This is a genomic window from Streptomyces virginiae, assembly GCF_040638905.1.
Taxonomy (GTDB): Bacteria; Actinomycetota; Actinomycetes; order Streptomycetales; family Streptomycetaceae; genus Streptomyces; species Streptomyces virginiae_B.
This window is the reverse complement of the sequence record NZ_JBEZYV010000027.1, coordinates 57,672-98,311: the sequence shown is the minus strand read 5'-3', so window position 1 is coordinate 98,311 and position 40,640 is coordinate 57,672. Positions and strand designations below refer to the sequence as shown.

Here is a 40,640-nt window from a genome sequence, read left to right as displayed (position 1 = left end):
ATCCGCAGCGAAAGAGGCCTCCGCTGGGGCGGCAGACCCCTACCCACCGCGGCCTGACCACCCAACCCGGCGAACCTTCCCGGTCACAGCACTAGGTCGTGCCGTCAAAGTCCCGCCTGGCCGGTGGGGCCTGCCCCGCCCTTCGGACGGCCGACGCCACTTTGACGGCACTCCCTGGGCTCCGAGACCCGGCCGCACCCCGAGGGGGTGTCCTGTCGATCGGGCCGGATCAGGGAACGGCGCATGGCGCCATGGGGCCTCCCCGGGACCTCAGGGCCGAGGGCGGGGCCGAGGACGACGCGGCGAGGCGCGGTGCCTTGCGCCGCGAGCCCGCATGACGGCCAGGCGCCCCCTAGGTGCCCAGCAGGGCCCGGATGGGGTGCCAGAGCTCCTGTGCCCGGTCGGGTGCGCCGCGCCACAGCAGGCCGTCAGGATGGTGCAGGACGGCCGTCACCTCGTCGGGTGTGGGCGGCTGCGCGTTGCCCCGCAGGTACACGGCCCGCATGCCGAGGTTCCGCAGCCTGGTCAGGGCGCGGGCCCGGTTCGCGGCGTGCACCAGCACGCGGACATTTCCGCCCTCACCGGACGGCCTCGGCAGCGTGAGCGCAACGACCACGCTGCCGCCTGGCAATCTGACGAAACCTCCACCGGGCATGGCTGCCATCTCCCCCGTCAATAAGAACCTCGTACCGGGGCATCTAAACGCGATCGGCCGCCGCCCGCTAGAGGGCGACGGCCGATCATGCTTTGACCTGCAGATTTACCGGATTACTTCTTCGAGGGGCCAACCTCGACGGTCATGACCTCACCGTCGTAGGTCTCCTTCAGGATCTTGATCTTGGTGTTGGTGTCAGTGACCTTCACCGATCCGGTCGGGTTCTCGTCGGAGTAGTACTTGCCCGGGGTGCGGTCGTCGAAGACCAGGTTCGCGGGCTTCGGCTTCAGGAACAGCGACTCGCCGTTCTTGTGCAGCGTGAACGCGTCCGTGGAGTACGCGCTGAAGGCCGCGTCGTACGGCTGGATCTTGTTCCGCAGCAGGGTGCCGTCCGCCCACTTCATGGGCTTGGCGTTGGCGTCGATCGGCAGGATCAGGCCCTGGCCCGGGTGGACGCTGGTGTTGTTGTCCTTCTGGCTGGTGTCCCACTGCCAGATGAGCAGACCGTCCTGGTACGGGTAGTGCTCGACCCAGTCCGGCTTGGTGTTGCCGAAGCCGAAGTTGTACGGGCCCACCTTGAGGGTGGAGTCGTACGACACGTAGCGGCGGTTCTCGGCCAGGTAGTACTGCGCGTACTCCTTGGTGAAGCCGGCGCCGATCCGCGAGAAGCCCTTGCCGGTCCAGCCGTTGTCGCCGTTCTCGGCGCCGTCGGTGAACAGCGCGGAGCCGTCCGCGGTGATGGTGAGGGCGTCGGCCGTGAAGCCCTTGCCGCCCGCGCCGCCGTCCGTCTGGTAGCGGAAGCGGAGGTCGACCTTCTTGCCCGCGTAGGCGTCGAGCGGGAAGTTGAGGTTCTTCCAGGCGCCCGAGACACCGGTGAGCGACGGGCTGCCGGAGGCATCGGCCGGGATGGCCGTGCCGTCGGCGGTGCCGGCGAGGGCCGTCCAGGTGGCGCCGCCGTCCGTGGACACCTCGGTGTAGAGGTAGTCGTAGTCGGCCTCGATGTCCCACCAGCCCTTGAGGGACAGGGCGGCGGACGACTTGCCCGTCAGGTCGACGGAGCGGGTGAGGGTGTTCTTGAGGTCGTCACCCATGTTGCTCCACCACTGGGTGGAACCCTCGGCGGGCGCGACGACGTCCGTCTGGACCTTCTTCTTCGGCAGTTCGACGACCAGGGCCTGCTTGTCCTTGGTGTTGAACTCCGACACACCGAGCTTGTGGGTGGACTTCGTCGCGGCCTTGGCCGTGTCGTAGTTCAGCCAGCCCAGCTGGAGCTTGTCCCAGGCGGTCATGTCGCCCGGCATGTCGCCTATGGAGTCCTTGCCGGTGCCGAGCCAGGAGCCGGCCGACATCAGGGACCAGAAGCCGACGCCGTTCTCGCCGCCACCGCTGGTGTCGTAGAGGTCGGGCAGGCCGAGGTCGTGGCCGTACTCGTGGGCGAAGACACCGAGGCCGCCGTTCTCGGGCTGCATGGTGTAGTCGCCGACCCAGATGCCGGAGTTGCCGATCTGGGTGCCGCCGGCCTTGTTGTTGTCCGGGCCGGTCTTGCCCGCGGCGGTGCCGTAGGCGTACCAGCGGTGCGCCCACAGGGCGTCGGGGCCCTGCACGCCGCCGCCGGCCGACTCGTCCTCGCCCGCGTGGACGATCTGGAAGTGGTCGATGTAACCGTCGGGCTCGTTGAAGTTGCCGTCGCCGTCGAAGTCGTAGCGGTCCCACAGGTCGTACTGGGCCAGCTTCGCCTTGATCTCGGCGTCGGTCTTCCCGGCCTTCTTCTGCGCCTCGACCCACGCCGTGACGCCGTCCTTGACGGTGTCCCAGACGTTGGAGCAGTTGGACTGGCCGCAGTAGTTGGAGCCGTAACGGGCCTCGTTGTACGGGACCTTGACCCAGTCGGCGACCTCGCCCTCGACCGAGTAGCGGCCCGAGGAGGTCTTCTCGTAGTACGTCTTCAGGGAGTGCTTGCCCTCGCCGCTGGCGAAGTACAGGTCCTGGAAGTACTCACGGCTGAAGTCCTTGCGCCAGGCCGTGCTGTTGTCCTTGGCACGGTCGGGCTGCGCGATCGTGTTGTGCATCGGACCGGGCGTGCCACCGTACTTCGGCACGGCCGGCTTGGGGCCGGGACCGTCCGGGTCGTGCATGGTCGTGCTGTCGACCTGGTCGCCGAACTCGACGAGGATCGTGAAGATCTTGTCGGTCTTCTCGCGGCCGAGCTCGACGTACTTCTTGTCGTCGAGCTTGACGACCTTGGAGGCGCCGCGCTGCTCGACGCCCTTCTTGCCCTGGAGGACCTGGTCCAGGGCGGCCTTGCGCTGCTGGGCCTGCTGCTCGCTGAACGGGCCCTTGAGGTCGTGCTCGACGACCTTGGCAGGAGTGGTCGGGTCCTGCCGGTCGGCCACCGGGGCGGCCGGGGCCTTGCCCTCGGCCTGGGCCGCGGTGACGGTGAAGAAGGTTGCACTGGTCGCACATGCGGCCATGGTCACGGTGACGGCGGCAGCGCGAATCGCACGCCGTCTGGCGGAATTGCTGGTCACTTGATGTCGTTCCCCTCCCGCGGCCGCAACGTCTGAGTTCGGAACTTCTCCATAGGAGCGGGGGGTTCCGCGCGGCGCGCGTCTCAAGTGACGACATTTGACCGGAGAGACGCGAGAAAAGACAGACCTTGACTTGAACCTTACAACTGCACTATGCGGTCAGGGAGTTCCGCTATCCGGACGTTCCCCTGCCATATGGGGCGAAGGGCGCTTCCCGACCCCGATACGGGTCCGTACCGTCCCCTTTCTCCCCCTAGCCGGGCCCCTACCCGGGCGCGAAAAGTGACCCCGTGCGCCCCCTGTGCTCCGGCACCGTGTGTTAGGTCACGCTTACCGGCGGCTCGCCCCGGGCATCCCCGTCTTAGAGTCACTTGACGCGCGACGTTGGTTGAGCCGACTCCCCCTCCCCCTCACCGAGGACGGATATCGCCATGCCGCGTCCGACTGCCGCACAGCTCGCGTACGGGTCCGCCACGGTCATCGTGTCGACGATCGCCATGCTGCTGCTCTCTCAGACGAGCACCGGGCTCGGCGTCGCGGTCATCTCCGCCGCCGCGCTCGCCCTGGGTCTGCTCGTCGCCCTCACCGCGCCCGTTCCCAGGCGCCGCGGCCGCCACGCGGCCCGTACGGGCGCCGCCGCGCCGACCGCGTCCGCCGCGGGGGCGACGCAGGACGCCCGGGTGCCCGACCCCCGGACGGCATCGGCCGAACACCCCGTCCACCACTGAGACTTCGCACCCTCCGCCGGTGCACGACGCGACGCGGGCGGCCTCCCTCGGGGGGAGGCCGCCCGCGTCGCAGGCGTGCGTTGCGCGCGTGTGCGCGTGCGGTCCGCCGTGACCTGGGGCCGCCTAGGCCTGGACCACCACGGTCTTGGCCGCCTTGTCGTGCAGGCCCTGTTTGTACGGCTTGTCGACGAGGATGGAGATGATCAGCGCGATCGGCCACAGGCAGAAGCAGCAGATCAGGGTCGGCAGCCAGAGCACGGCGGCCCGGGTCAGGGACGTGCCGGAGTTCGGCACGGTGCCGTCGTTGAGCATGGCGACGCGCAGGCCCATCGCCTTCTTGCCCACCGTCTTGCCGTCCTTCTTGGTGAACCACCAGTCGTAGCCGAGGTAGGCGACGATCGAGATCAGGGTCATCAACAGACCGCTGCCGCTGTACGACTTGGTGAAGACCTCGCTGACGTCCTCGCCCCGGTCGGTCTCGACCATGTAGCGGTTCGTGCCGAAGGCCAGCTGGATGAGGAACAGCGGGACGGCGACGATCACCACGTCGATGACGCGCGCGGCGAGCCGCTTGCCGAAGTCGGCGAGCGGGGGCATGCCGGCCAGCGGGTCGGGCATGCCGTAGCCGCCGCCCCCGCCGTACGGGTCGCCTCCACCGCCGTACGGGGGCGGAGGGGGCGGATATCCCCCGCCGCCGGGGCCCGGGCCGCCCGGGGGCGGCGGTCCGCCGCTTCCGGGGGGCGGCGGTCCGTACGGCGAACCGCCCGAGGGAGGTGTCGGTTCCTCGGGCTTCTTGCGGAACGGGTCTTCCTCGGGCGGCTGGCCCGGCGGCGGCTGGTCGGTACTCATGGCCCGAGTCGAACCCGGGTCCGCCGCGCCCGCAACGGAACCGCGTCCATTCGTGGCTGGACACCCGGTAAGGGCTGTCCCGTGATCCCCGGTAATTCAGCGCGCGGCGTCGGATGCGGTGCACCGCAAGGCGCAGGAGCGTCCTGATACGGGGCCGTATCCGGGCGTTCCGACAACGCGGCGGGGTGCAGTGGCTGCCGTCGTGCGCCCGCCGGGGATTGCGGGACAGCCCTTAGCGGGCCACATACGTCTTGGCCGCCTTGTCGTGCCAGGCCTGTCGGCGCGGGCGGTTCACGAGGCACCAGAGGCTGCCGGGCAGGCCCAGGAAGGCGTACACGAGCCAGCGGCGCAGGGCGGCGCCGAAGGACGGCGGGCGCAGGGTGGCGGTGGCCAGCACGCGGACGCCCAGCAGCTTCTTGCCCGGGGTGCGGCCCCAGCGGGCGGTGGGCAGCACCTCGTAGAAGAGGCCGAAGAGGAGGACGGCCCCGAAGACCGTACCGAGGCTGCCGGCGATGGTCTGGTCGAGCAGCCAGACGGTGGTGGTGCGGCCGCTCGCCCGGGCCGCGTCGACCTTGGCCTGGACGTGGGCGGTGGCCCCGGGCAGGAGGGGCAGGGCGACGGCGGCGGCCACGGCGCCGAACACGAGGGAGTCCAGGGCCCGGGCGAGGGTGCGGCGCACCAGCCCGGCGGGGCGCACGGCCCGTTCCGCCATCTGCTCGAAGACGGCCCGGGGGGTTCCGGCGCGGCCGGTACGGGCGCCCGGGCGGGCCTCCTCGGATCCGCGCGGCTCCCAGCCCCGGGCCTCCGGCTCCGCCGGGGCGGCGTCCGCGGCGGGCTGCGGCACCTTCGGGCGGACGCCGTCGGGCCGGGGCTCCCACACCTCGGGCCGGGCGGGCGCGGGGGCGCGCTCGGCAGCCGGGGCGGGCGTGGGAGCGGGGGCCGGGACGGGGGCCGGGGCGGGGGCGGGGGCGGGGGTGGGGGCCGCCTCGGGCCAGGAGGAGGTGACCCCGGAAGGGCCGGTGCCGCCCGCTCCGGGGGCGTCGGGCCATGCGGGGGCCGCCGGGGCCACCGGGGCCTGCGCGGCCGGGGAGCGCGCCGACAGGATGCCCTCGGAGGACTGCGCGGGGCGTCTCGCGGGCGCCGCCGCGGAGGACGGCGTACGGGCCAGGGAGATCCCCGCGGGCCGGGCCGGCGGCTGCCCGGGCCCGGGCGTGGGAGCAGCCGCGGGCTCGGGCGCGAGGGCGGGTGCGGGCGCGGGCACAGAAGCAGGCGCGGGCTCGTGGGCGGGGGCGGGGGCGGGCTCCGCATCGGCGTCCTGCGGGCTGCCCCACGACACCCGGCGGTCGCGGGGCCCGCCGAAGCCGGCCTGGTGCACGGGGTCGGCCTGCCACACCGCCGGTACCGGCGCTGCCACGGGCGCCGGCGCCGCAGCCGGCGCGGGCTCCGGCGCGGGCTCCGGCAGCGCCTCGGTCACGGAGGTCTCGTCCAGGAAGACCGGCCCCGTCTCGTCGGCGCGGACGGCGGGCGCGGCGAGGGGAGCCTGGGCGGTGAGCGGGCGGACCGGAGCGGGGGCGGGCGCGGGAACGGGCGCGGGCGCGGGGACGGGCGCGGGCGCGGGGACGGGCGCGTGCGCCGCCGGGGCAGGGCGGCTCGTACCCGGGACCCAGGCCGCGCCGTTCCAGTACCGGATGTACCCCGGGATGGACGGATCCGGGTAGTAGCCCTCGCGGGCCGCGTGCTCGCCGTCACCAGGGGAGGCCGTCATGTCCCCAACTCCGATCGTGGCTTGAGGCTTGTGCAAGGGGAGGACCATAGCCAAGAACCGTGGGCCGACAGGTCCGGTAACGGGAGAATCCAAGCCATTGAGCGAACGTCACTCCATACGACGGTTTTCGGTCAGCCGACAGGAATCGGCCAATCTTGCGCTCGTCGCGGGCAGTCGCGTCATACCCGGGCACACGGGAGCTCTCTGCGGGTGTGGGGCGCCATCCGGCGCCACGCACCGAACCGAAGTGAGGCAGTCATGCACCACCCCGTCATCGAGCGCGAGCTGGAACTGCAGCTGGTCCTGTCACCCGAGCGCAGCATCGCCGTGCCCGCACGCCTGCTCTACCTCACGGAAGACCCGTACGCCGTCCACGTCACCTTCCACGCCGGCTCGGACGCCCCTGTCCACTGGACCTTCGCCCGCGAGCTGCTCGTTGAGGGCGTGTTCCGCCCGTGCGGTCACGGCGACGTCCGGATCTGGCCCACGAAGGTCGACAACGAGGCCGTGCTCTGCATGGCGCTCAGCTCGCCCGACGGCGACGCCCTCCTGGAGGCCCCGGCGCTGTCCGTGTCGGCCTGGCTGGAGCGGACCCTGCGCGTCGTCCCGCCCGGCAGCGAGTCCGAGCGGCTCGGTCTGGACGCGGCGCTGGCCGAGTTGCTCGCCCCGACCCCGGCCGACGACCTGTGGCTGCGCGACCCGTGGCCGTCGGGCGAGTCGGCGGACGGGGACCTGTGATGACGAACGGCCCCTGGACGCCGCGCGGTCCGCGCAATCCGCGCGGGCGCCGGATCGCGCGCACCCTGCGGAATCCGAGCGGCCTGCGCCTCGTACGGTCAGAAGAGCTTGCCGGGGTTGAGGAGCGCCAGTGGATCGAAAGCCTGCTTGACGGCGCGCTGCATCTCCAGTCCGACCGGGCCGAGTTCACGGGCGAGCCATTCCTTCTTCAGCACGCCGACGCCGTGTTCGCCGGTGATGGTCCCGCCGAGGGAGAGGCCGAGTCCCATGATCTCGCCGAAGGACTCGCGGGCCCGCCGCGTCTCGTCCTCGTCGGCGGGGTCGAAGCAGACGATCGGGTGGGTGTTGCCGTCGCCGGCGTGGGCGCAGACGCCGATGAGGAGGCCCTGGGCGCGGGCGATGGCGGCGGTCCCGTCGAGCATCTCCCCGAGCCGGGAGCGCGGCACGCACACGTCGTCGATCATCGTGGCGGGCCGGAGCGCCTCCAGGGCGGGGAAGGCCATCCGGCGGGCCTGGAGCAGCAGTTCCGACTCCGCCTGGTCCTCGGCGGGCACGACGGCGGTGGCTCCGGCGGCGGTGCACAGCTCCCCCACGGCGGCGAGGTCCTCGGGGGCGTGCGGGGTGTCGAAGGCGGCGAGCAGCAGCGCCTCGGTGGCCTCGGGCAGTCCCATCCTGCCGAGGGCGTTGACGGCGTGGAGGGTCGTACGGTCCATCAGCTCCAGCAGCGAGGGGGTCAGCCCGGCCTCCATGACGGCGCACACGGCCTCGCAGGCGGCTGCGACGGAGGGGAACTCGGCGGCCAGGACCAGTTGCCGGGGCGGCGCCGGCCTGAGGGCGAGGACGGCTTGGACGACGATCCCGAGGCTGCCCTCGGAGCCGACGAAGAGCCGGGTGAGGTCATATCCGGCGACGCCCTTGGCGGTGCGCCGGCCCGTGCGCAGCAGGCGCCCGTCCGCGAGGACGACGTCGAGGCCGAGGACGTATTCGGCGGTGACGCCGTACTTGACGCAGCACAGGCCGCCCGAGGCGGTGCCGATGTTGCCGCCGATGGTGCACTGCTCCCAGCTGGAGGGGTCGGGCGGGTAGTACAGGCCCCGTTCGGCGACGGCCCGTGAGAGGACGGCGTTGACGACGCCCGGTTCGACGACGGCGATCCGGTCGACGGCGCTGATCTCCAGGATCCGGTCCATCTTCACCAGGGACAGCACGATGCAGCCGTCGGTGGCGTTGGCGCCGCCCGACAGGCCCGTCCGGGCGCCCTGCGGGACCACGGGGATCCGTAGGGCGGTGGCGGTGCGCATGACGTGCTGGACCTGTTCGACGGTCCGGGGCAGGACGACGACCGCCGGGGTGCCGGCGGCGCAGAAGCTGGCCATGTCGGTGGCGTAGGAGGCGGTCACCTGGGGGTCGGTGAGCAGGGCGTCGGCGGGGAGGCCTTCGAGGAGGCTCGCTCGCAGACGTGCGGAGAGGTCATCATCCATGGGGCCAGCGTGGCAGCCGGGGCCATCGGTGTGAACACGGCCGCGCACGTCTTCGGACACCCCGGCATGCTCTTCATATTGACGCACAGTGACCCCATGGACCGTATCGACGAGGATTCGCAGACGCCGGCGCCGCCCGTGACCTTCACCGGCCGCAAGACGCTCGTGGCCGCCGGGGTGGCGGTGGTCCTGATCGCCGGGGCCCTGTTGATCCGCCCGGCCCGGACCGCTGACGACGCGCGCCCGCCGGGGCCGAGCGAACGCGCCGCCGCGGCGGTGGCCATGGGTGCGCCCGCTTCGGCGACGGACGTGGTGGCGCTGGTGGCGGACCGGGAGAAGTGGGTGGCGTCGCACGCCGACGACGACGCCTCCTGGGCCGTGCTGGGCTCCGCCTACCTCGAACAGGCGCGGCGGACGGCGGACTCGGCCTGGTACCCGAAGGCGGAGAAGGCCCTGAAGCGGTCGCTGGAGGTGCGCCCGGTGGAGAAGGGCAACTTCGACGCGATGACGGGCATGGGCGCGCTGGCCAATGCCCGTCGGGACTTCGGGACCGCCCGGAAGTGGGGCGAGCTGGTACGGGCGCAGGCGCCGCGGCGGTGGACGGCGTACCCGGTGCTGGTGGACGCGTACACGGGGCTCGGCGACTACAAGGGCGCCCAGAAGGCGATGGAGCTGCTGCTGGAGCTGCGGCCGGGGCTGGTGGCGCACATCAGGGCCTCGCAGGTCTACCGGGACCGCGGCTGGCGCGAGGACGCGGTGGTGTCGATGGAGTCCGCGGCGGCCGCGGCGCAGGCGCCCGCGGAGAAGGCGTACGCGCTGTTCCGGCTCGGCGAGCTGTCCTGGGAGCGGGGTGACGCCGCGGAGGCGCTGCGGCAGTACGAGGGGGCGCTGCGGACGGATCCGGCACAGGCGGAGGCCCTGGCCGGCCGGGCCCGCGCGCTGGCGGCGCTGGGGCGCGGCGGGGAGGCGGTGCGGGACTACCGGATGGCGCTGGGGCGGACCCCGGTGCCGCAGCTGGCCCGGGAGCTGGGCGAGCTGCTGGAGTCGCTGGGCCGGGAGCAGGAGGCGCGCGCGCAGTACGACGCGCTGGCGACGATGGCGGTCCGGGACGGCGCGAACGGGGTGGACGCCGACGTGGTCCTGGGCCTGTACGAGGCGGACCACGGGGATCCGGCGGCGGCGGTGCGCCGGCTGTCGCAGGAGTGGGAGCGGCACAAGAGCATGCAGGCGGCGGACGCGCTGGGGTGGGCGCTGCACCGGGCGGGCGACCACACGGCGGCTCTGGAGTACGCGAAGAAGGCGACGGAACCGGGGCTGCGCAGCGCCGACTTCGCCTACCACCGGGCGATGATCGAGCGGGCCCTGGGCGACGAGGCGGGGGCGCGGCGACACCTGCAGGAGGCGCTGCGGACGAACCCGTACTTCTCGCCGGTGCGCGGGCCGCTGGCGAAGGAGGCGCTGGCGTCGATCGGGCAGCCGCCGCCGGGCGGCCCGGAGCACCTGCAGCCGGTCACGCCGTGGGTCGAGCCGGAGCTTCCGAAGCCCGACCCGAAGCCGGAGCCGAAGCCCGCTGCCAAGGCGGACCCGAAGCCCTCACCGACCGCCCGCTGACGAAACCCCGGCCCGCAGTCCGGCGGGCGCAGCCGGTCGGTGTGGCGCGGCCGCTCGTGCGGCCCGGTGTGCGAAAGGGCAGCGCGCCGCGTTTTGGCCCACTCCCCTCCGGAGGGCACCACGCGGCGCGCGCCCGACCCCGCGCACCGGGGCCGACGGCAGCCCTGGAGCGTGTCGTGCGGACCCCGTCGGCCGGGCCCGCGGTGCAGAGCGACGCGGGCCCGGCCGGGCCCGATCGGCACGCCCCAGGCCCCCGGCGCCGGCCGGGGGCCTGGAGGCACGTGCGCGACCTCAGAGGTTGCCGCGCTTCTCCTGCTCGCGCTCGATGGCCTCGAACAGCGCCTTGAAGTTGCCCTTGCCGAAGCCCATCGAGCCGTGGCGCTCGATGATCTCGAAGAAGACCGTCGGGCGGTCCTGCACCGGCTTGGTGAAGATCTGCAGCAGGTAGCCGTCCTCGTCGCGGTCGGCGAGGATCTTCAGCTCGCGCAGCTCGTCGATCGGCACGCGGGTGTCGCCGACCCACTCGCCGAGGGTGTCGTAGTAGGTGTCCGGGACGGAGAGGAACTGGACGCCGGCGGCGCGCATCGAGCGGACCGTGGAGACGATGTCGTTCGAGGCCAGCGCGATGTGCTGGACGCCGGGGCCGTTGTAGAACTCCAGGTACTCGTCGATCTGCGACTTCTTCTTCGCGATCGCCGGCTCGTTGATCGGGAACTTGACCTTCTTGGTGCCGTCCGCGACCACCTTGGACATCAGCGCCGAGTACTCGGTCGCGATGTCGTCGCCCACGAACTCCTTCATGTTCGTGAAGCCCATGACCTTGTTGTAGAAGGCGACCCACTCGTTCATGCGGCCGAGTTCCACGTTGCCGACGCAGTGGTCGATGGCCTGGAAGGTGCGCTTGGCCGGGGCCTCGACCATCGGCTCGACGGCGGCGTAGCCCGGCAGGTAGGGGCCGGTGTAGTCGCCGCGCTCCACCAGGGTGTGGCGGGTCTGGCCGTAGGTCGCGATGGCGGCCAGTACGACCGTGCCGTGCTCGTCCTTGACCTCGTAGGGCTCGTCCAGGCCGCGGGCGCCCTGCTCGACGGCGTAGGCGTACGCCGCGCGGACGTCCGGCACCTCGATGGCGAGGTCGATCACGCCGTCGCCGTGCTCGGCGACGTGCTCGGCGAGGAAGCGGCCGTGGTCGGTCGTCGCCTTGATGACCGAGGTCAGCACGAAGCGGGCGGAGCCGTTGGTCAGGACGTAGCTGGCCGTCTCGCGGCTGCCGTTCTCCGGTCCGGAGTAGGCGACGAGCTTCATGCCGAAGGCGGTCGAGTAGTAGTGCGCGGCCTGCTTGGCGTTGCCGACGGCGAAGACGACCGCGTCCATGCCCTTCACCGGGAAGGGGTCTGCCTCACGCGCGGTGTGCGGGGTGGTGTCGAGGGTCTCAGTCATGAGCGCAGAGTCCCGCCGATCCACAAGCTGCGCAATAGTTTCCTGAATGACTGTACAAACTGCCCAGCATCGCCGGAGGATGATTGAAGCATCTGTGCACTATGACCACCCACGAGCATGCGTGGGTGTCCGGAGGCTTTCATGGGCATCGACGATCTCGACGGCCGGCTCATCGTCCTGCTGGCCCGCGAGCCCCGGATCGGGGTGCTGGAGGCCTCGCGCCGGCTGGGCGTGGCCCGCGGGACGGTGCAGGCGCGTCTGGACCGGCTCCAGTCGAGCGGGGTCATCCGCGGGTTCGGCCCGCAGGTCGATCCCACGGCCCTCGGGTATCCCGTGACCGCCTTCGCCACGCTGGAGATCAAGCAGGGGCAGGGAGCCGACGTACGGGCCCACCTGGACGGGGTCCCGGAGGTGCTGGAGCTGCACACCACCACCGGTCACGGGGACATGCTGTGCCGGCTGGTGGCCCGCTCCAACGCCGACCTCCAGCGGGTGATCGACCGCGTCGTCGGCTTCGACGGGATCGTCAGGGCCTCGACGGCGATCGTGATGGAGAACCCGGTGCCGTTCCGGATCATCCCGCTGGTGGAGCAGGCCGCGGAGGACGACACCCGCGCCCAGTGATGCAAAGAGTTCTGTGCAAACAAATGCTTGCAGAGAAATCTTTGCATCACTAGAGTCGAGGCATGCCCGAGAGCCGTCCCCAGAGCCGCCCCGAGAGCCGTCCCGAGAACGCGCCCGCCGAGGGGCGGGAGCCCGTGGAGCCCACCCTCCGCATGCTCGACGCCCGCGCCCTGCGCGGCCTCGCCCACCCCCTGCGGATGCAGCTGCTGGCCGACCTGCGCCGGAAGGGCCCGGCCACGGCCTCCCAACTCGCCGAGCGTTTCGGGGAGTCCAGCGGATCCACCAGCTACCACTTGCGCCAGCTCGCCGCGCACGGCTTCGTCGAGGACGCGGTCGGGCACGGCAAGGGCCGGGAGCGCTGGTGGCAGGCCGCGCACGAGGGCACCGGCTTCGACGGATCGCTGATCCACGACGCCGACCCGGCCACGAGCAGCGCGGCCGCGGTCTTCCTGCAGGCCGTCGCCGCGAACCACACCCAGGAGGTCTCCGCCTGGATCTCCGAGGCCCAGACCCGGCTGGGCCGCTGGGAACCCGGCGCCGACCTCAGCGACTTCACCCTGCGGCTGACGCCCGGGCAGAGCGAGGAACTGGTCGGCCGGCTGCACGACGTGGTCAACGCCTACCGGGACCTGCCCGAGGCGGAGGACACCCGGACCGTCCGCATCCACACGCACGTCCTCCCGCGCGCCGCGTCCGAGTAGCGGCCCGCACCCGCCCTCCCCCCGCGCCCGCCGCCCCGCCCTCCCGCCGCGCCCGGCCTCCGCCGCACCCTGCCCGCCGCACCGCGCACCGGTCACCGGCACACCGGCACACCGCGCGACCACCACCGCACCGAAGGAGTTCGCCGTGCCCTCCGTCGACCATGCCCGCAGCCGGGCCTTACGCCCCACGAGCCGGCGCCCGCTGGCCGCCGTACTGGCCGCCAACACGGTCTCCATAGCCGGTAGTTCGCTCACCCTGATCGGCGTGCCGTGGTTCGTGCTCCAGACCACGGGCAGCGCCGGCCGGGCCGGCGTCGTCGCCTTCTGCGCCACCCTGCCCGTCATCGTGGCCGCCCTGGTCGGCGGACCGGTCATCGACCGGATCGGCCGCCGCCGCGTCTCCGCCGCCTCCGACCTGATCTGCGGCCTGTCGGTCGGCGCGATCCCGCTGCTGCACCACCTGGGCGTGCTGGAGTTCTGGATGCTGTGCGCGCTGATGGCCGTCGGCGGCCTCGTGCACACCCCCGGGCTGACCGCCCGCGGCGTGCTCCTGCCCAACCTCGCCGAGCACGCCGGCACCACCCTCTCCCGGGCCGCGAGCCTCTACGACGCGGTCTCGCGCGGGGCACGGATGGTCGGGGCGGCCGTGGCCGGCGTATTGATCGCGGCGTTCGGCGCCGAGACCGTACTGCTGCTGGACGCGGCCACCTTCGGGGTGTCGGCGCTGCTCGTCTGCGCCTTCCTGCACGGGGTTCCCGCGGCCGAGCCGCAACGCGCCTCCGGCAAGGTCTCGTTCGCGGCCTATCGCGCCGAACTCGCCGAGGGCTGGGCGTTCCTGACCCGTTCCCGGCTGCTGCTGGGCATCACCGTGATGGTCATGATGACCAACGGCCTGGACCAGGGCTGGTCCTCGGTCCTGCTGCCCGTGCACGGCCGGGACGCCCTCGGCGGCGCCACCACGATCGGCCTGATGATCTCCCTCTTCGGCGGCTTCGCGCTGCTGGGCGCCCTGCTCTACGGGGTGTGGGGCGAGCGGTTCCCGCGCCGGGCGGTGTTCGCGGCGGCCTTCCTGGTGTCCGGCGCGACCCGGTACGCGGTGGCCGCCCTCACCGACACGACGCTGCCGCTCGCGGTGACGATGGCGCTGGCCGGCCTGGGTGCGGGCATGCTGAACCCGATCCTGTCCACGGTCCTGTACGAGCGGGTCCCCGAGGAACTGCGCAGCCGTGTCGCGGGGGTGACCACGGCGGGCTGCGAGCTGACCATGCCGCTGGGCGGACTCGCCGCGGGCCTGCTCGTCGACGGCCTCGGGGTCGGCACGGCGCTGCTGCTCTTCGGCGGCACGTACCTGCTCACGACGCTCGCCCCGCTGGTCTTCCCGGCCTGGCGCGGGATGGAGCGCGAGCCGGATGTCAGCAGGACGGGGCAGGCTCTCCCCGGTTCAGCGCGCGAAGAGCGTTCACCGCGTCCGTCAGCGAAGTGACGGGCACCAGCTGCAGCCCCTCGGGCAGCTCCGACTGCGCGTCCGCGCACTCGTCCTTCGGTACGAGGAACACGCTGGCCCCGTCGCGCCGCGCGGCCTGGGTCTTCAGGGCCACACCGCCGACGGCGCCGACCTTGCCGTCGGCGGTGATGGTGCCCGTACCGGCGATGGTGCGGCCGCCGGTGAGGTCGCCGCCGCTGCCGTCGCCGTCGAGCTTGTCGACGATGCCGAGGGAGAAGAGGAGCCCGGCGCTCGGACCGCCGACGTCGGCGAGGTTGAGGCCGACCTTCACGTCCTTGGGATCCTTGTGGAGGAAGCCGAGGGCGGCATCGGCGGCGGCCGACTGGGACTTGGCCATTTCCTCCAGATTGTGCTTCTCGATCTCCTCGTCGCTTCCACCGGAGGAGTAGACCGCCTCCCTGGGCAGGACCGCCTGATCGGTCTTGAACCAGTGGCCGACGAGCTCGGGCAGCTTCATCGTCGAGGACGGCCCGGTGGCCCGGATGGTGGTCATCCGCAGTTGGCCGCTGGTGTCCCTGACCGGGGCCCCTGAGACGCTGATGACGGGCTTGCCCTGGTCGGAGCCCAGAACGTCGGCCGTGAGCCCGGGCACGGCGACCACGAAGGGCAGCGGCGCGAAGGCCGCGGCGGCGAACAGCCCGAGCACGGGCACGGCGCAGACGGCCAGGGCGGCGGGACGCGGCAGACGTGTGAGACGAGAGAGCACCCGCCCAATCTATCCGCCCACGCCCCCTACCAGCCCCGCCGCACAACTCCGGCCCGCCGCACGATCCAGCCCCGCCGGCGTTTGAGGCGCGGGGGCCCGGGGGCAGCGCCCCCGGCAACGGCGCCGCACCCGGCAGCGAACAGCACCCACCCCTGTCCGCCGGGCCCGCGGCCTAGCGAAGGGCGTCGGCGACCTCCCGCGCCGCGTCCACCACGCGCGGCCCCACCCGCTCCGGCACGGCGTCGGCCAGCATGACGACGCCGACGCTGCCCTCCAGCCCGCTGATGCCCACCAGCGGCGCCGCAGCCCCGCTGGCGCCCGCTTCGAGCTCGCCGTGGGTCAGCGTGTACCCCGGTTCGATGAGGGAGCCCTGACGGGCGGCCAGAATGGCCCGCCCTGCGGCCCCGCGGTCCAGCGGGTGCCGGAACCCGGCCCGGTAGGCCACGTGGTAGTCCGTCCAGGTCGGCTCCACGACGGCGACGGCGAGCGCCTCGGTGCCGTCGACGAGGGTCAGGTGCGCGGTGGCGCCTATGTCCTCGGCGAGGGACCGCAGAGCGGGCAGGGCGGCCTCGCGCACCAGCGGGTGCACCTGCCGGCCCAGCCGCAGCACCCCGAGCCCGACCCTGGCCCGGCCGCCGAGGTCACGGCGGACCAGGGCGTGCTGTTCGAGGGTGGCCAGGAGCCGGTAGACCACCGTGCGGTTGACGCCGAGGCGGTTGGAGAGCTCGGTGACGGTCAGACCGTGGTCGGTGTCGGCGAGCAGTTTGAGGACTCTGAGCCCTCTGTCGAGAGTCTGGGAGGTTTCCGCGGTCACGACGCCTCTCCCTCTTTCGGTGAGCGGCGGTGACTCTCGCGGTGGCACACCGCCGGTCCCGCGGCGGCGCACAGGAGAGGCCGCCGGTAGCGGCCATTGCACCGGCTGCGCTCCCGCGGCGGCGCTGCCACGGTGCGTTCGATGCGGGGAATGTAGCGAGCAGGTCCGCTCAGCGGAAGGGCTCGTCCAGAATCCGGGCGCGTGCTACCTGTTTGTGCCGTTTCCTGATCGCCTCAAGTGTCGTTTCGTGACAACGATTCGCACAGGTGCGGAAACGACGGGACGACGACGGGGTCCGTGCGAACCTCCGCACGGACCCCGTCACACGTACTGGGTGAAATCACCGGACTCACCGCATACGGGTCGCCCACTCCTGCACCTTCTTGATGCGCTCGCGGATCTGCCCCGCGGTCGCCTCCGCGCTCGGCGGCCCGCCGCAGACGCGGCGCAGCTCCGTGTGGATCACGCCGTGCGGCTTGCCGCTCTGGTGGACGTAGGCGCCCACCATCGTGTTGAGCGACTTGCGTAGTTCCAGCAGTTCCTTGTGGGAAACCACGGGCCGCCGTTCGGCCGGCAGCTCCAGCAGGTCCGCCTCCGTGTCGGGCTTGCGCCTGCTGTGCGCGATCTGCCGGGACTGCCGCTTCTGCAGCAGCATCTGCACCTGGTCCGGTTCCAGCAGCCCGGGAATGCCGAGGTAGTCCTGCTCCTCCTCGCTGCCCGGGTGCGCCTGCATGCCGAACTCCGCGCCGTCGTACAGCACCCGGTCGAAGACGGCGTCGGACTCCAGCGCCTCGAAGGACATCTGCTCGTCCTCGCCGGTGTCCTCGTCCTCCTGCCGGTTCGCCTCGTCCATCTCCTTCTCGGACTCGGCGTACGGGTCCTCCTCGCCCTGCTTCTTCGGCTTGTCGAGGACGTGGTCGCGCTCGACCTCCATCTCGTTGGCGAAGCCGAGGAGGTAGGGGATGGTCGGGAGGAACACGGACGCCGTCTCGCCGCGCCTGCGCGAACGCACGAAGCGTCCGACGGCCTGTGCGAAGAACAGCGGGGTGGAGATCGTCGTCGCGTACACGCCGACCGCGAGGCGCGGTACGTCGACGCCTTCGGACACCATGCGGACCGCGACCATCCAGCGGTCGTCGTTCGCGCTGAAGGTGTCGATGTTCTTCGACGCCCCGGTGTCGTCGGACAGCACCAGGGTCGGCCTGGTCCCGGTGATCTCCCGGATGAGCTTGGCGTACGCGCGGGCCGAGTCCTGGTCGGAGGCGATGACGAGCCCCCCCGCGTCCGGGATGCCCTTGCGGACCTCGGTGAGCCGCCGGTCGGCGGCGCGCAGCACGTTCGGCATCCAGTCGCCGCGCGGGTCCAGGGCGGTGCGCCAGGCCTGCGAGATGGCGTCCTTGGTCATCGGCTCGCCGAGCCGGGCGGCGATCTCGTCGCCGGCCTTGGTCCGCCAGCGCATGTTGCCGCTGTAGGAAAGGAAGATGACCGGCCGGACGACGCCGTCGCCGAGGGCGTTGCCGTAGCCGTAGGTGTAGTCGGCGGAGGACCGCCGGATCCCGTCGTTGCCCTCTTCGTAGGTCACGAACGGAATGGGGTTGGTGTCGGACCGGAAGGGCGTACCGGTCAGCGCGAGCCTGCGGGTCGCCGGGTCGAACGCCTCCAGGCAGGCCTCGCCCCAGGACTTCGAGTCACCGGCGTGGTGGATCTCGTCGAGGATCACCAGGGTCTTGCGCTGCTCGCAGCGGTTGCGGTGGAGCATGGGGCGCACGCCGACACCGGCGTAGGTGACGGCGACCCCGTGGTAGTCCTTGCTGAGCGGCCCCGCCGAGTACTCGGGGTCGAGCCGGATGCCTATCCGGGCGGCGGCCTCGGCCCACTGCTTCTTCAGGTGCTCGGTGGGCGCGACGACGGTCACCTGCTGCACCACGTGGTGGTGCAGCAGCCAGGAGGCGAGGGTGAGGGCGAAGGTGGTCTTGCCTGCGCCCGGGGTCGCGACGGCGAGGAAATCCCGGGGCTGGTTCTGGATATAGCGGTCCAGCGCTCCCTGCTGCCAGGCGCGCAGCTTGCTGGCGGTGCCCCACGGGGCACGGCCGGGGAAGGCTGGTGAGAGGTGGTGGGAGGCGGTAGTAGTCACGGTCTCCGGTTCGTGCTCTCGGCGTACTCGGTACGGGGCAGGCGGTCGTACGTAGGACAACCGGGCCACCCTACCGGGGCGGGCCCGCCCCTTGCGGAGGGACAGGCCCGTGACCTCGGGCGGTGCGGCGAGCGTCACATGGAGCGCAGCCGGGCGGCGATCGCCGCGATCTCCGCGATCTCCGTCTCGTGCCCGGCCGCCACGTCGATGACCAGGGCGTAGGCGCGTTCCTGGTCCACGTCGGCGAGGTCGACGCCGTTGACGGCGGGGAGGGTCGCGGCCGCCGGCGACGAGGGGGTGGTGGGTGGCGATGCCGTGCAGCAGCGCGGCGGCCTGCCCGTACGGGTCCTCGTACGGGTCCTCGTTCGGGTCCTTCGTACGCCGGCGTCCCGGATGTGCGGGCGCGCGGCCGGTGCACCGCCAGGTCCGGCAGGCCGGGGGCGCGCGGCTCGACGGGCCGACCCCGGCCGGGCGGGCGTGGCGGGGTAGGGCGTGGCGGCGTAGGGGGTGCAGGCCGGATCAGGGAGCGGGTTCTGGCGGCACGGGCCCTGACCCGGCCCGCAGGCCGAGGGAAGGATCGCGAGGACAACGCGGCGAGGCGCGGCACCAGGGACCGCGAGCCCGGACCTCGGCGGGGGGGAGGCGAGGGGGAGGTGAGGGGGAGGTGCCGGCGGGGCCCGGTGGTGTCCACTGGCCGAGCCTCCGCAGGAGGGGGCATGGGGGTCGGCGGGCCGTCCGGCCGCTTGCGCGACCTCGTCCCGCTCGGCCCGCACGCGGGCCCGCACGGCCTGCCGTACGACGTCCTCGGGCGGGCACCCTGTGGCATCGGCCAGATCGCCAAGCCCGGCGAACTCGGCGAACTCGGCGAACTCGGTGCCAGGGGAACCCGACGGTGATCCCGTTCATGGCGCCGGATGCAGCCGCCGATCGGGGGGCGCGGCACCCGTGCTTCCGGGGCTCAGCCCTCGGCGGGCTCCAGCCGGGTCGCGACCCACGCTCCCACCAGTGCCACGCACGCCATCGGCAGGAACACCACCGCGAAGGCGGCGGGGTGCGAGGCACCCGCCCCGGCGGCGGTCACGGCGTGCGCGGCCCCGACCGCCCCGCCGCCGAGCGCGGCGAAGGCGGCGCCGCCGGCGGCCAGCAGGACTACGTTGGCGAGGGCGTCGGAGATCTGCAGGGCGGCGGAGTTGGCACCGACCTCCTGCGGCGGGGACAGCTTCAGCAGCAGCACGCTCGTGGAGCCGATCACCAGGCCCATCCCGAGGCATCCCACGGCCCAGACCGGCGCCAGCGTCCACACGGGGACGGACTCGACGAGCACGGCGGGCGCGGCGGCGATGGCCAGAGCCACCAGCACCATGCCGATGACCATCAGCCGTTCCCGGTACGGGGCCGTCCGGCCCTGCGACTGCACCCAGGAGCCACCCGCCCAGGTCACCCCGCCCAGCGCGAGAGAGAAGCCGGCCATGGTCGGGCTCAGCCCCCGCTGGGTGACGAGCATCAGCGGTACGAAGCTCTCGGCGGCGACGAACGCCCCCGCGGCGACCCCGCGCAGCAGCACCACGGACGGCAGCCCGCGCCGGGCCAGGTAGGTCCCGCGCGGCAGCAGCCCCAGCACGGCGGGCACCAGCAGGGCCGCGCCGGCGATGCCGGGTACGAGCGAGAGCCACCGCAGGTCCTGGGCGGCGTACTGGAGCAGGCCCGCGCCGACGGAGATCCCGAGCGCCAGCCGGATGCGCCGCCGGTCGAAGGCGCGGGGCTCGCCGTCGACGGGACCGGAGGCGGTCCGGCGTATGGCGGGCAGTGCGACGACGAGCGGTACGACGACGAGCACGGGTATGCCGAGGAACACCCACCGCCAGCCGAGGTGCTCGGTGACCGTGCCGGCGGCGAGCGGTCCGACGATGGAGGGGACGACCCAGCTGGCGGCGAAGGCGGCCATGATCGCGGGCCGCAGCCGCTCCTCGTAGGCCCGGCTGACGACGACGTACAGCGCGACGATGACGAGCCCGCCGCCGAAGCCCTGTACGGCGCGGCCGCAGACGAACACCCACATCGCGCCGGCAGTCCCGGAGACCAGGAGTCCCGAGGCGAAGGCGGCGATCCCGACGGTCAGCGGCTTGAGCGGACCGTGCCGGTCGGCCCATTGGCCGGCCAGGACCATGCCGAAGAGGCTGGTCGTGAAGTAGGAGGAGAAGGCGAAGGCGTAGAGCCCGATCCCGTCGAGCTCGCGGGCGGCGACGGGCATGGCCGTGCCGACGGCGGTCGCCTCGAAGGCGATGAGGAAGACGACCGAGATGATCCCGATGCTGAGCGTCCGGTACGCGGGGCCCATGACACCGCTGTCCCGCGGCGGGGTGGGGAGGGCTGCGGTTCTCTGCGGCACGCGGGGTTCGAGGGCGCTCATCGGCCCAGCGTAAGGTGCACAGCCCCGTTTCGACCCTGTCCGTTCGACCGATCCCGCCCTCCGCCCCGGGTCCTAGGCCTGTGAACCACAGCCGCACGCCAACCCTGTTGCGGCCCGACCCGCCTCCTCTCCGGCCCGGCGCCGGCCCCCGTACGGTCGAGGACACCACCACAGCCGCACGCCGGAACCCCGGCCACGCCCTGGAGGGCGAAGGCCGCTCGGCGGCAGGCGCACCCCGAGCGGCCTTCGCCTTCACTGCCGCCGCCGCGCTATGTGTCGCAGCCGGCCTGCTGCCGCGCCGACTCCATGAACGTCTGCATCAGCGCGGCGAATGCGGGGCGCCGCTCCTCCTGTTTCAGCCCGTCCGGCACGGCATCGATGAACAACGTGAGGTCGAAGGCTTCAGCTGACCCCGTACACCCGAGGACAACAGCGGCCCCGCTGTCCCACAGCTTGCTGTTGCCGGCGTAGGGCAGCACCTCGGGTCGGTGCTTCTCCACCTCGGAACCCCAAGTGACCTCCTGTCCCGCAGGCCTGCGCTCCGCCGAAGCGGTCAAGCGCGGCTTGCCGTCGACCTCGATGTTGCAAGTGGCCTTGGTTCGGCCTGCGGTCAGGCGGAGGTCTCCCGGGGAGTCGACTCGCACCTCGTCACCGGTACCCACGAAGGGAGCGAGTTCGGCCGGAGTGAACACCCCGAAGCAGGTGGACGAGGGCAGCTCGGGCGAGGCCGACTCCTTGCCGTCGGAGCAGCCGGCCAGCATCGCGGTTCCCACGGCCACAGCGACCAGCGCACACGGGATGCGCACCCGGGACATCAGGATCCGCCGTTCATCGTCGCCACGAGGCCGCGACCCACCGAATGCGCGTTCGCCGCCTCGGTGGAGGCGACACCTGCATAGGAGTTGACCGTACGTTCGGACAATCCCGACCCACGCGCCGCGATGCGCACCGAATCAGCGGCGGCGGTCGACGCGGCCGTCTGCGACCTCGTGAAGTCCGTTCCCGCCTGCTGATTGCTGCCCTCCACTTTCTTCGCGGCGTCCTCCTTCGCCCCCTCGACCACGCTCGCGGTGATGTCCTCCTGCAGTGCTCCCACCACGTCCCCGGCGAGGGGTACCAGTTCCAGGTACTTTCCGCCTGCAGCACTGATGCCGCGATTGACCCACTTGGCGTTTTCCTCGACGCCCTTGACGTACTCCTCCGCCTTATGCGCATTCGCCCCGAACGTGCCCTCGGCTCGGGCCTGGGAGAGCATGCCGGCGATCTCTCCGCCCGGATGCACCGCGACCTTGATCGCCGCGTCGACGTCGTCGTACTCGCCCTGATGGGCGAACACGTCACTGACCAGGGCAGTGGTGAAAGTCCGCTGCGCCGTGGTCATCGCGCCGTAGGCGTCCGGATCCTGTCCCACCGCCCCGATGAACCTGGCCATGCCAGCCTTGTCGAACTCGGCCATCACACCGTTGGCCTTGATCGTGCGGCTGTTGTTGTCCGCCGCCGCCTGGATGTCCGGCATGTACTCCGCCGCCATTTGGCCGAAGTGACCGGACAGGCCGTTCAGCGGCCCCTCCGGGTCCCCCGGCTTCGCATCCACCAGCTCCGGCTTGTCGCCGACCTTCTCGACGATCCGTTCCATGACGGCCGTCATCGCCTCCGTGTGCGGCACGGGCTTCGCGTCCTCGTCGCCCGGGCTGCGGCCCGACACCGCCGCCAGCAGGGCGTCGCCGAGGGCTTGTTGGGCCGGGCGGAGGTCGCCGGTGCGGGTGATGTCGAAGCCGTCCATGTACGGTTTCTTGTCGAGCATGTAGTCGACCATGCCGCGGTCCTTGCCGTGCTGCCCGCCAACCGGCTTGTCGTCCTTCGTGACGATGCCGTCCTTGTTGCTGTCCTCGCGGACCGGCTCGTTGAAGAAGGCCGTCGCCGCGTCCGGGTTGTTGCCCAGCGCCTCCATGAGCCCGGTCAGCGGGTAGAAGCCGCGGCCGCCCTCCGGGCCCTGGTTCAGGACGGTCTCCAGGCCGATCGGCGTGTGGAACTCCCAGGCCTGCGGGTCCTTGCGGTCCATGGCGATCATGTCGCGGCCGACCGAAGTCAGGAACTCGGTGTCGTACTTCCCCTCGCGCAGCAGCGCGCCGAGTGCCTGGTAGCCGTAGATCTGCCGGACACCGCCGAAGACGGCCATCTCCTTGTGCCCGGCCTTCATCAGCTGGGCCGTCCAGGCCGCGTCCAGGTGGCCCGGTACGTCCTTGTGGGTGGCCAGGCCGAGCATCGCGCCCATGTCGCTCTGGATGTTCGCGACCATCAGCGCCCGGTCCTTGCCGGCGGCGCCCAGGCTCGTCGCGTCCAGGGACATCGCGGAGTACATCTGCAGCGTGCCCTCGGCCCCGATGGTCCGGAACAGGCCCGTCGAGAACTCGGGGTCCTCGCGGTTGTCGTCCAGCAGCTCCTCCAGCTCGCGCAGCGCCTCGACGTTGCGGGCGGTGCCGCCGGCGCCGGTGACCTTCTTCATCAGGTCGGCGGCGCGGGCCGCCTGCTCGGCGTCGAGGGTGGTGAACTTCGGCCCGCTGAAGTCGTGTTCGTCCGTCACGTTCGCCCGGAGTACGCGGACCAGGGAGTCGTCGGCGTCCTGGGCGTTCTCGACGGCCCGGTTGACCTGGGACTGCCAGACGTTGCGGTTCGCGTTGAGGGTCTGCTGGTAGTCGGGGTCGTGGCGGGCCGCGTTCCGCTCGGCCTCGGTGGGGAGGGGGACGGCGCTGACCCGACCGGTGGCGTCGATCCGGAAGCCGGCCGCCGGGGCCTCCGCGGCGAGCCGCTTCAGCTCGTCCTGGGCGGCCTTGAGGGTGGCGTGGGCGTCGGCGAGGACCTGGTGCATCCCCTTGGCCGCCTTGGCCGCGTCCTCGAACTCCTTCGCCGTCTTGTCGACGAACCCGCGCGCCACCCCGGCGGTGACCCCGCTCCACTCGGCCTTGTCGGACTTCGCCTTCATGCCGTTGCGGGCGGCCTCGGCCATCTCGTCGAGCTTGCCGGCCATGGCCGTCCAGTCGGTGACCGCGGTCCGGAGCTTGTCCAGGGGTGCGTTCAGCACGTTCTCGTACGTCAGCATGCGGGTGCCTTGCCTACTTCAGGTACGTGTCGATGGCGGACGCCGTGAAGTCGGCGTGGAGCTGCTGCTCGTCCTTCGCGTGGGAGGAGAGCGAGTAGTTCAGGCCGTTGGAGATGTTGGCGCAGGCGGCCACGAGGGTCTTCACCTGGGTCTCCCAGAGGGTGTTGGCCTTGGCCAGGGCGGCCCCGCTCGCGAAGCCTTCCCTGGTCAGGGCCCCGGCGGCCTCGGTGGTCGCGGTGGCGGCGTGCTTGCCGTCGGTCTGGAGGCGGGTGTGCAGCTTGTACGCCTCGGAGCCGACGGCTCCGATCTGGTCCTGGTCGAGGGCGAGGTCGGCGGCGCCGGTCCCGCCTCCGGGGGCGGGGGCCTGGTTGAGCCGCATGGCGGCGTTGGAGCCGGCCGTGGCGCGAGCCGCCGACCATTCCTCGTCGAACGACATCGCGTGAACCTCCGAGTGGGAGCCGGTCAGGTCAGGGGCGGATCAACGATTGCGGCGCACGATGACGGCGGTAACGGCTCCGCCGATGAGCACGCAGACCCCGAGCCCGAGCCCGACCCAGAGCAGGGAGCTGCCGCCCTTCTTCTCCTCGGCGGTCTGGGGGGCGGGGGTAGGTGCGGCCGGGGGGGCTGCTGAAGGCGACTTGGTCGCGGCCTGGGATGCGGCCAGATCGGGCAGCGGATAGACGTCCGCCGGCCCCGGGTCCCCAGGCGTCTGCAACGCGACCCGTGGCCGGACGACGCCGTAGCCGACGTAGTCGTTGCGCTGAGTCCCGTCGACGGGCTTGCCGGCGGTGTTCAGCAGAACGCGTAGGACTTGGTTATTGGTCCACTCGGGGTGGGCAGACCAGAGCAGCGCGGCGGACGCGGAGGCGAGGGCGGAGGCGTCACTAGTGCCGTTGGTTTTGCAGATTCCCGTCTTGCCCTTGCAAGCCGTAACGATGTCCTTCCCAGGTGCGGCCACATCCACCTGCGGACCATGCTGAGACTCGCTTGTTGGCTCGCCCTCGGGGTCCACTGCTCCGACACCCACTACGCCCGGAGTCCCAGCGGGGTACTGAACCTCGTTCGTCGAGTTTCCGTAGTTCCCCACCGCAGCAAAGATGATTTTGCCCTTGGAGAGGGCGTACTTCACGGCAGCAGCACGCCCTTGATCCTGCTCAGCCGTACTGTGCAGGCCCATGGAGATGTTGATCACCCTGGCATCCGAGTCGGCGGCGTATCGAATGGCCTCCACCATGGACGGCGTCGATGCCGCCTCCAGCATGTCGGGGATGCGGATCGGGAGGATCTTTACACCTGGCGCGAGACCATAGCCACCGTCTCCCGTCGGATGCTTCCCCGTTGCAGCAATCATCGCGGCAATGCCAGTGCCATGGCCGAAGTAGTCGTTGTCTCTACCAACCTCGGCATCAGCTACAGGAAAGGCCCTACCGGGAAGAACCTGGCCTTCGAGCTCCGGGATCTGGTTGACACCGGTGTCAATGACAGCAACGGTGATGCCCTTGCCCGTGCTGATCTTCCAGATCTCGTCTGCCTTCATGGCGTCGAGATGCCACTGCTGCGATCGGATGGTCTCCGCGTGGGCCGGGGTCGCGGCGACCCCGGCCAGCAGGAGGCCCACCAGAGCCGCGGTCGCCTTGCGCATGTGCATCTCGTGCAACTTCCGTTCTGGTCAGTCGATCACAGGCGGGGCAACACGGCGGGTGCCCTGCCAGGTCTCTTCGTCCTCGGTCAGGTAGTCGGGACGTTCGCTTCCCTGGCCGTCCCGACTCCTGCCCGGAGTCTGCGTAGCCGCGTGCCCCACGGGGCCCGCACCGTTGCGCACGAGGCCCGAACCGCCCTGGGTGAACGGCTGGCCCGCCGCAATCGGGCGCCCAACCGCACCGGCCTGACGCCCGCCCATGACGCCCCCCGGCTCCGAAGCCAGTCGTCGGCCGGCGGGAAGGCCTCCTTGGCTGCCGCCGTAGTGGCCGCCAGCGCCGTGGCCCAGACCGCCGCCCATGGGACGGCCGGCCTGCGATCCCTCGCCGATGACCGTACCGCGCGGAATGCCCGAGCTCGGGCCGGTGGACGTCACAGGACGGCCGCCCGTGATGCCGGCGTCACGCGGGGGCAGCCCGGGCGTTCCAATGACCTTGCCGCCGGGAATGCCGGGACCGCCCGTACCCGGGTACGGGCCGATGCCGGGGCCGGTGGCAAAGGGCCCAGGTCCGCCCTTTAGCCCGCCTACTGGCGGAATGGCCACGGGCGGAACGAAGGGGCCGGGAGCGACGGGGCCCGTGGTCGGCGGGAGAGAAGGAGGCGTGGTCACCGGCGGCGTGGTCGTGGGCGGAAGCGTACCGACGGTGTCGAGGTCGACGTCCACATTGCGATCCGGTGCAGACGGGACGGAGACCGACGGGGCCGTGTTGTCCGGCCGCGGCTGCTGCCCAGGCACCGAACCAGATTCACTCGAGCGCACTCCACCGGATTCACCAGAAGAGGCGTAGGCGGAGGTGGCAGAGCTCCCACCCCCGTAGCCTGCACCTCCTTCACTGGCACGCGCGACGTCCTGACTTCCGTCACGGACGACCGGCACGAGAACCTGAGGCGGCGGCGGGAACGTCGGGATCTCCGCCTTGCCCATCTGCACGGCGGACTGGTCGTACGCCCCAGCCAGCTTGTTCATCGCATCTACGGCCCGCGCGTGGTCTCCGCTCAGCTTCGACCATGCCTCCTGGCCGAGCTGCACCGCGCCAGGGTCGTTGTGGTACTCGCGGGACGTCGCCAGGTTCTCCCTGAGCTTCGCGTCGGCAGCCGCGTCGTACGGGGGGAAGTTCCCCCCACCGTCCTTCGACGGCTTGACCTCGCGCATGACCTGCGCCGCCTCGGCCATGTACTTGCCGCCAGCGGTGCTGTAGTCGGCCAGCAGCAGCGTCGCGCTGCCCGCCTGGCTCACCCAGTTCTGAAAGGCCGTAGCGCCTTCGCCTTCCCAGCCCTTGACCTTGTGGTCCTTGAGCTGGGTCCCGATCTTCTTGATCGTCTTGGCCGCATCCGTCAGCTTCGTGCCCAGCGCCGCCACCTTCGCCGGATCGAGCGACTCGATCATCGCGTGCAGCTGTGCGTGCGTGTATCCCTCGAAATCCGTCATCCGAGCGGAGCCCCCTTCTTCGTCACGTTCGGCTGCGGGCTGTCGCTCTTCTTCTCCGCGTACGGGTCGCGGTCCTCGACGTAGTGGTCGTGGGCCTGCTTGGCGATGACGACCATGCGTCGCTTCTGCTCCTCGTCCACTTCCGCGTAACCGCCGTTAGCGGACTGGACCGCGATGCCCAGACCCTCGATCTGCTCTGCCAACCCCTTCGACAGCTTCTGCAGCTCCGTATGGACGGTCTTGTACGCCTCGTACAGCTTGTCCGCCTCGGGGAAGCCCGTTCCCAGGGCGCCCGCCGGGAGGGTGTCGTCGGCCAGCTTGCCGTGGTGCGCCGGGGACTCCTGAAGAGATGTCAGGAGGCCGTCCACCAAGGTCTTGTAGCCCTTCAGGTCGTCGTACTCGACCCGCAGGGCCGCCGCCCTGGCCTGCGCGTCCGCCTGGGCTCTGATCGATGCCGCGACGTCCCCCGACAGGCCTAGCGCCAGAACCCCGCCGTTGTCCTCTGCCACGATGGCCTCCCCGACTCCCCGTCCCCGTTCGCACCCGTTCGCACGTGCGCGCGCACACTCTCGGCGATCACTCTATCGACCGGCACCGACAGGCCCAAGTCCAGGGTTGCACGTGCAATGCGGGTCACACGGTCACGAGTTGGGCGCCCCCACCGCCGCCGAGGGCCTGATCGGGAGCCTGTTGACCGGGCGGCCCGTGGCTGCGCGGACCGCCGAGGCGATCGCCGCCGGGGTCGTCACCACCGGGACCGCGCTCGCCGCCTTCGCGCCGAAGGGGGCCACCACGTCGCGTTCCTCGACCAGTTTGACGATGCGGACCGTCGGGGCGTCCAGCGCCGTCGGCAGGGCGTAGCCCGTCAGGTCGGGGTGGCGGACCAGGCCGGCGACCGTGCGGAGGTTCTCCGTCAGGGCCGCGCCCACGCCCTGGGTGACGCCCGCTTCGATACGGGCCTCCAGCTGGCGGGGGTTGAGGACGCGGCCCACGTCCTGGGCCACCGCGAGCTCCACCACCCGTACCGAGCCCAGCTCGATGTCCACGTCCACCACCGCGCGGATCGCGCAGAAGGCGAGGCCCACGAACGCGTCGCCCTGACCGTCCGCGTCCAGCGGTTCCGTCGGGTGGGGGCGGCACTGGGCGGTCGCCCAGAGTTCCTTGCCCGCCATGGCCTCCGAGACCGTCATCGAGAACGCGCCGTCGTAGGAGGTGATGCGGCCGTCCTGGATCTGCAGGAGTTCCGTCGACATGCCCAGCTTGTGGGCCATCGGCTGCAGGAGCTGGGTGCGGACCATCTTGGCGGCCCGTTCCACCGCGCCGCCCGACACCCACGTGTGGCGGCCGTGCGCCGCCGGGCCGGCCGGCGGCTGGTCGGTGTCCACCGGGGCCACCGCCACCTCGTCGACGCCCAGGACCTCCTGGACGATCTGGCGGGCCAGGGTGGCGAAGCCCTGCCCGGTGTCGACGGCCGCGCAGATGACGGTCGCAGCGCCGCCCACCACCTTCACGGTGGCGGTGGAGACCTCGTCGGTCCCCTCGGCGCCGAGCATGTGCACCATGCCGACCCCGTAGCCGACGCCGCGCCGCACGGCGCCCGGCTCGCCCGCGCCCTCCGGGCCGCCGGGCAGCAGCCACTCGTCCTCGGGTGCGTCCTTCGGGAGGGCGGGCAGCTCGAAGTCGCGCACCGCGCGCAGCAGTTCCGCCACCGGCGCCGGGCAGGTCACCGTCTGGCCGGTGGGGAGCAGGTCTCCGGTCGCCAGGACGTTGCGCATGCGCAGTTCCGCGCCGTCGATGCCGAGGGCGGCCGCGAGCTTGTCCATCTGGCCCTCGTAGGCGGCGCACACCTGCATCGCGCCCTCACCGCGGACGTGGCCCGACGGCGGGTTGTTGGTGCGTACCACCCAGCCCTCGACGAAGGCGTGCGGGACGACGTACGGGCCGCAGGCGAAGGCCACCGCCGCCGCCAGGGATTCCGCGGAGGCGTCGGCGTACGCGCCCGCGTCCATCAGGATCTGCGCCTCCACCTTGACCAGGCGGCCCTCCGCGTCCGCGTGGTGGCGGTAGCGCAGCAGGGTCGGGTGGCGGTGGGTGTGGCCGAGGAAGGACTCCTCGCGGGTGGCGGCCAGCTTCACCGGGCAGCCGGTGCGCAGGGCGAGGAGGCCCAGCGGGAGCTGGAAGGCTGCGTCCTCGCGGTCGGCCGTCGCGCCCGGCACGCCGGTGACGACGACGCGTACGCGGTCGGGTTCCAGGCCGAAGCAGGCGGCGGCCAGGTCGCGGTCGGTGTGCGGGTCGGTGGAGGCGGTGTAGAGGTCGACGCCGCCGTCGGGGCGGGGCACGGCCAGCCCGGCCTCGGCGCCGATGGGCGCGGGGTCCTGGCGGCCGATCCGGTACAGGCCCTCGACGACGACCTCGCCGGTGGCCTCCGGGTCGCCGTAGCGCAGCGGGATGTGCCGGATCAGGTTGCCGTCGGGGTGCAGGGCGGCGGCGCCGAAGGACTGCTCGGGGTCGGTGACCGGGTCGAGGAGCTCGTACTCGACGGCGATCGCGGCCGCGGCGAGCCGTGCCGTGTCGGGGTGGTCGGCGGCGACGGCGGCGATGGGCTCGCCGTGGTGGCGTACGACGTCGTGCGCGAACACCGGCCGGTCGGCGATCCGGCGGCCGTGGGTGGTCGCGCCGGGTACGTCGGCGTGGGTGACGACGGCGCGCACGCCGGGCATCTCGGCGGCGGCCGTGGTGTCGATGGAGACGATCCGGGCGTGGGCGTGCGGGGAGCGCAGCACGGCGGCCCACAGCAGCCCCTCGGCCCACAGGTCGGCGGCATAGGGGAAGGTGCCCTCGGTCTTGGCGCGGGTGTCGGCGGCCTCGACGGAGGCGCCGATGCCGCGCGGAACCTGCGGTCCGTCCGGTTCCGGCGTCGTCGTCAGCGCGGTCATCGTGGTGTTGACCGTCGTCGCGGTCGCCGCGTCCTGCCCGCTCACGCCGTGCCTCCGTGGTGGATGCCGCCCTCGCCGGGCGCTGCCTGGTGCGGGATGCGCGCCTCGGGCGCACCCTGGGCCTGCGCCTGTGCCTGGTCCTGGGCCTGCGCCTCCGCGGACGCTGCCGAGGTGCCCTCCCGCTCGGCCACGACCTCGCGCACGGCCTCGACGACCCCCGCGTAGCCGGAGCACCGGCAGAGGTTGCCGCACAGGGCCTGGCGGGTCTCCAGCTCGCTGGGGGCGTGGTTGCCCTCCAGCAGGTCGTGGATGGTCATGGCCATCCCGGGCACGCAGAATCCGCACTGCACCGCACCCGACCTGCACAACGCCTGCTGGACGTCCGAGAGTTCCCCGCCCGCCGCGAGCCCCTCGACGGTGCGGACCTCGCTGCCGGCCGCCGTCGCCGCCGGGACCAGGCAGGAGGCGACGAGCCGGCCGTCGACCTGCACGGCGCAGGCGCCGCACTCGCCCTGGGAGCAGCCGTCCTTGGCGCCGGCGAGGCCGAGGCGCTCGCGCAGCACGTAGAGGAGGGACTCCCCGATCCAGGCCCCGGTGACCGGGCGGTCGGCGCCGTTGACGCGCAGGACGTAGGAGGCCTGCGGGTGCTCGTGGTGGACGGCGGCGGCGGGATGCCCTTCTTCCTCGTACGGCGGCACATCGGCCGGGACCCCTTCGCCGGTTGCCTCCACCGGGAGCTCCGCCGGGCTGTCGGCGGTGTCCGCGAGCGGCGTGGTGCCGGCCGGGATCTCCTCCGGGGACGGGGCGGCCTCGGCCGGCGCCTGCCCTTCGGCGTCGGCGTGGTCCGGTGCTGGCTCGCGGCCCGGTAGCGCAAAGCCGTGGCCGTCCGTCGCGGCGGCCTGCGCCTCGGCGGCGCCGCCGGTCTGGGCCGGCCCGGACCCCGGCGCCTGGCCGAAGGCCGCGAAGCCGTGCCCGTCGGTGTCCGCAGGACGCGCCGACTGACCGGAATGGCCGGAATGGCCGGGGTGTTCGGAGTACTCGGTGTGCTCGGTGTGCCCGGTGTGCTCGGAATGCCCCGAGTGCCCGAAGAGGTCGGCGTGCGCGCCGTGTTCGGCGTGCACGGGCCGAGCGGGCCGGGCGGGGTGCTCCGGCTCCGCCGGCTGCGCGTGCGCGGTGTCCGCGACCGGCGTCTCGGTGCGTGCTCCGCCGAAGAGGTCCACACCGCCGGCCGCCACGGCCGGCTCCTGCGTCGCGGCTCCCGGACGGGACCGCTCCCCCGCGAGCGCCGTGGCCGCCGGGCCGTGCGCGGCCTCGGTGTCGGTGTCGGTGTCGGCGTAGGTGGCGGTGTCGGTGTCGGTGTCGGTGTCGTGCGGTGCCTGGTGCGCGGGCTCGGCCTCGTGCAGCGCGGTGCCCACGCCGGGGCCGCCCAGCACCCGCGGCCCGCGGCCCGGGGCGCCCACACCGGGCCCGCCGAGCAGCCGTCCCGCGGCGTGCGCCGTGGCGGCGGCAGCGGCGGCCGCTGCCGCCGCCTCGTCCGTGCCGGGCAGGACGCCCGCGTCCTGCCCGTGCGCCCGGCCGGGGTCGCGGCCCTGGTCGGGGTCGGCGGTCGGCTGCTGCGTCAGGTAGGCCCACGGGGCCGGGGCGCCGCCCGGCAGGGTCGCCGGGGCCTGGCTCCAGTCCGCGTCCAGGCCGCCCGTGCGGTAGTCGCCGCCCTGCTGCTGCGCGAAGTCGGGCACGGCCCACTGGCCGGTCGTCGAAGGCGCTTCCTCGGGCTCGTGCACGGCCTCGGGGAACCGCCACTCCGCCGTCTCACCGGGATCGTGCGCCTGCTCGGACTCGGGCTCCGCCTCGGCGAACGCGGCCGCCACCGACGCCGGGATGGGGATCGAGGCGGGAATCGGCCCGCCCACCGAACCGGAACCGGAGCCCGTCCCGGGCCCCGCCCCCGCGGAGCCGGCGCCCGAAGCACCCGAGGCACCCGCCTCCGGCCACTGCACCGGCAGCGCCCATGTGCCCGTGGCCGCCGGGTCCGTGCTCGCCGAGCCCAGCGGCACGATCATCGGCGGCGGCACGTAGCCGTGTCCGGGCGCCGCGAGCGGCTCACCGGTGCCGAGCGCGTCCAGCATGTCCTGCGGCAGTTTCACGAAGGCCGTGGCGTCCGAGTCGTACTCGCCGCCCTGCGGGACCGGTTCCCAGCCCCAGCCCGCCGTGCCGTTCCCCTGGGTCACGTTCTCGTTCTCGTTCTCGCTCATGAGGTCAGCGCCCTTCCGAGGGCCCTCCGTGCCAGTACGGCCACCGTCCGCCGCAGGTGCAGTACGCCCGGAGCCACCGGTTCCCCCTGGTCGGGGACGCAGGCGGCCGCGACGTACTCGCCGAAGGCCTCCAGCGCCTCGGGGGCCAGGCTCCGCCCGCCGTCCCAGTCGATCAGCGAGGCCACCCACTGCTCGGCCTCCAGGGGGCGCAGCGGCATCGGGGCCACGGCGCCGATCGCGCAGCGCACACCCCGGCGCGCCGGGTCCAGTACGAGCCCCACGGACGCCACCGCGCGCCCGGGCCCGGTACGCCCGGTGGCCTTGAGGAACACCTGCGGGGCGTGCAGCAGCGGCACCCGCACGAAGCCGATGAGCTCGCCGGGCCGCAGCATCTCCCGCCCGGCCAGCAGGTGCGAGACCGGGATCTCGCGCTGCCCGCCCGGGCCGACGATGACCAGTACGGCCTCCAGCGCGGCCAGCACGGGCAGCGCGTCCCCCGTGGGCGCGGCGGTGGCGATGTTCCCGCCCAGGGTGCCGGCGTTGCGGATCTGCGGGGGCCCGGCGGCGCGCGCGGCGGCCGCGAGCGCGGGGATCAGGGCGGCGAAGTCCGGCCGGCCCATCCGGGCGTGGGTGAGGCCTGCGCCGAGCAGCGCGTGGCCGTCCTGGTACTGCCAGCCGCGGATCTCGTTGATCCGGCCCAGGCCGACCAGAGCGGCGGGCCGCAGCAGCCCGGCGTTGACCGCGGCCATGAGGTCGGTGCCGCCCGCGACGGGAACGGCGGCGGGCATGGCGGTGAGCGCCGCGACGGCCTCGTCGAGCGAGGCCGGCAGCGTCACGGACTGCGCCGCCTGCTGCCCCTGAGCCCCCTGAGGTGAATCAGGTGCGTGCGGTGCGTGCGGTGCGTGCGTGGTCAACCCAGCTGCCCCTTCCCGATGTCCCGGTCCTGGCGCTCACGCCTGTCCGCCGTACGGTACGTGCTCACCGCCGGGACGTGGCAACTCTGGCACATCTTCCGGGCCGCCCGGCGCGAGGGTCCTCCTGGTGCACCCGCCCCTCCCGCGCCCCGCGCTCCCCGCCGCCGCGGAGCCCCGCCCGGCCGTCCGGTGCCTGCCGCCACGTCCCGTACGAGGCGGGGTGACGGCTTGGCCGGACCCCTTCCCCCTCGCCCCCGAACGTCCGATTTTCCCCGTATAGCAGCAAATCCAGCCAGAGTTCCGGACCCGTTCCCTTTCCGTTCAGGTCGCGCCCGCGCCCCCGTGTCACACGTTCGGGGGCGCGCCCTCGATCGGGCGGCCCCGGACGCCGGGCCGCCGCTGGCACGGCAACGGGCCGCCCGGCGGCCGGTAGCCGACGCCGAGCGCGTCCAACCGCGCGTAGTGCGGGGCCATTCGCTCCTCGAAGTCCGCGTAGTCGCGCTCCGGCGGCTCCGGCAGCCACGACCACACCACCTCCGCGAAGGCCGCCAGCCGCGGGAACACCTGGTAGTCCACCCGCCCCTGGTCCTGCGTCACCTCGGTCCACATGTTGGCCTGGGCGCCCAGCACATGGGCCGCGGCCCGCGGTGACAGCTTCGGCGGCACCGGCTCGAAGCGGTACACGTCCTCCAGCGAGCGCACGTACCCGATGGGCATCGGCTCGTCCCCGCCGCCCGCCTGACGGTGGTCCAGGTACACCTGCTGCTCGGGGCACATCACCACGTCGTGCCCGGCCTCGGCGGCGGCGATGCCGCCCGCGTAGCCGCGCCACGAGGACACGGCCGCACCCGGCGCGAGCCCGCCCTCCAGGATCTCGTCCCACCCGATCAGCCGCCGCCCGCGCTCGGCGAGCCAGCCGTCGAAGTGCCGGACGAACCAGGACTGCAGCCCGTCCTCCCCGTCCACGCCCAGCTCGCGGATCCGCTCCTGCGCGGCGGCGGAGGCCTTCCACTGCACCTTGGGGCACTCGTCGCCGCCCACGTGCACGAAGGGCGAGACCTCCACCGGGAACAGCTCCAGCAGCTCCTCGAAGACCCCCTCGTAGAAGCGCAGCACGGCCTCGGTCGGCGCGAGCACGTTCTCGCAGATGCCCCAGTCGTCCCACACGCCGAGCGCCGCGGTGTCGACGACGTCGGTGTTGCCCAGCTCCGGGTACGCGGCGATCGCGGCCTGCGAGTGGCCGGGGACGTCGATCTCCGGGACCACCCTGACGTGCCGCTCGGCGGCGTACGCGACGATCTCGCGGATGTCGTCCTGCGTGTAGAAGCCGCCGTGCGGGGTCTCGTTCCACAGCGGCGAGGCCCGGTGCCCCCACCGGCTGCGCTCCCGCCACGCCCCGACCTCCGTGAGGCGCGGGTGGCGCTTGATCTCGACCCGCCAGCCCTGGTCGTCCGTCAGGTGCAGGTGGAGGACGTTGAGCTTGTGGGCGGCGAGGAGGTCGATGTAGCGCAGCACCCCGTCCTTGGGCATGAAGTGCCGGGCCACGTCGAGCATCAGCCCGCGCCAGCCGAAGCGGGGGCCGTCCACGACGGTGCCGTACGGCAGGCTCCACGCCCGCGGCCCGCCCGGCAGGGGCGCCCTGCGGTACGCCTGGGGTCCGAGCAGCTGGCGCAGGGTCTGGGCGCCCCAGAACAGTCCGGCCGCCGTCGCTCCCGCCAGCTCCACGCCGTCCGGGCCGACGTCGAGCCGGTACGCCTCGGGTCCCAGGCCGCCGACGGCGCCGGGGGCGAGGCACAGGCGCAGCTCGGCGGACCGGCCGGGTTCGGCCGGGGGCAGCTCCCAGCCGGTGGCCGCGCCCAGCTCGCGCCGCAGCCACCGTGCGGTGGTCCCGCATCCCGGGACCGCGGACAGGGCCGGTTCGGGGCCGAAGGTGTGGCGGCGTCCGCCCTCGTGGGGGACGGCGACGCGGGGTGCGGGGATCAGGCCCGTGCGGATCAGGTCCATGCGTCAGCCCTTCGCGGCAGCCTGTTGCACCCTGCGCAACGCGCGTTCCGCCGGGTGCTCGTCGCGCCGACCCTAACGCCCCCCGCAGGCACGGCAAAGGCCCCCGGACGCACCGTGGTGCGCCGAGGGCCTCGGTCCCGCGAAGGGGAAGGTGAAGCAGGCCGGAACTACTTGTCCTTGCCGCCCTTGTCCTTGTCCCCGCCGGGGCCCATGGACTCGTAGATCTCCTTGCACATGGGGCAGACCGGGTACTTCTTCGGGTCCCGGCCCGGTACCCAGACCTTGCCGCAGAGCGCGACGACGGGGGTGCCGTCGAGCGCGCTCGCCATGATCTTGTCCTTCTGGACGTAGTGGGCGAAGCGCTCGTGGTCGCCGTCACCGTGCGACACCTGCGGCGTCGGCTCTACGAGGGTCCCCGTGCCAGTCCCGCGCTCGGGCTCAAGAGTGCTCATGCAACCCAGGGTACTTAACCCCGCGCCAGTCAGTTGAGCGACGGGTCGTCCGGATAGGTGGCGACCATCGCGAGTTCGCTGCGCTGGCGGCGCAGCACCGACCGCCACAGCCGCTCCGGGTCCGGCGAGGACACGTCACCCGGCTCCGACTCCACCACGTACCAGGCGCCCTCGCCCAGCTCCTCCTCCAGCTGGCCCGGACCCCAGCCGGAGTAGCCGGCGAAGATGCGCAGGCCCCCGAGGGCCGAGGCCAGCAGCTCCGGCGGCGCCTCCAGGTCGACCAGTCCGATCGCCCCGTGCACCCGGCGCCAGCCGAGCGGCCCCTCCTCACCCGGGATGACGGCCAGCCCCAGGGCCGAGTCCAGTGCCACCGGCCCGCCCTGGAACACCACGCCCGGGGCTCCGGCGAGCGGCGCCCAGGGCAGCAGGACGTCGCCGACGCCCACCGGGGTCGGCCGGTTGAGGACCACGCCGAGGGAGCCCTGCTCGTCGTGGTCGAGCAGCAGCACCACCGCGCGGTCGAAGTTCGGGTCCGCGAGGGCTGGGGTGGCCACGAGCAGCCGCCCTGTGAGGGAGGACACCTCGGTCATGCCGCCATGATCCCGCACATCTGCCGTTTCCGGGGAGCGGGCGGGGAGATCTGATCGCGCGCAGCTCAGGGCGCACAGCGGCAGCGGGGAGCGCGTACGGACAGAGCGGGCGGAACGCAACACTCCGCCATGCGGTGGATACGGAGGGTGTTGTGCCGAATTCATGACAGTCCTACGGCCACGTCGGCCTTACGAACAGGGGGGTGGTGGCCCTTACCCTTTTCCCTGGCCCCCTGCCCACCCCTCTCCGGAACGCGAGATTCATGACCGGCATCAGTGACGATGTACTGCTTGTCCACGGCGGCACCCCGCTCGAGGGCGAGATCCGTGTCCGCGGTGCGAAGAACCTCGTGCCCAAGGCCATGGTCGCCGCTCTGCTCGGCAGCGGACCCAGCCGGCTGCGCAACGTTCCCGACATCCGTGACGTGCGTGTCGTACGCGGGCTGCTCCAGCTGCACGGGGTGACGGTCCGCCCCGGCGAGGAGCCGGGCGAGCTGGTGCTCGACCCCACCCACGTCGAGAGCGCGAACGTCGCCGACATCGACGCCCACGCGGGCTCTTCGCGCATCCCGATCCTCTTCTGCGGTCCTCTGCTGCACCGCCTCGGCCACGCCTTCATCCCGGGCCTCGGCGGCTGTGACATCGGCGGCCGGCCGATCGACTTCCACTTCGACGTGCTCCGCCAGTTCGGCGCGACCATCGAGAAGCGCGAGGGCGGCCAGTACCTGGAGGCCCCGCAGCGGCTGCGCGGCTGCAAGATCCGCCTGCCCTACCCCTCCGTCGGCTCGACCGAGCAGGTGCTGCTGACGGCCGTTCTGGCCGAGGGCGTCACCGAGCTCAGCAACGCCGCCGTGGAGCCGGAGATCGAGGACCTCATCTGCGTGCTGCAGAAGATGGGCGCCATCATCTCCATGGACACCGACCGCACCATCCGGATCACCGGTGTGGAGCGTCTCGGCGGCTACAACCACAAGGCCCTCCCGGACCGTCTGGAGGCCGCGTCCTGGGCTTCCGCGGCGCTCGCCACCGGCGGCAACATCTACGTGCGCGGCGCCCAGCAGCGCTCGATGATGACTTTCCTGAACACGTATCGGAAGGTCGGCGGCGCCTTCGAGATCGACGACGACGGCATCCGCTTCTGGCACCCGGGCGGCCCGCTCAACGCCATCGCGCTGGAGACGGACGTGCACCCCGGCTTCCAGACCGACTGGCAGCAGCCGCTCGTCGTGGCCCTGACGCAGGCCTCCGGCCTCTCGATCGTCCACGAGACGGTCTACGAGTCCCGGCTCGGCTTCACCTCGGCGCTCAACCAGATGGGTGCTCACATCCAGCTGTACCGCGAGTGCCTGGGCGGCTCGGCCTGCCGCTTCGGCCAGCGCAACTTCCTGCACTCGGCGGTCGTCTCCGGCCCGACCAAGCTGCAGGGCGCCGACCTGGTCATCCCCGACCTGCGCGGCGGGTTCTCGTACCTGATCGCGGCGCTGGCCGCCGAGGGCACCTCGCGGGTCCACGGCATCGACCTGATCAACCGGGGCTACGAGAACTTCATGGAGAAGCTCGTGGAGCTCGGTGCGAAGGTCGAGCTCCCGGGCCGCGACCTCGTCTAGCGCCTCCCGGCGTACGCCCGTACACCCGTACGGACACCGAAAGCCCCCCGGGCCCCCACAAGGGCCCGGGGGGCTTTCGCATGCCCGCCCGCGGGCCGGAGAGCCCCGGGCGGCACCCGATGCGCCCCGGAGGCCCCTGACGGGCCCTGACGCGGCCTCACAGGGCTGCCGGGCCCCGTCGGTCGGGGAGACGGCGCCGGGCGGCCCCGCCGGCCCCGGACAGGCAGAAGGGCGGCCTCCCCGCCCGGGGTGGCCGCCCTTCACCGTTCTACGTACTACTGCTGCGTTCAGCCGTGCTCGACGTCTCCGAAGACCTGCGCGGCCTCCGGCGCCGGGGCGGGACTTACTTGCCCTTGGCGGCTTCCTTGAGCTTGGAGCCCGCGGAGACCTTCACGCTGTAGCCGGCCGGGATCTGGATGGGGTCGCCGGTCTGCGGGTTGCGCGCGGTGCGAGCGGCACGGTGGGTGCGCTCGAAGGTCAGGAAGCCGGGGATGGTGACCTTCTCGTCGCCCTTGGCGACAATCTCGCCGACGGTCTCGGCGAGCGCGGCCAGAACGGCGTCGGCGTCCTTGCGGGTCACCTCGGCGCGCTCGGACAGAGCGGCCACCAGCTCACTGCGGTTCATGTTGTACTCCCGTGTTCAACTTGCCTTAGAGGCGTGAGATCGAAGCCGATGCTGCCAGGGCCCTAGGACAGTCCCCGGACCCGGGTCTGAACGTCAGACCCTCTCGCCCGGTTACGCATCCTGCCCCCACCAGCGGCGGGAAAGCCAATCCGGCACCCGCCGGGGTCACACGAAAAGCGCCACAGTCACGCCCCGGTGACGCTCCGTCCGCACCCGTGGGATGCGAACAGCGGAGCTCGTTGGCATCCCCGCAACCCTAGAGGCGGCCCGACGGGCCCGCATCTCGCGACGCGCCGGGGATCAGGGAGCCGTGAGGCCCGTCACAGCCCCGTTCTGCGCGGCCGAGGCGGCCTTGCGGACGGCGCCCGCCACCGCGCCGGCGACCTTGTCGTTGAACACCGACGGAATGATGTAGTTGGCGTTCAGCTCGTCCTCGCCGACGACGTCCGCGAGCGCGGTCGCGGCGGCGAGCATCATGCTGGTGTCCACCGTGCGGGACTGGGCGTCCAGCAGGCCGCGGAAGACACCCGGGAAGACCAGGACGTTGTTGATCTGGTTCGGGAAGTCGGAGCGGCCGGTGGCGACCACGGCGGCCGTCTGGCGGGCCACTGCCGGGTCCACCTCGGGATCGGGGTTCGCGAGCGCGAACACGATGGCGCCTTCCGCCATGGCGGCGACGTCCTCCCCGGACAGCACGTTCGGGGCCGAGACGCCGATGAACACGTCGGCGCCCACCACGGCCTCCTTCAGAGTGCCGGTGTAGCCCTCGGGGTTGGTGTTGTCGGCGATCCAGCGCAGCGGGGAGTCCGCCGCCGCGTCGACGAGGTCCGGGCGGCCCGCGTGCACGACGCCGTGGATGTCGGCGCTGACGGCGTTCTTCACACCCGCCGCGAGGAGCAGCTTGAGGATGGCGGTACCGGCCGCGCCGGCGCCCGACATGACGACCTTGACGTCCTCAACCGCCTTGCCCACCACGCGCAGTGCGTTGGTGAGGGCCGCGAGCACGACGATCGCGGTGCCGTGCTGGTCGTCGTGGAAGACGGGGATGTCGAGGGCCTCGCGCAGCCGGGCCTCGATCTCGAAGCAGCGCGGCGCGGAGATGTCCTCCAGGTTGATGCCGGCGAAGCCCGGCGCGATGGCCTTGACGATCGCGACGATCTCGTCGGAATCCTGGGTGTCGAGGCAGATCGGCCAGGCGTCGATGCCGGCGAAGCGCTTGAAGAGGGCCGCCTTGCCCTCCATGACGGGCAGCGCGGCCATCGGGCCGATGTTGCCCAGGCCCAGCACGGCGGAGCCGTCCGTCACGACTGCGACGGAGTTGCGCTTGATGGTCAGGCGGCGCGCGTCCTCGGGGTTCTCGGCGATGGCGGTGCACACGCGGGCGACGCCCGGCGTGTAGATCATCGAGAGGTCGTCGCGGTTGCGGATGGGGTGCTTCGACGACATCTCGATCTTGCCGCCGAGGTGCATCAGGAACGTACGGTCGGAGACCTTGCCGAGGCTGACGCCCTCGATGCCGCGCAGCTTCTCCACGATCTCGTCCGCGTGCGCGGTGGAGGTCGCGGCGATGGTGACGTCGATCCGCAGCTTCTCGTGGCCGGACGCGGTGACGTCGAGACCGGTGACCGAGCCGCCGGAGGACTCCACGGCGGTGGTGAGCTGGGAGACCGCGGTGCCGCTCGCGGGCACTTCCAGCCGGACCGTCATCGAATACGAGACGCTGGGCGCCGTTGCCATGGCCGTGTTCCTCTTCTGTCCCTGGTTCGCTTAACACACAGGGCCCACGCTCCACAGCAGGTGCGGCAGGACCTGTTGTCCGATCGTCCCACCTACCAGCCGGTACAAGGTAACCAGCTACAAATTTCGGAAAGACTCTTCCACCATACGAGATACCGGGGAGCTTCGGGAAGGTGGGGTCATACGAAACAGGTCCGCGCCCCCCACGGGTGGGGAGCGCGGACCTGGTTTTTGCTACGTTTATGACACCGACCCGCCATGCTCGCCTCGCGGCAAGTGGTCGCTCTGAGCGACGAAGGTTGGGCCCGGGGGCTTGGATCGAGTCGGTGCCGTACCCAGGCTAACAAAGGATCGCCGAATGTGATCCCCCTGCTCGCGGTCCGTTCCGGGGACCACGCCCCTGGCCGCGGACCATACGGCCGTACGCGGCCCCGAGCCCGCCCGGACACCCCTGTCACCTAAGGCAGCAGCAGCTCCGGCACGCCGTCCGCGTCCGGCTTGTCCCCTTCGGCCGAGACCACCGTCAGCTGCTGCGTCGCACGCGTCAGCGCCACGTACAGCACCCGCAGGCCCGCCGGGGACTCCTCCGCGATCTCCGCCGGGGAGACGAC

General features: G+C 72.3%; 33 protein-coding genes (1 of these 33 only partly in view). 8 read left to right on the top strand and 25 right to left on the bottom strand.

Annotated features, from left to right (window positions below):
• Positions 1 to 352: 352 nt before the first annotated feature.
• Both AB0F82_RS28825 and AB0F82_RS28820 read right to left on the bottom strand, forming a co-directional pair.
• On the bottom strand, positions 353 to 655 hold the full coding sequence (locus AB0F82_RS28825; protein ID WP_030825287.1) for a hypothetical protein: 303 nt from the start codon (positions 653 to 655) through the stop codon (positions 353 to 355).
• A 113-nt stretch (positions 656 to 768) separates the two neighbouring features.
• Entirely contained in the window at positions 769 to 3,126 is a 2,358-nt protein-coding gene (locus AB0F82_RS28820; protein ID WP_362632534.1) for an immune inhibitor A domain-containing protein, read from the bottom strand.
• Positions 3,127 to 3,614: 488 nt separating this feature from the next.
• Here AB0F82_RS28820 and AB0F82_RS28815 point away from each other — a divergent pair, with 488 nt between their 5' ends.
• Entirely contained in the window at positions 3,615 to 3,911 is a 297-nt protein-coding gene (locus AB0F82_RS28815) for a hypothetical protein (protein WP_362632532.1), read from the top strand.
• A 123-nt stretch (positions 3,912 to 4,034) separates the two neighbouring features.
• Here the strand turns inward: AB0F82_RS28815 and AB0F82_RS28810 are convergent, their stop codons facing one another.
• Both AB0F82_RS28810 and AB0F82_RS28805 read right to left on the bottom strand, forming a co-directional pair.
• The gene (locus tag AB0F82_RS28810; RefSeq protein WP_362632530.1) at positions 4,035 to 4,760 is read right to left on the bottom strand and encodes an RDD family protein; all 726 of its coding nucleotides are present in this window, start codon (positions 4,758 to 4,760) and stop codon (positions 4,035 to 4,037) included.
• Between the two features lie 232 nt (positions 4,761 to 4,992).
• The gene (locus AB0F82_RS28805) at positions 4,993 to 6,525 is read right to left on the bottom strand and encodes an RDD family protein (protein WP_362632528.1); all 1,533 of its coding nucleotides are present in this window, start codon (positions 6,523 to 6,525) and stop codon (positions 4,993 to 4,995) included.
• 258 nt (positions 6,526 to 6,783) lie between these two features.
• Between AB0F82_RS28805 and AB0F82_RS28800 the strand changes: the two genes are divergently transcribed.
• A complete protein-coding gene (locus tag AB0F82_RS28800) occupies positions 6,784 to 7,263 on the top strand; it encodes an SsgA family sporulation/cell division regulator (protein WP_362632526.1) in 480 nt (159 codons plus the stop codon).
• A gap of 98 nt (positions 7,264 to 7,361) precedes the next feature.
• On the opposite strand, the gene AB0F82_RS28795 is transcribed toward AB0F82_RS28800, so the two are convergent.
• Positions 7,362 to 8,744 (bottom strand): FAD-binding oxidoreductase, encoded by a 1,383-nt coding sequence (locus AB0F82_RS28795; RefSeq protein WP_356815169.1) that lies wholly within the window; start codon positions 8,742 to 8,744, stop codon positions 7,362 to 7,364.
• 96 nt (positions 8,745 to 8,840) lie between these two features.
• Between AB0F82_RS28795 and AB0F82_RS28790 the strand changes: the two genes are divergently transcribed.
• Positions 8,841 to 10,355, top strand: coding sequence for a tetratricopeptide repeat protein (locus tag AB0F82_RS28790; RefSeq protein WP_362632523.1), 1,515 nt, complete (start codon positions 8,841 to 8,843; stop codon positions 10,353 to 10,355).
• Positions 10,356 to 10,646: 291 nt separating this feature from the next.
• On the opposite strand, the gene hppD is transcribed toward AB0F82_RS28790, so the two are convergent.
• Positions 10,647 to 11,792: a 4-hydroxyphenylpyruvate dioxygenase gene (hppD, locus tag AB0F82_RS28785; protein WP_356815167.1), complete on the bottom strand. Its 1,146-nt coding sequence runs from the start codon at positions 11,790 to 11,792 to the stop codon at positions 10,647 to 10,649.
• 141 nt (positions 11,793 to 11,933) lie between these two features.
• Here hppD and AB0F82_RS28780 point away from each other — a divergent pair, with 141 nt between their 5' ends.
• The 3 genes from AB0F82_RS28780 to AB0F82_RS28770 all read left to right on the top strand — a co-directional run bounded on the left by AB0F82_RS28780 (position 11,934) and on the right by AB0F82_RS28770 (position 14,600).
• The gene (locus tag AB0F82_RS28780; protein ID WP_362632521.1) at positions 11,934 to 12,416 is read left to right on the top strand and encodes an Lrp/AsnC family transcriptional regulator; all 483 of its coding nucleotides are present in this window, start codon (positions 11,934 to 11,936) and stop codon (positions 12,414 to 12,416) included.
• A 62-nt stretch (positions 12,417 to 12,478) separates the two neighbouring features.
• Entirely contained in the window at positions 12,479 to 13,117 is a 639-nt protein-coding gene (locus tag AB0F82_RS28775) for a helix-turn-helix domain-containing protein (protein ID WP_436842177.1), read from the top strand.
• A gap of 145 nt (positions 13,118 to 13,262) precedes the next feature.
• Positions 13,263 to 14,600: an MFS transporter gene (locus AB0F82_RS28770; protein ID WP_362632519.1), complete on the top strand. Its 1,338-nt coding sequence runs from the start codon at positions 13,263 to 13,265 to the stop codon at positions 14,598 to 14,600.
• Here AB0F82_RS28770 and AB0F82_RS28765 read toward each other — a convergent pair.
• From AB0F82_RS28765 to AB0F82_RS28755, 3 genes are all read right to left on the bottom strand, one after another.
• The gene (locus AB0F82_RS28765) at positions 14,530 to 15,327 is read right to left on the bottom strand and encodes a S16 family serine protease (protein ID WP_362632516.1); all 798 of its coding nucleotides are present in this window, start codon (positions 15,325 to 15,327) and stop codon (positions 14,530 to 14,532) included. The two genes, AB0F82_RS28770 and AB0F82_RS28765, sit on opposite strands and share 71 nt — an antisense overlap.
• 172 nt (positions 15,328 to 15,499) lie before the next feature.
• A complete protein-coding gene (locus AB0F82_RS28760; RefSeq protein WP_030662724.1) occupies positions 15,500 to 16,141 on the bottom strand; it encodes an IclR family transcriptional regulator in 642 nt (213 codons plus the stop codon).
• Between the two features lie 349 nt (positions 16,142 to 16,490).
• Entirely contained in the window at positions 16,491 to 18,275 is a 1,785-nt protein-coding gene (locus tag AB0F82_RS28755; protein ID WP_356815162.1) for a DEAD/DEAH box helicase, read from the bottom strand.
• A 716-nt stretch (positions 18,276 to 18,991) separates the two neighbouring features.
• Here AB0F82_RS28755 and AB0F82_RS28750 point away from each other — a divergent pair.
• Positions 18,992 to 19,171: a hypothetical protein gene (locus AB0F82_RS28750; protein ID WP_362632513.1), complete on the top strand. Its 180-nt coding sequence runs from the start codon at positions 18,992 to 18,994 to the stop codon at positions 19,169 to 19,171.
• 62 nt (positions 19,172 to 19,233) lie between these two features.
• Here the strand turns inward: AB0F82_RS28750 and AB0F82_RS28745 are convergent, their stop codons facing one another.
• The 13 genes from AB0F82_RS28745 to AB0F82_RS28685 all read right to left on the bottom strand — a co-directional run bounded on the left by AB0F82_RS28745 (position 19,234) and on the right by AB0F82_RS28685 (position 36,060).
• On the bottom strand, positions 19,234 to 20,685 hold the full coding sequence (locus AB0F82_RS28745) for an MFS transporter (protein ID WP_362632511.1): 1,452 nt from the start codon (positions 20,683 to 20,685) through the stop codon (positions 19,234 to 19,236).
• A 269-nt stretch (positions 20,686 to 20,954) separates the two neighbouring features.
• Complete coding sequence (locus AB0F82_RS28740) at positions 20,955 to 21,464, bottom strand: hypothetical protein (RefSeq protein WP_362632509.1); 510 nt, start codon at positions 21,462 to 21,464, stop codon at positions 20,955 to 20,957.
• 35 nt (positions 21,465 to 21,499) lie between these two features.
• A complete protein-coding gene (locus AB0F82_RS28735; RefSeq protein WP_362632507.1) occupies positions 21,500 to 23,785 on the bottom strand; it encodes a hypothetical protein in 2,286 nt (761 codons plus the stop codon).
• A gap of 13 nt (positions 23,786 to 23,798) precedes the next feature.
• Positions 23,799 to 24,221 (bottom strand): hypothetical protein, encoded by a 423-nt coding sequence (locus tag AB0F82_RS28730; protein ID WP_362632505.1) that lies wholly within the window; start codon positions 24,219 to 24,221, stop codon positions 23,799 to 23,801.
• 42 nt (positions 24,222 to 24,263) lie between these two features.
• Positions 24,264 to 25,433 (bottom strand): type VII secretion-associated serine protease mycosin, encoded by a 1,170-nt coding sequence (gene mycP / locus AB0F82_RS28725; RefSeq protein WP_362632503.1) that lies wholly within the window; start codon positions 25,431 to 25,433, stop codon positions 24,264 to 24,266.
• A gap of 21 nt (positions 25,434 to 25,454) precedes the next feature.
• Entirely contained in the window at positions 25,455 to 26,912 is a 1,458-nt protein-coding gene (locus tag AB0F82_RS28720; protein ID WP_362632501.1) for a WXG100 family type VII secretion target, read from the bottom strand.
• Entirely contained in the window at positions 26,909 to 27,421 is a 513-nt protein-coding gene (locus AB0F82_RS28715; protein WP_356815153.1) for a hypothetical protein, read from the bottom strand. The genes AB0F82_RS28720 and AB0F82_RS28715 overlap by 4 nt, the downstream gene beginning before the upstream one ends.
• Before the next feature lie 132 nt (positions 27,422 to 27,553).
• Positions 27,554 to 29,848 (bottom strand): xanthine dehydrogenase family protein molybdopterin-binding subunit, encoded by a 2,295-nt coding sequence (locus AB0F82_RS28710; RefSeq protein ID WP_362632545.1) that lies wholly within the window; start codon positions 29,846 to 29,848, stop codon positions 27,554 to 27,556.
• 41 nt (positions 29,849 to 29,889) lie between these two features.
• The gene (locus tag AB0F82_RS28705) at positions 29,890 to 32,100 is read right to left on the bottom strand and encodes a 2Fe-2S iron-sulfur cluster-binding protein (protein ID WP_362632498.1); all 2,211 of its coding nucleotides are present in this window, start codon (positions 32,098 to 32,100) and stop codon (positions 29,890 to 29,892) included.
• Entirely contained in the window at positions 32,097 to 33,014 is a 918-nt protein-coding gene (locus AB0F82_RS28700) for an FAD binding domain-containing protein (RefSeq protein ID WP_078658922.1), read from the bottom strand. The genes AB0F82_RS28705 and AB0F82_RS28700 overlap by 4 nt, the downstream gene beginning before the upstream one ends.
• Positions 33,015 to 33,359: 345 nt before the next feature.
• On the bottom strand, positions 33,360 to 35,018 hold the full coding sequence (locus AB0F82_RS28695) for a beta-N-acetylhexosaminidase (protein WP_362632496.1): 1,659 nt from the start codon (positions 35,016 to 35,018) through the stop codon (positions 33,360 to 33,362).
• Positions 35,019 to 35,185: 167 nt separating this feature from the next.
• Entirely contained in the window at positions 35,186 to 35,470 is a 285-nt protein-coding gene (locus AB0F82_RS28690) for a DUF3039 domain-containing protein (protein WP_030010729.1), read from the bottom strand.
• A 29-nt stretch (positions 35,471 to 35,499) separates the two neighbouring features.
• Complete coding sequence (locus tag AB0F82_RS28685; RefSeq protein WP_030662771.1) at positions 35,500 to 36,060, bottom strand: YqgE/AlgH family protein; 561 nt, start codon at positions 36,058 to 36,060, stop codon at positions 35,500 to 35,502.
• A 263-nt stretch (positions 36,061 to 36,323) separates the two neighbouring features.
• On the opposite strand from AB0F82_RS28685, the gene murA reads away from it, so the two are divergent.
• Positions 36,324 to 37,667: a UDP-N-acetylglucosamine 1-carboxyvinyltransferase gene (gene murA / locus AB0F82_RS28680; RefSeq protein WP_356814905.1), complete on the top strand. Its 1,344-nt coding sequence runs from the start codon at positions 36,324 to 36,326 to the stop codon at positions 37,665 to 37,667.
• 343 nt (positions 37,668 to 38,010) lie between these two features.
• On the opposite strand, the gene AB0F82_RS28675 is transcribed toward murA, so the two are convergent.
• The 3 genes from AB0F82_RS28675 to AB0F82_RS28665 form a co-directional block, all read right to left on the bottom strand.
• The gene (locus tag AB0F82_RS28675) at positions 38,011 to 38,292 is read right to left on the bottom strand and encodes an HU family DNA-binding protein (RefSeq protein WP_007264399.1); all 282 of its coding nucleotides are present in this window, start codon (positions 38,290 to 38,292) and stop codon (positions 38,011 to 38,013) included.
• 300 nt (positions 38,293 to 38,592) lie between these two features.
• Positions 38,593 to 40,029, bottom strand: a complete 1,437-nt coding sequence (locus AB0F82_RS28670) for an NAD-dependent malic enzyme (protein ID WP_356814904.1) — start codon at positions 40,027 to 40,029, stop codon at positions 38,593 to 38,595.
• Positions 40,030 to 40,487: 458 nt separating this feature from the next.
• Positions 40,488 to 40,640, bottom strand: partial view of a HelD family protein gene (locus tag AB0F82_RS28665; RefSeq protein ID WP_362632492.1) — the 3' portion only. Its footprint extends 2,166 nt past the window's final position; 153 of the gene's 2,319 nt are visible here — the last part of the coding sequence; the start codon falls outside the window, past its right edge — the gene reads right to left on this strand; it ends in the stop codon at positions 40,488 to 40,490.

Excerpts from the sequence above, each read along its gene's own strand:
- AB0F82_RS28825 (WP_030825287.1), bottom strand. The coding sequence starts at position 655 with ATGCCCGGTGGAGGTTTCGTCAGATTGCCAGGCGGCAGCGTGGTCGTT.
- AB0F82_RS28820 (WP_362632534.1), bottom strand. The coding sequence starts at position 3,126 with ATGGCCGCATGTGCGACCAGTGCAACCTTCTTCACCGTCACCGCGGCC.
- AB0F82_RS28815 (WP_362632532.1), top strand. The coding sequence starts at position 3,615 with ATGCCGCGTCCGACTGCCGCACAGCTCGCGTACGGGTCCGCCACGGTC.
- AB0F82_RS28810 (WP_362632530.1), bottom strand. The coding sequence starts at position 4,760 with ATGAGTACCGACCAGCCGCCGCCGGGCCAGCCGCCCGAGGAAGACCCG.
- AB0F82_RS28805 (WP_362632528.1), bottom strand. The coding sequence starts at position 6,525 with ATGACGGCCTCCCCTGGTGACGGCGAGCACGCGGCCCGCGAGGGCTAC.
- AB0F82_RS28800 (WP_362632526.1), top strand. The coding sequence starts at position 6,784 with ATGCACCACCCCGTCATCGAGCGCGAGCTGGAACTGCAGCTGGTCCTG.
- AB0F82_RS28795 (WP_356815169.1), bottom strand. The coding sequence starts at position 8,744 with ATGGATGATGACCTCTCCGCACGTCTGCGAGCGAGCCTCCTCGAAGGC.
- AB0F82_RS28790 (WP_362632523.1), top strand. The coding sequence starts at position 8,841 with ATGGACCGTATCGACGAGGATTCGCAGACGCCGGCGCCGCCCGTGACC.
- hppD (WP_356815167.1), bottom strand. The coding sequence starts at position 11,792 with ATGACTGAGACCCTCGACACCACCCCGCACACCGCGCGTGAGGCAGAC.
- AB0F82_RS28780 (WP_362632521.1), top strand. The coding sequence starts at position 11,934 with ATGGGCATCGACGATCTCGACGGCCGGCTCATCGTCCTGCTGGCCCGC.
- AB0F82_RS28775 (WP_436842177.1), top strand. The coding sequence starts at position 12,479 with ATGCCCGAGAGCCGTCCCCAGAGCCGCCCCGAGAGCCGTCCCGAGAAC.
- AB0F82_RS28750 (WP_362632513.1), top strand. The coding sequence starts at position 18,992 with ATGGGGGTCGGCGGGCCGTCCGGCCGCTTGCGCGACCTCGTCCCGCTC.
- AB0F82_RS28745 (WP_362632511.1), bottom strand. The coding sequence starts at position 20,685 with ATGAGCGCCCTCGAACCCCGCGTGCCGCAGAGAACCGCAGCCCTCCCC.
- AB0F82_RS28735 (WP_362632507.1), bottom strand. The coding sequence starts at position 23,785 with ATGCTGACGTACGAGAACGTGCTGAACGCACCCCTGGACAAGCTCCGG.
- AB0F82_RS28730 (WP_362632505.1), bottom strand. The coding sequence starts at position 24,221 with ATGTCGTTCGACGAGGAATGGTCGGCGGCTCGCGCCACGGCCGGCTCC.
- mycP (WP_362632503.1), bottom strand. The coding sequence starts at position 25,433 with ATGCACATGCGCAAGGCGACCGCGGCTCTGGTGGGCCTCCTGCTGGCC.
- AB0F82_RS28720 (WP_362632501.1), bottom strand. The coding sequence starts at position 26,912 with ATGACGGATTTCGAGGGATACACGCACGCACAGCTGCACGCGATGATC.
- AB0F82_RS28710 (WP_362632545.1), bottom strand. The coding sequence starts at position 29,848 with ATGACCGCGCTGACGACGACGCCGGAACCGGACGGACCGCAGGTTCCG.
- AB0F82_RS28705 (WP_362632498.1), bottom strand. The coding sequence starts at position 32,100 with ATGAGCGAGAACGAGAACGAGAACGTGACCCAGGGGAACGGCACGGCG.
- AB0F82_RS28695 (WP_362632496.1), bottom strand. The coding sequence starts at position 35,018 with ATGGACCTGATCCGCACGGGCCTGATCCCCGCACCCCGCGTCGCCGTC.
- AB0F82_RS28690 (WP_030010729.1), bottom strand. The coding sequence starts at position 35,470 with ATGAGCACTCTTGAGCCCGAGCGCGGGACTGGCACGGGGACCCTCGTA.
- AB0F82_RS28685 (WP_030662771.1), bottom strand. The coding sequence starts at position 36,060 with ATGACCGAGGTGTCCTCCCTCACAGGGCGGCTGCTCGTGGCCACCCCA.
- murA (WP_356814905.1), top strand. The coding sequence starts at position 36,324 with ATGACCGGCATCAGTGACGATGTACTGCTTGTCCACGGCGGCACCCCG.
- AB0F82_RS28675 (WP_007264399.1), bottom strand. The coding sequence starts at position 38,292 with ATGAACCGCAGTGAGCTGGTGGCCGCTCTGTCCGAGCGCGCCGAGGTG.
- AB0F82_RS28670 (WP_356814904.1), bottom strand. The coding sequence starts at position 40,029 with ATGGCAACGGCGCCCAGCGTCTCGTATTCGATGACGGTCCGGCTGGAA.